Source organism: Terrabacter sp. FW104-15G4B, assembly GCF_058790095.1.
The window spans coordinates 1-56952 of sequence record NZ_JBYTCI010000022.1; the positions used below are offsets into that span (position 1 = coordinate 1).

General features: G+C 71.4%; 52 protein-coding genes (1 of these 52 only partly in view). 35 read left to right on the forward strand and 17 right to left on the reverse strand.

The genetic code is table 11. The features are described 5' to 3' along the window. Nucleotides 1-12: 12 nt before the first annotated feature. The 3 genes from AC3WRT_RS15545 to AC3WRT_RS15555 are packed head-to-tail and all read right to left on the reverse strand — an operon-like array spanning nucleotide 13 to nucleotide 3878. Nucleotides 13-912 (reverse strand): DMT family transporter, encoded by a 900-nt coding sequence (locus tag AC3WRT_RS15545; RefSeq protein ID WP_492723486.1) that lies wholly within the window; start codon nucleotides 910-912, stop codon nucleotides 13-15. Between the two features lie 7 nt (nucleotides 913-919). Then, a complete protein-coding gene (pknB, locus tag AC3WRT_RS15550; RefSeq protein WP_492723487.1) occupies nucleotides 920-2875 on the reverse strand; it encodes a Stk1 family PASTA domain-containing Ser/Thr kinase in 1956 nt (651 codons plus the stop codon). A 52-nt stretch (nucleotides 2876-2927) separates the two neighbouring features. Then, nucleotides 2928-3878, reverse strand: coding sequence for a lytic transglycosylase domain-containing protein (locus AC3WRT_RS15555; RefSeq protein ID WP_492723489.1), 951 nt, complete (start codon nucleotides 3876-3878; stop codon nucleotides 2928-2930). A gap of 261 nt (nucleotides 3879-4139) precedes the next feature. Here AC3WRT_RS15555 and AC3WRT_RS15560 point away from each other — a divergent pair, with 261 nt between their 5' ends. Then, on the forward strand, nucleotides 4140-4571 hold the full coding sequence (locus AC3WRT_RS15560) for an Rv2175c family DNA-binding protein (protein ID WP_492723491.1): 432 nt from the start codon (nucleotides 4140-4142) through the stop codon (nucleotides 4569-4571). A 55-nt stretch (nucleotides 4572-4626) separates the two neighbouring features. Here AC3WRT_RS15560 and AC3WRT_RS15565 read toward each other — a convergent pair whose 3' ends face one another. Further along, a complete protein-coding gene (locus tag AC3WRT_RS15565; protein WP_492723493.1) occupies nucleotides 4627-5721 on the reverse strand; it encodes a polyprenyl synthetase family protein in 1095 nt (364 codons plus the stop codon). A 106-nt stretch (nucleotides 5722-5827) separates the two neighbouring features. Between AC3WRT_RS15565 and AC3WRT_RS15570 the strand changes: the two genes are divergently transcribed. Beyond that, nucleotides 5828-6736: a methylenetetrahydrofolate reductase gene (locus tag AC3WRT_RS15570; RefSeq protein ID WP_492723494.1), complete on the forward strand. Its 909-nt coding sequence runs from the start codon at nucleotides 5828-5830 to the stop codon at nucleotides 6734-6736. Between the two features lie 92 nt (nucleotides 6737-6828). Here AC3WRT_RS15570 and AC3WRT_RS15575 read toward each other — a convergent pair whose 3' ends face one another. Further along, nucleotides 6829-7392 (reverse strand): hypothetical protein, encoded by a 564-nt coding sequence (locus AC3WRT_RS15575; protein WP_492723496.1) that lies wholly within the window; start codon nucleotides 7390-7392, stop codon nucleotides 6829-6831. A 131-nt stretch (nucleotides 7393-7523) separates the two neighbouring features. After that, entirely contained in the window at nucleotides 7524-8261 is a 738-nt protein-coding gene (locus tag AC3WRT_RS15580; protein ID WP_492723498.1) for a DUF4126 domain-containing protein, read from the reverse strand. 420 nt (nucleotides 8262-8681) lie between these two features. Here AC3WRT_RS15580 and AC3WRT_RS15585 point away from each other — a divergent pair, with 420 nt between their 5' ends. From AC3WRT_RS15585 to AC3WRT_RS15610, 6 genes are all read left to right on the forward strand, one after another. Then, nucleotides 8682-9200: a DUF6504 family protein gene (locus tag AC3WRT_RS15585; protein WP_492723500.1), complete on the forward strand. Its 519-nt coding sequence runs from the start codon at nucleotides 8682-8684 to the stop codon at nucleotides 9198-9200. A gap of 30 nt (nucleotides 9201-9230) precedes the next feature. Next, nucleotides 9231-9680 (forward strand): SAV_6107 family HEPN domain-containing protein, encoded by a 450-nt coding sequence (locus tag AC3WRT_RS15590; protein WP_492723502.1) that lies wholly within the window; start codon nucleotides 9231-9233, stop codon nucleotides 9678-9680. A gap of 8 nt (nucleotides 9681-9688) precedes the next feature. Further along, on the forward strand, nucleotides 9689-13690 hold the full coding sequence (locus tag AC3WRT_RS15595) for a DNA polymerase III subunit alpha (protein WP_492723504.1): 4002 nt from the start codon (nucleotides 9689-9691) through the stop codon (nucleotides 13688-13690). Between the two features lie 63 nt (nucleotides 13691-13753). Further along, complete coding sequence (locus AC3WRT_RS15600) at nucleotides 13754-14518, forward strand: class I SAM-dependent methyltransferase (RefSeq protein WP_492723505.1); 765 nt, start codon at nucleotides 13754-13756, stop codon at nucleotides 14516-14518. A gap of 42 nt (nucleotides 14519-14560) precedes the next feature. Beyond that, nucleotides 14561-15820 carry a DNA polymerase IV gene (gene dinB, locus AC3WRT_RS15605; RefSeq protein WP_492723507.1) on the forward strand — a complete coding sequence of 420 codons (1260 nt, stop codon included), beginning with the start codon at nucleotides 14561-14563 and terminating at the stop codon, nucleotides 15818-15820. Nucleotides 15821-15894: 74 nt separating this feature from the next. Next, nucleotides 15895-16293 (forward strand): SCO2097 family morphological protein, encoded by a 399-nt coding sequence (locus tag AC3WRT_RS15610; protein ID WP_492723509.1) that lies wholly within the window; start codon nucleotides 15895-15897, stop codon nucleotides 16291-16293. Between the two features lie 119 nt (nucleotides 16294-16412). Here the strand turns inward: AC3WRT_RS15610 and AC3WRT_RS15615 are convergent, their stop codons facing one another. Both AC3WRT_RS15615 and AC3WRT_RS15620 read right to left on the reverse strand, forming a co-directional pair. Further along, a complete protein-coding gene (locus AC3WRT_RS15615; protein WP_492723510.1) occupies nucleotides 16413-16901 on the reverse strand; it encodes a DUF456 domain-containing protein in 489 nt (162 codons plus the stop codon). Nucleotides 16902-16972: 71 nt separating this feature from the next. Beyond that, nucleotides 16973-17194, reverse strand: coding sequence for a DUF7455 domain-containing protein (locus AC3WRT_RS15620; protein ID WP_492723512.1), 222 nt, complete (start codon nucleotides 17192-17194; stop codon nucleotides 16973-16975). A gap of 408 nt (nucleotides 17195-17602) precedes the next feature. Between AC3WRT_RS15620 and AC3WRT_RS15625 the strand changes: the two genes are divergently transcribed. The 7 genes from AC3WRT_RS15625 (at nucleotide 17603) to AC3WRT_RS15655 (ending at nucleotide 25235) form a co-directional block, all read left to right on the forward strand. After that, entirely contained in the window at nucleotides 17603-19738 is a 2136-nt protein-coding gene (locus tag AC3WRT_RS15625; protein WP_492723514.1) for a DNA gyrase/topoisomerase IV subunit B, read from the forward strand. A gap of 141 nt (nucleotides 19739-19879) precedes the next feature. Beyond that, nucleotides 19880-21022, forward strand: coding sequence for an AAA family ATPase (locus AC3WRT_RS15630; RefSeq protein WP_492723516.1), 1143 nt, complete (start codon nucleotides 19880-19882; stop codon nucleotides 21020-21022). Nucleotides 21023-21046: 24 nt separating this feature from the next. Further along, nucleotides 21047-21934, forward strand: a complete 888-nt coding sequence (locus tag AC3WRT_RS15635) for a DUF58 domain-containing protein (RefSeq protein WP_492723518.1) — start codon at nucleotides 21047-21049, stop codon at nucleotides 21932-21934. Then, nucleotides 21921-22400, forward strand: a complete 480-nt coding sequence (locus tag AC3WRT_RS15640) for a hypothetical protein (RefSeq protein WP_492723520.1) — start codon at nucleotides 21921-21923, stop codon at nucleotides 22398-22400. Before AC3WRT_RS15635 ends, AC3WRT_RS15640 begins: the two co-directional genes overlap by 14 nt. Further along, complete coding sequence (locus AC3WRT_RS15645) at nucleotides 22391-23380, forward strand: VWA domain-containing protein (protein ID WP_492723521.1); 990 nt, start codon at nucleotides 22391-22393, stop codon at nucleotides 23378-23380. Before AC3WRT_RS15640 ends, AC3WRT_RS15645 begins: the two co-directional genes overlap by 10 nt. After that, entirely contained in the window at nucleotides 23377-24387 is a 1011-nt protein-coding gene (locus AC3WRT_RS15650) for a VWA domain-containing protein (protein ID WP_492723523.1), read from the forward strand. The genes AC3WRT_RS15645 and AC3WRT_RS15650 overlap by 4 nt, the downstream gene beginning before the upstream one ends. Next, a complete protein-coding gene (locus AC3WRT_RS15655) occupies nucleotides 24384-25235 on the forward strand; it encodes a tetratricopeptide repeat protein (protein WP_492723525.1) in 852 nt (283 codons plus the stop codon). The genes AC3WRT_RS15650 and AC3WRT_RS15655 overlap by 4 nt, the downstream gene beginning before the upstream one ends. Before the next feature lie 330 nt (nucleotides 25236-25565). On the opposite strand, the gene AC3WRT_RS15660 is transcribed toward AC3WRT_RS15655, so the two are convergent. The 3 genes from AC3WRT_RS15660 to AC3WRT_RS15670 are packed head-to-tail and all read right to left on the reverse strand — an operon-like array spanning nucleotide 25566 to nucleotide 29904. Beyond that, entirely contained in the window at nucleotides 25566-26642 is a 1077-nt protein-coding gene (locus tag AC3WRT_RS15660) for a ferredoxin family protein (RefSeq protein ID WP_492723527.1), read from the reverse strand. Further along, a complete protein-coding gene (locus AC3WRT_RS15665) occupies nucleotides 26639-29227 on the reverse strand; it encodes a DNA gyrase/topoisomerase IV subunit A (RefSeq protein ID WP_492723529.1) in 2589 nt (862 codons plus the stop codon). Before AC3WRT_RS15665 ends, AC3WRT_RS15660 begins: the two co-directional genes overlap by 4 nt. 56 nt (nucleotides 29228-29283) lie before the next feature. Further along, nucleotides 29284-29904, reverse strand: a complete 621-nt coding sequence (locus tag AC3WRT_RS15670) for a nitroreductase family protein (protein ID WP_492723531.1) — start codon at nucleotides 29902-29904, stop codon at nucleotides 29284-29286. 54 nt (nucleotides 29905-29958) lie between these two features. Between AC3WRT_RS15670 and AC3WRT_RS15675 the strand changes: the two genes are divergently transcribed. From AC3WRT_RS15675 to AC3WRT_RS15690, 4 genes are all read left to right on the forward strand, one after another. Then, nucleotides 29959-32658 (forward strand): bifunctional acetate--CoA ligase family protein/GNAT family N-acetyltransferase, encoded by a 2700-nt coding sequence (locus AC3WRT_RS15675; protein WP_492723533.1) that lies wholly within the window; start codon nucleotides 29959-29961, stop codon nucleotides 32656-32658. Between the two features lie 104 nt (nucleotides 32659-32762). Next, complete coding sequence (locus AC3WRT_RS15680; protein ID WP_492723535.1) at nucleotides 32763-33362, forward strand: DUF5998 family protein; 600 nt, start codon at nucleotides 32763-32765, stop codon at nucleotides 33360-33362. A 59-nt stretch (nucleotides 33363-33421) separates the two neighbouring features. Further along, nucleotides 33422-34570, forward strand: coding sequence for an alkaline phosphatase family protein (locus AC3WRT_RS15685; RefSeq protein ID WP_492723597.1), 1149 nt, complete (start codon nucleotides 33422-33424; stop codon nucleotides 34568-34570). A gap of 11 nt (nucleotides 34571-34581) precedes the next feature. Beyond that, the gene (locus AC3WRT_RS15690; RefSeq protein WP_492723536.1) at nucleotides 34582-35277 is read left to right on the forward strand and encodes a thymidine kinase; all 696 of its coding nucleotides are present in this window, start codon (nucleotides 34582-34584) and stop codon (nucleotides 35275-35277) included. Nucleotides 35278-35361: 84 nt separating this feature from the next. On the opposite strand, the gene sepH is transcribed toward AC3WRT_RS15690, so the two are convergent. Beyond that, complete coding sequence (gene sepH / locus AC3WRT_RS15695; protein ID WP_492723538.1) at nucleotides 35362-36999, reverse strand: septation protein SepH; 1638 nt, start codon at nucleotides 36997-36999, stop codon at nucleotides 35362-35364. A gap of 184 nt (nucleotides 37000-37183) precedes the next feature. On the opposite strand from sepH, the gene AC3WRT_RS15700 reads away from it, so the two are divergent. The 3 genes from AC3WRT_RS15700 to AC3WRT_RS15710 all read left to right on the forward strand — a co-directional run bounded on the left by AC3WRT_RS15700 (nucleotide 37184) and on the right by AC3WRT_RS15710 (nucleotide 39934). Further along, nucleotides 37184-37819 (forward strand): trimeric intracellular cation channel family protein, encoded by a 636-nt coding sequence (locus tag AC3WRT_RS15700; RefSeq protein WP_492723540.1) that lies wholly within the window; start codon nucleotides 37184-37186, stop codon nucleotides 37817-37819. Between the two features lie 75 nt (nucleotides 37820-37894). Beyond that, nucleotides 37895-39019 (forward strand): ferrochelatase, encoded by a 1125-nt coding sequence (locus AC3WRT_RS15705; RefSeq protein WP_492723542.1) that lies wholly within the window; start codon nucleotides 37895-37897, stop codon nucleotides 39017-39019. A gap of 9 nt (nucleotides 39020-39028) precedes the next feature. Then, on the forward strand, nucleotides 39029-39934 hold the full coding sequence (locus AC3WRT_RS15710) for an inositol monophosphatase family protein (protein WP_492723544.1): 906 nt from the start codon (nucleotides 39029-39031) through the stop codon (nucleotides 39932-39934). 50 nt (nucleotides 39935-39984) lie between these two features. Here the strand turns inward: AC3WRT_RS15710 and AC3WRT_RS15715 are convergent, their stop codons facing one another. Continuing rightward, on the reverse strand, nucleotides 39985-40170 hold the full coding sequence (locus AC3WRT_RS15715; RefSeq protein WP_492723546.1) for a hypothetical protein: 186 nt from the start codon (nucleotides 40168-40170) through the stop codon (nucleotides 39985-39987). A 348-nt stretch (nucleotides 40171-40518) separates the two neighbouring features. Between AC3WRT_RS15715 and AC3WRT_RS15720 the strand changes: the two genes are divergently transcribed. The 5 genes from AC3WRT_RS15720 (at nucleotide 40519) to AC3WRT_RS15740 (ending at nucleotide 43422) form a co-directional block, all read left to right on the forward strand. Further along, the gene (locus AC3WRT_RS15720) at nucleotides 40519-40818 is read left to right on the forward strand and encodes a DUF4193 domain-containing protein (protein ID WP_020145516.1); all 300 of its coding nucleotides are present in this window, start codon (nucleotides 40519-40521) and stop codon (nucleotides 40816-40818) included. 53 nt (nucleotides 40819-40871) lie between these two features. Beyond that, nucleotides 40872-41378, forward strand: a complete 507-nt coding sequence (gene dut / locus AC3WRT_RS15725; RefSeq protein ID WP_492723548.1) for a dUTP diphosphatase — start codon at nucleotides 40872-40874, stop codon at nucleotides 41376-41378. 104 nt (nucleotides 41379-41482) lie between these two features. Continuing rightward, the gene (locus AC3WRT_RS15730) at nucleotides 41483-42250 is read left to right on the forward strand and encodes a DUF3710 domain-containing protein (protein ID WP_492723550.1); all 768 of its coding nucleotides are present in this window, start codon (nucleotides 41483-41485) and stop codon (nucleotides 42248-42250) included. Between the two features lie 55 nt (nucleotides 42251-42305). Then, nucleotides 42306-42701, forward strand: a complete 396-nt coding sequence (locus AC3WRT_RS15735; RefSeq protein WP_492723552.1) for an OB-fold nucleic acid binding domain-containing protein — start codon at nucleotides 42306-42308, stop codon at nucleotides 42699-42701. Further along, on the forward strand, nucleotides 42694-43422 hold the full coding sequence (locus AC3WRT_RS15740) for a DUF3159 domain-containing protein (RefSeq protein ID WP_492723554.1): 729 nt from the start codon (nucleotides 42694-42696) through the stop codon (nucleotides 43420-43422). Before AC3WRT_RS15735 ends, AC3WRT_RS15740 begins: the two co-directional genes overlap by 8 nt. Nucleotides 43423-43462: 40 nt before the next feature. Here the strand turns inward: AC3WRT_RS15740 and AC3WRT_RS15745 are convergent, their stop codons facing one another. After that, a complete protein-coding gene (locus AC3WRT_RS15745; protein WP_492723556.1) occupies nucleotides 43463-44149 on the reverse strand; it encodes a potassium channel family protein in 687 nt (228 codons plus the stop codon). A 23-nt stretch (nucleotides 44150-44172) separates the two neighbouring features. Further along, nucleotides 44173-44835, reverse strand: a complete 663-nt coding sequence (locus AC3WRT_RS15750; protein ID WP_492723558.1) for a potassium channel family protein — start codon at nucleotides 44833-44835, stop codon at nucleotides 44173-44175. Between the two features lie 207 nt (nucleotides 44836-45042). Here AC3WRT_RS15750 and AC3WRT_RS15755 point away from each other — a divergent pair, with 207 nt between their 5' ends. The 3 genes from AC3WRT_RS15755 to AC3WRT_RS15765 are packed head-to-tail and all read left to right on the forward strand — an operon-like array spanning nucleotide 45043 to nucleotide 48805. Beyond that, complete coding sequence (locus AC3WRT_RS15755) at nucleotides 45043-47007, forward strand: APC family permease (RefSeq protein ID WP_492723600.1); 1965 nt, start codon at nucleotides 45043-45045, stop codon at nucleotides 47005-47007. Next, nucleotides 47004-48302 (forward strand): class I SAM-dependent RNA methyltransferase, encoded by a 1299-nt coding sequence (locus AC3WRT_RS15760; RefSeq protein WP_492723560.1) that lies wholly within the window; start codon nucleotides 47004-47006, stop codon nucleotides 48300-48302. The genes AC3WRT_RS15755 and AC3WRT_RS15760 overlap by 4 nt, the downstream gene beginning before the upstream one ends. 56 nt (nucleotides 48303-48358) lie before the next feature. Beyond that, nucleotides 48359-48805, forward strand: a complete 447-nt coding sequence (locus AC3WRT_RS15765; RefSeq protein ID WP_492723561.1) for an acyl-CoA thioesterase — start codon at nucleotides 48359-48361, stop codon at nucleotides 48803-48805. A gap of 54 nt (nucleotides 48806-48859) precedes the next feature. On the opposite strand, the gene AC3WRT_RS15770 is transcribed toward AC3WRT_RS15765, so the two are convergent. Further along, nucleotides 48860-49081 carry a hypothetical protein gene (locus tag AC3WRT_RS15770; RefSeq protein ID WP_492723563.1) on the reverse strand — a complete coding sequence of 74 codons (222 nt, stop codon included), beginning with the start codon at nucleotides 49079-49081 and terminating at the stop codon, nucleotides 48860-48862. 194 nt (nucleotides 49082-49275) lie between these two features. On the opposite strand from AC3WRT_RS15770, the gene acnA reads away from it, so the two are divergent. The 3 genes from acnA to AC3WRT_RS15785 all read left to right on the forward strand — a co-directional run bounded on the left by acnA (nucleotide 49276) and on the right by AC3WRT_RS15785 (nucleotide 54799). Further along, entirely contained in the window at nucleotides 49276-52059 is a 2784-nt protein-coding gene (gene acnA, locus AC3WRT_RS15775) for an aconitate hydratase AcnA (protein WP_492723565.1), read from the forward strand. Between the two features lie 152 nt (nucleotides 52060-52211). Next, nucleotides 52212-53363, forward strand: coding sequence for a C39 family peptidase (locus tag AC3WRT_RS15780; protein ID WP_492723566.1), 1152 nt, complete (start codon nucleotides 52212-52214; stop codon nucleotides 53361-53363). A gap of 131 nt (nucleotides 53364-53494) precedes the next feature. Beyond that, nucleotides 53495-54799 (forward strand): C39 family peptidase, encoded by a 1305-nt coding sequence (locus AC3WRT_RS15785; protein ID WP_492723568.1) that lies wholly within the window; start codon nucleotides 53495-53497, stop codon nucleotides 54797-54799. 53 nt (nucleotides 54800-54852) lie between these two features. Here the strand turns inward: AC3WRT_RS15785 and AC3WRT_RS15790 are convergent, their stop codons facing one another. Next, nucleotides 54853-55626 (reverse strand): VOC family protein, encoded by a 774-nt coding sequence (locus AC3WRT_RS15790; protein WP_492723570.1) that lies wholly within the window; start codon nucleotides 55624-55626, stop codon nucleotides 54853-54855. A 31-nt stretch (nucleotides 55627-55657) separates the two neighbouring features. Here AC3WRT_RS15790 and AC3WRT_RS15795 point away from each other — a divergent pair, with 31 nt between their 5' ends. Both AC3WRT_RS15795 and dxs read left to right on the forward strand, forming a co-directional pair. After that, the gene (locus AC3WRT_RS15795; protein ID WP_492723572.1) at nucleotides 55658-56041 is read left to right on the forward strand and encodes a hypothetical protein; all 384 of its coding nucleotides are present in this window, start codon (nucleotides 55658-55660) and stop codon (nucleotides 56039-56041) included. Nucleotides 56042-56180: 139 nt separating this feature from the next. Continuing rightward, nucleotides 56181-56952 carry the start of a 1-deoxy-D-xylulose-5-phosphate synthase gene (gene dxs / locus AC3WRT_RS15800; RefSeq protein ID WP_492723574.1) on the forward strand. 1094 nt of this gene lie beyond the right edge of the window, so 772 of the gene's 1866 nt are visible here — the first part of the coding sequence; the start codon lies at nucleotides 56181-56183; its stop codon lies beyond the right edge, outside the window.

The window sequence follows — 56952 nt, forward strand, 5'->3', positions numbered from 1 at the left end:
AGGGTGGGGTGGTCAGAGCTCGTGGTGGAGGGCCTCGACAGGGAGCTCGCCCGGGCGGCGGCGCCCGAGCAGCTCGACGGCATACATCGCGGTGAGCACGAGCGCGCCCCCGACCACCATCCGCCACGTCGCGGACTCGTCACCGAGGGTCACGGCGAAGCCGGCCGCGAAGACCGGCTCGAGCGTCATGACGATCGCCGCCCGCGTCGCCGGCAGGTGGGCCTGCGCCCAGGTCTGCACCCAGAGCGCGACGATGCTCGCGAAGACCACCATGTAGAGCAGCGAGGCCCACGCCCCCGGTGTGCTCGGCAGGTCGATGCCGCCGGGAAGGGCGCCCACGACGCACAGCACCGCGATGGCGACCATCTGCACCACGGACAGTCCCGTCGCGATCTGCGAGGCGCTGTGGCGCCCGAGTCCCACGATGTGCAGGGCATAGAGGGCAGCCGCCAGCAGGGTCATCGCCTCCCCGACGCCGATGGAGAACCCGTTGAGGGACAGCAGCGCCAGCCCCGAGGTCGCCAGCGCAACGGCGGCCCAGGTCGTCCCGGCCACCCGCTCGCGCAGCAACACGGCGCTGAAGATCGGCGTGAGCACGACGTAGGTCCCGGTGACGAACCCGGAGACCGACGCCGGGGTGGTCGTGAGCCCTTGGGTCTGGAAGATCTGGGCCAGCCCGTAGAGCGCGCCGAGCCCCACCCCGACCAGCACCTGCCGCCGCGTCAGGGCACGCACCGGGCGCCAGAAGAGGGCGAGCATGATGGCGGCCGCGAGGGTGAACCGGACGGCCAGGAAGTCGACGGGTGGCACCGTCTCGACGAGTCCGCGGATAAGGAAGAACGTCGAGCCCCACACGGCGGTCAGGGCGACGAGCAGCAGCGTGGCCAGGCGCGTGCGCGCCGCAGGAGTCACGACCGGCTCAGACGATGGTCAGGACGATCGTGCTGCCCTTGGGCGCGGAGTCGCCGCCCTTGACGCTCTGGCTCTGGACGAGGTCGAGAACGCTTCCCAGCAGGCCCGTCTCCTTCTTGACCGTGAAGCCGAGGTCGGTCAGCGTCTTCTCGGCGTCTCCCGAGGAACGCGCGACGACGCTTGGTACCTCGACCATGACCGGGCCCTTCGACACGACGAGCCGGACGGCGTCACCCCGGTGCAGCGTGCCCTTCGCAGGTGACTGCGAGACGACCTGACCTGCGGGCACGGTGTCGCTGTTGATGTCCTCTCCGCGTTCGGGTTGCAGGCCCACCTCGGTGATCGCGGCCGAGGCCGCCTCGAACGTCTGTCGCGTGACGGTGGGCACCTCGATGGGCTCGCGGCCCTTGGACACGACCACCGACACGGTGGCGTTGCGCTTGACCGACGCGCCCGGGGCGGGGTCCTGCGAGAGCACGACGCCCTCAGGCACCTTCTCGCTCCACGAGCGGGAGGTGTCGCCGAGTCGCAGCGTCAGCGGCGCAAGGGCCGAGCCGGCGTCGGTGACCTTGGTCCCGACGAGCTTCGGCACGGCATAGCGCTCCTTTCCCTTGGAGACGACGACGCGCACGGTCGACTGCTTGCCGAGCTGGCTGCCCGGATCCGGCTCGACCCGGAGCACGACGCCGCTGGCCCTGCTCTCGGAGAACTCCTCGGTGGTGTCCATCGACAGGGACGCCTGCTGCATCGCGACCTGCGCCTGCGAGACCTGCTGGCCGACGACCGAGGGGACCACCGTCGAACCGCCCGGGCCTGCCGTGAACCACCAGGTGCCGAAACCGCCTCCGAGCACGAGCAGGACACCCGCGAGCCAGAGTGGCCACCGCCGCCGGGGGCTGTGGCGCCGGTCGACCGGCATGGCCGTCGTGTGCTCCAGCGCCGGGTGGTCCTCGTGGATCGGCAGGCCGGCCAGCGCCGCCCGACCCGCGCTCTCGGGGCGGGTGCGGTGGCGCTCGGGTGCGCGAGAGAGCTGCGCTGATGACACGGCCGGCAGGACAGACGTCGTGGCGGGATCAGGTGCCACCGGGGTGCCCCGCCGGTCGAGCTCGCCAGCGGACAGGTCCCGACGCACGGAGCGCAGGGCCGTCACGAACGAGGCGGCCGAGTCGAAGCGGTCCTCCGGCTCGACCGCGGTGGCCCGGTCGACGAGCTCGTCGAGCTCGCGCGGCACGCCGGGAACGACCGACGAGGGGGCAACGATCGAGCCGTGGACGTGGTTGTACGCGATCTGGATCGGGGTGCCCCCGGTGACGGCCTTGCGCCCGGTGAGCATCTCGAACAGGAGCAGCCCCGCGGCATACACGTCGCTGCGCGGGTCGGCGACACCGTGCTCGACCTGCTCCGGGGAGAGGTAGGAGACGGTGCCGAGCAGCACCCCCGTCTGGCTCGTCGTGGCCTGGCTCGTGATCGCCCGGGCGAGCCCGAAGTCGGCGACCTTGACCTCGCCGTCCTTGCGGACGATGACGTTCTCGGGCTTGACGTCGCGGTGGATCATGCCGGCCACGTGCGCTGCCCGGAGCGCGAGCAGGATGGGCTCGAGGATCGCGAGTGCCTCGCGTGGCGTCAGCGGTGCCTCCTCGTGGATGACCTCTCGAAGCGTCTTTCCCTCGACGAGCTCCATGGCGAGGAAGACCTCTCCGTCGTCCTGCCCCTGGTCGAAGACGGCGACGACGTTGGGGTGGCTGAGGCGCGCCGCCGACCGGGCCTCGGCGCGGAACCGCTCGACGAAGACGTCGTCCGTGGCGAGGCCCGGACGCATGATCTTCAGCGCCACCTGCCGGTCGAGACGTCCGTCCAGCGCAACGTAGACCGAGGCCATGCCTCCGTCTGCGAGGTGGGAGAGGATGCGGTACCGGCCGTCGATCACCCGACCGACGAGGGCGTCCGCCACGCTGGACGTCACGGCCGAAGTTTACGGGTTGATCCCCCTCAACCGGTGCAGGCGGGCCGAGGGGTCAGAGGCGGTCGTAGATCGCGAGGATGCTGGCCACGTAGCGCTTGGTGTCCTCGTACATGCCCTTGGTGCGCACCGAGTAGAGACCCTGGTAGTAGCCGGCGATGGCCTGCTCACGGGAGTCGGCGCTGGCCTGCAGGGCCCGCAGGATCAGCACGCCAGAGGTGATGTTGTCTTGGGTGTCGTAGCGGTCGAGCGTGCGCCCGGCCAGCTGCGAGGCCCAGGTCTGCGACACCGGCATGATCTGCATGACGCCGACGGCGTTGGTGTAGGACACGGCCCGCTGGGACCACCCCGACTCGAGCCAGCCGACAGCCAGGGCAAGCTTCGGGTCGACGCCGTGGCGGGTGGCGATGGCCCGGATCAGGTCGGCCGTCTCCGTCCGGTTCGGCACGTCCATCGCAGCGAGCTTCGCCTTGCTCTCGGCGACGGCTTGGGCGGTCTTGTTGGGGTACTGGTAGCCCGATGGCGGGGTGGGGTTCGGAGCAGGGGTCGACGGGGTGGCCGACGAGCCGACGCCCGGGAGGACGATCTTCTGGCCGACGAAGATCAGGCCGGTGCTGCGTAGCTTGTTGGCGGCGAGCAGCTTCGTCAGCGAGACGCCGTAGCGCTGCGCGATGCCGCTCATCGTGTCGCCGGCACGCACGACGTAGATGGTGTCGCTGCTCGAGGGCTTCGCGGGGGTGGCGCTCGGCGCGGTCTTGGCAGGGGAGGGCTTGCCGGCGGTGCCGGCGCCCGGGACGAGCAGCTTCTGTCCGGGGCGGATCAGGGAGCCTCCGCGGCTCAGCCGGTTCTTGTCCACGATCGCCTGGATCGTGGTCCGGTGGGCGATCGAGAGGTGCCACAGGGTGTCACCCGGGCGGACCGTCACGGTCTTCCAGGAGCTGGAGGCCACGGGGGCCACTGCTGCGTGGGCAGGCAGCGCGAGCGCGGCGACGTCGGCGAAGGGCATGGGGTGGAGTCCTTTCCTGGAGCCCGAGCTGAGTTCGAGTTGGCGTGGAGGGCCGTTCGGAAGGGTTCGGTCGGATTCGGCCGGTGAGCGGAGTGGTTCCTGTGGCCACAGGGAGTGGTGTGGCGCCTGTGACGATAGCGCATAATTGAGCACTAAAGTTTAAATACACCAATGTAATTCGGGTGTATCGGGCGTACTCCGCTGGGTGCCAGCGAGGACCGGCTGCCACTCCCACAGGCGCCGGTGGCAGACTCTTGACCTGTGAGCGAGACGCCCCTGCCGCAGCCCGATGGCCCCGATACCACCGCCGCCGGTACCGACGCCCGTACCGAGACCACCGAGCTCGAGTCCCTCGTCGGGGAGTGGCTGACCGTTCCCGACGCGGCCGAGCGACTTGGTGTGCCGTTGTCGCGGATCCGCCAGTTCATCGCCGACCGGGAGCTGCTCGCCGCTCGCATCGGCGAACGTCGCGTCACCGCGATCCCCGCGAAGTTCCTCGACGAGACCGGTCCGAGACCCGAGCTGCGCGGCACCTTCACGGTCCTCGCCGACGGAGGCATGGACGACACGGAGATCATCGAGTGGCTCTTCACCCCCGACGAGACCCTTCCCGTCGAGGGCGCGCCCATAGACGCCATGCGCGCCGGTCACAAGACCGAGATCCGGCGACGGGCCCAGGAGCTCGCCTTCTGACCGAGCCCTGACCTCCCTGCCGGGAGGTCCCCGGTATGCCGTCCGGGCCTGGGCCTCAGGAGTGCCGGGCCGTGGAGACCGCGACCAGGGCCTCGAGGACGTCGAGCGCCGGCGCGTCGTAGCGCCCTGTCGAGCGAACGCGGTCGACCGCGTCACACGCCTGACCGGCGAGCTCGGTGATGAGCTTCTCGACGCGCTCGACGGCGCCGGTCTCGAGCAGGACCTTTCGGATCGACTCGACCCCGACGAGGTCGAGGTCGTCACGCCCGAGAAGGCTCTCGATGCTCGCACGGTCGGTGTCGGAGGCCGCGTCGAGGGCGTGCGCGACGAGCACCGTGCGCTTGCCCTCACGGAGGTCGTCGCCTGCGGGCTTGCCCGTGGCCTCGGGGTCTCCGAAGACGCCGAGCAGATCGTCGCGGAGCTGGAACGCCTCGCCGAGCGCCAGCCCGTAGTCCGAGAGTGGAGCCAGCGATCCCTCCGCCACGCCCCCGACCAGTGCCCCGATCAGCAAAGGGTGCTCGATGGTGTACTTCGCGCTCTTGAAGCGAATCACCTTGCGGGCCGAAGCGATCCGAGCGTCGAGGTCGAGACCGTCCCAGCCCCGGGCCGACTCGAGCAGGTCGAGGAACTGGCCCCCCATCAGCTGCGTCCGCATCGAGTCGAAGAGCTTCCGGCCGCGGGCGAGCTCCTCGCCGGGCAGGCCGCAGGTCGCATACAGCTCGTCGCACCACGTCAGGCACAGGTCGCCGGCGAGGATCGCGGTGCCCTCGCCGAACCGGTCTGCGTCGCCGGCCCAGCCACTCGCCTGGTGCAACGAGGCGACGGCACGGTGCGCGGACGGCATACCCCGTCTCGTGTCGCTGCGGTCCATGACGTCGTCGTGCAGCAGCGCGGCAGCCTGGAAGAACTCCATACTGGCCGCGAGGCGCACCAGCGCGTCCGAGTCGGCACCCCCGGCCGCGCGGTAGCCCCAGTAGAGGAAGCCGGCGCGCAGGCCCTTGCCGCCGGCCAGCAGGCTCGACACGGCCGACACCAGTGGGGCGGTCTCGTCACCGATCGCAGCGAGCGACTGCGTGGCCCCGGCGATCTGCCCGTCGATCGCCTGCTGCACCCGACGGCGCAGCACGTCGAGGTCGGTGGGGGTCTGCACGGGGTCCTCCATCGAGTCGCGGGAATCGTGGTCAGCCTACGCGGAGGGCGGTTTGGAAGGTGAACACCCCACGCACCGTGGACACGCCCGGCCTAGGGTTGGCGGCATGGCACACGGCACGGCATCCTCGATGGCGCGGGCGGAGCGGTTCACGCGGTCGATCCCGGCGATGATCGAGGCCGACACCCCGACCTTCAGCTTCGAGTTCTTCCCACCGAAGGACGACGCGTCCGAGGCGCAGCTCTGGGACGCCATCCGGCGCCTCGAGAAGGTCTCGCCGAGCTTCGTGTCGATCACCTATGGCGCGGGCGGAACCACGCGCGACCGCACGGTGCGGCTGACGCAGCGCGTCCTCGAGGAGACCTCGCTCACCCCGATGGCGCACCTGACGTGCGTCGGGCACTCCGTGGCCGAGCTGCGCGGCATCGTCGGGTCGTATGCCGCCGGGGGAGTCCGCAACATCCTGGCCCTGCGCGGCGACCCCCAGGGCGGCCTCGGCCAGCCGTGGGTCGCGCACCCCGAGGGCCTCGACCACGCCGACGAGCTCGTGGCGCTGGTGCGGGGGCTCGGCGACTTCACCGTCGGTGTCGCAGCGTTCCCCGACGGCCACCCCGAGTCGCATGACATCAGTGACGACGCCGAGACGCTGGTCCGCAAGGAGCGGGCCGGCGCGGAGTTCGCGATCACCCAGATGGTCTTCGACGTCGACCACTACCTGCGGCTGCGCGACGAGCTGGTCCGGCGCGGGTCGCGGCTGCCCGTCGTCCCCGCGATCATGCCGATCACCAACGCCCGTCAGGTCGTTCGCATGGCCGAGCTCGCCGGGCAGCCGATGCCGACCGCGGTCACCGAACGACTCGAGCGGCACGGAGACGATGCGGCCGGCGTGCGCGCCGAGGGCATGGCCATCGCCAGCGAGTCGTCCCGCCGCCTGCTCGACGAGGGGGCGCCCGGCGTCCACTTCATCACGATGAACCGCTCCTCGGCGGCGCTCGAGGTCTTCGGCAACCTCTGACCGCTGCCGGTGGGTCGACCGGCTGCGTGCACGCCGAGGACGACCGACCCCCAGGGAGGAGCCGGCCGTCCGGTTCGGGTGGTGCGGTCGGCTCAGGTGCTCGAGGGCGTGGTCGTTGCCGTGCCGTCGGGGGAGGCCGGCGCCTCACCCGACTGGCCCTGCTGGTCTTGCTGGCCCTGCGGGCCGTCGCCGTCGTGGTCACCGCCACGGCCCCCGCCACCACCGCCGGGGCCACCCGCCTGGACGGCCGTCACGGTGAAGGACGCGTCGACCTGCACCGTGATGTGCGTGCCGTCGGCGCGCACCATGTGGGCCTCGTAGACGCCGTCCGAGTCGGTCTCGACGCGCTCGATCGTCGCGGTCGGCTCCTTGGCCTTGGCCGCAGCCGTCACCTTGGCGGCGGTGTCTCCGGTGAGCAGCTTCTCGTCCGAGCGCATCGGCTTGCTCGGGTCGGTGTTGCCGTTGCCCTGCATGCCCGAGGCGCCGCCGGCGCCCTCGCCGAGCTGCCCGTACGAGCCGCTCGTCGCGGGTCGGGTGCTCCCCGTGCTCCCGGTGCTCCCGGTCTCGTCCGCGCTGGCGAGAGCTGCCCCGCCGAGTGCGAGCGCTGACGCCGCCACGATGCCAGCGCCTGCCAGTGCGATGGTCTTGTTCTTCATGTGGTCCACTCCTTCGATGGGCTGGCCTCGTGCCAGCTGTGCCCACCGTGGCCAGCGGCCCTGTGCCCCTTCCCTCGTCAGCGTGGGGACCGCCTGTGAGGCGGGTGTCGCGGGTCACCGGACGAGCGGGGTCAGGTCTCCTGGTCGAAGGGCCGCTCCACCCGCTCGACCCGCTCGACCCGCTCGACCCGCTCGACCCGTTCGAGCCGCGTGTCGGCCCCGGTCGCCGACCGTGGCGCCACCGCCACGTCGTGGCTGCGGCGCGGAGGTGGCGCGGCGATGCCGACGCGTTGACCCCAGGCGTCGTAGCGACGCTTGTAGCGCCGGATGCGGCCGGCCAGCTTGTAGACGAGGACGGCACCGATCACGAGCAGGAGCAGCGCGATGGCCGCGGCCCACCACGGGTGCGCGATGGCGAGGGCCGTGACGCCGGTGACGGTGACGTCCTCGGTCGTGCTGACGAGGATGTTGCTCGCCGGTTCGGGGGAGGTGTTGACGGCCGCGCGCAGTCCCGCCTTGATGCCGTGCGAGATGAGCGCAGTGACGCCGCCGGTCGCGGCACCGACGGCGGCATCGAGACTCGCCGTGTCGTGGCCGATGAGGTAGCCGATCGTCGCGCCCACGGCCGGCCGCACGACGGTGTGCACGGAGTCCCAGACGGAGTCGACGTAGGGGATCTTGTCGGCGAGCATCTCGACGGCGAAGAGGATCGCCGCGCCGACGAGCACGTCGGTACGCGACAGCGCGTCCGGGATCTGGCTGAGACCAAAGACCTTGTCGGCCAGGCCCAGGACGAGCACGACCGCGTACGCGTTGATTCCACTGCCCCACCCGGCGGTGAAGGCCATGGGGATGAGCTCGGCGCCCACGACGCTCCTTCGGTCGTGCGCCGGTCGCGGGTGCGCCGGTGCGTCTGTGGCCCGGCCGGTCGGCCGAGCACAGGTCCAACGACCCCGACGCTCCCGCATTCGCAGGTCCCGCGCAACGGGGCGCGCGGGGTTCTGGTGGGCGAGTCCGGCGGGCAGCAGGACGGGCCCGATCCGTGAGCGGACGGGACCCCTGCACCCCTCCGTTCGCGGACCGAACCCGCGGCCACCACCTTGTCGGCGGTGGCTGCGGGGCGGCCTGAGCACCGCTACTCAGATTCGTCCGTTTGGTGCCGTATGCCGTATGCCGTCGACGGCTTCATGGTGCCCGGGGAAGTCGTCGTCGGGCTGCCTCTCCAGACGGGTCTCGGGCCTTCTTGACACGGTGTCGGCGGCGGGGGTTAGGGTTGTCTCATCGAACACATGTTCGAGAGTTGGTGTCAGTTCAGTCGTTGGTTGGTTGTCGGACCGCCCGTGTGGGGCGCGGGTGGTCCGGGTCGTGATGTCCGGCCTCGACGTGTCCCAGGGAGACGTGTCGTGGTGCGTAGGTTCAGTGACGCCGTGCAGGTGAGAGTGCGCGGGAGGCAGCAGTCTGGTGTGGCCCGGCAGGGTGACTCGATGGGTCACTCGATGGGTGGCTCGATGGGTGACTCGATGGCGGCTGGTCCGCCGCCCGAGGCGTTCATCTGGCGTGGCCGCCTCTACGTCGTGCGCGGCGTCCTTGCCCAGTGGCGGGAGCGGCGGGCCTGGTGGCGCGACGCACTCGAGGCCGACGAGGCGCAGGTGCGTCCCGGCGAGACGCTCGTCGCCGCGGCGAGCGAGCAGCAGGTCTGGCGGGTCGAGGCGAGCCCCGGGTGGTCGTTCGCGCCGGGGGTCTACGACCTCGCCCACGACGAGTCCCCGCGGGGCGACCAGTGGTCGCTCGTGCGGGTCGCCGACTGATCCCCACCACCCGGAGAAGAGGAGTCCACCGTGACCGCCGCCCACCTGCGCCGCCCGCCCATCTCGGTCGCCGTGATCGACCTGCTCGAGCGGGCCCGCACGACGCTCGAGGCTGCCTGCCGCACGAGTGACGCCTCGGAGCGCTACCGCGACGCACACCTCGGCGCGCTCCGGGCCGCTGCCGCCCTCGTCGCGGCCCGAACCGTGCCGACTCCCCGGGCCCGCCCGCGCAGCGTCTGGCAGGTGCTGCCCGGCGTCGCACCGGAGCTGGGGGAGTGGGCCACCTTCTTCGCCGCCTGCTCGGCCCATCGGTCGGTGATCGACCGCGGCGGCCACATCAGTGCACGCGAGTCCGACGACCTGCTGCGCCAGGCCGAGATGTTCCTCGAGATCGTCCAGGACCTGCTCGGCGTCCCGCTGACGGTCCCGCTTCCGCAGTCGACCACGCCCGTCTCGAGGAGCCGGGCGAGCGGGGCATGACGACCGGCATGACCACCACCGTCCCCACCAGCGAGAGCTTCGTGCACCTGCACGTCGCCTCGGGATACTCCATGCGCTACGGCACGGCCAAGCCGCACCAGCTCGTCGAGCGCGCCGCCGCCTACGGACAGCCGGCCCTCGCCCTGACCGACCGCGACGGGCTCTACGGTGCCGTCAAGTTCGTCCGCGCGTGCATGGAGCACGACGTCGCACCGATCCTCGGGGTCGACCTCGCCCTCGGGTCCGAGCAGCCCGAGCGCCAGCGTGGACGTCCGGTGCGCACGCCGGTGCGCGGCGGTGCCCTCGTCGACCCACGCCTCCCGCGTGTCACGGTGCTGGCACGCGGCAGCAACGGTGGCCTCGCCCCCGGGGAGGGGTGGGCGGCGCTCTGCCGCCTCGTCACCGCGACGCACCTGCGTGGCGAGCGCGGCAACCCCGTCACGACCGCGCGCCTCGTCGCCGAACACGCGAGCGACCGTCCTGCCCCCGGCTCACAAGGGTTCGAAGTCACCCGACTCGACGGACGGGCCGGAGCCGACGGGTGGACCGGACACGGGGTGCGGACCGGACACGAGGGACCGTCCGGTCGGCATACGTTCTCGGTGACGGACGGGCCCTCGCGACTCGTCGTGCTCCTCGGGCCCGACTCCGACGTCGGGCGCGCGGTCCTCGCCAAGCGGCGCGACCACGCCCGTGCGGCGCTCGAGCGGTGGGTCGCCCTGCTGCCGCGAGGCGCCGTCGCCGTCGAGGTCGTGTGCCACGGCGGGCCGGAGCACCAGCCCGGCAGCCTCGGCCAGGCCGCGCGCATGCTCGCGCTCGCGCGTGAGGTCGGGGTGCCGAGCATCATCACGGCCGCGGTGCGCCACACCGACCCGCAGGACGCCGCGATCGTCGACGTCCTCGACGCCGCCCGCCGGCTCGTCGCGCTCGATGCCCGCCACCTCGACCGCGTCACGACCGCGGGCCACCTCTCGCCGACGCCCCTGATGCATGCGCTCGCCCTCGACGTCGTGCAGGTCTCGGGCCCGGGGCTCATCGGCGGCGGGTCGCTCGCCCGGGAGCAGGCACGTGAGCTGCTCGCCCGCACCACGGCGCTCGCCGCCGAGTGCGTCCAGGACCCGCGGGCCGACCTCGGCATCGGCTCGGTGCACCTGCCCGAGCCCGGCGTCCTCGGCATCCGGACCGGCACGAACCCGCACGGCGTCCTCGCGCGCCGGTGCCGCGAGTCCATCCCGAGCCGCTACCCAGGGTGCTCCGAGGCCGAGCTCGTCGCCGTCAGCGACCGGCTCGAGGAGGAGCTCGGTGTCATCGAGACCCTCGGCTACGCGACGTACTTCCTCACCGTCGCCCAGGTCTGCGACCTCATCCGCGAGATGGGGGTACGCGTCGCGGCCCGTGGCTCCGGGGCCGGCTCGCTCGTCAACTACCTCCTCGGCATCTCGGGCGTCGACCCGATGCGTCACGGCCTGCTCATGGAGCGCTTCTGCTCACCGCTGCGGGCCGAGCTGCCCGACATCGACATCGACGTCGAGTCGGCCCGTCGCACCGAGATCTACGAGCGCATCCTCGACCACTTCGGCGGCGAACGCGTCACGTGCGTCTCGATGATGGACACCTACCGGGTGCGGCACGCCATCCGCGACGCCGGCGCGGCCCTCGGGCTCCCGCCGTCCGAGGTCGACGCGATGGCCAAGGCCTTCCCGCACATCGCCGCCCGCAACGTGCGGAGCGCCCTCGCCGAGCTGCCCGAGCTGCGGGCGAGCGGGCTCGACGTGCCGCGCCTGCAGCTGATGTTCGACATCGTCGAGCGCCTCGACGGACTGCCCCGGCACATCGCCCTGCACCCGTGCGGCGTGGTGCTGTCCGACTCCGTCCTGCTCGACCGCACCCCCGTCGAGGCGAGCTGGCTCGGTTTCCCGATGAGCCAGTTCGACAAGGACGACGTCGAGGAGATGGGACTGCTCAAGCTCGACGTGCTCGGCATCCGGATGCAGTCGGCCATGGCGCACGCCGTCACCGAGGTCGAGCGCGTCGACGGCGACCACATCGACCTCGACGACGAGTCGCAGGTGCCCTTCGACGACGAGCCGACCTTCGAGCTGGTGCGCTCGACCAAGACCCTGGGCTGCTTCCAGATCGAGAGCCCCGGGCAGCGCGAGCTCATCGGCAAGTTCGGGCCGCGCAGCTTCGACGACCTCATCATCGACATCTCGCTCTTCCGCCCCGGCCCTGTCAAGAGCGACATGATCATCCCGTTCCTCAACGCGCGCCAGGGGTGGAAGGACCCCTCCTACTTGCATCCGACCCTCGTTCCCGCGCTCGAGGAGACCGAGGGCGTCGTCGTCTTCCACGAGCAGGTGCTCATGATCGTCGCCGAGACGACCGGCGTGACCCTGGCCCAGGCCGACGAGGTGCGCCGCGCCCTCGGCACCCCCGAGGGACAGAAGCGCATCGAGGCGTGGTGGCGGCCGGCGGCCGAGGCTCGGGGCTACGCACCCGACGTCGCCGACAAGATCTGGGAGGTCCTCAAGGCCTTCGCGTCGTTCGGTTTCTGCAAGGCGCATGCCGCGGCGTTCGCGCTACCGACCTACCAGTCGGCGTGGCTCAAGACCCACCACCCGGCCGCCTTCCTCGCCGGCGTGCTGACCCACGACCCCGGCATGTACCCCAAGCGGCTCATCCTCGACGACGCCCGCACCTTCGGCATCGAGATCCTCGGTCTCGACGTCAATGTCTCGACCGGCGCCTACCGCTTCGAGCGCACCGACGACGGCCGCGAAGCCATCCGGCTCTCGCTCGCCGACGTCCACGGCATCAGTGAGGCCGAGGTCGCGCAGATCGTCGCGGGCCAGCCCTACTCCAGCCTCTCCGACTTCTGGCAGCGCGCCCACGTGTCACGCCCCATCGCCGAGAAGCTCGTGCTCGCCGGAGGGTTCGACTCCCTCCACGACATCGACCTCGGCGGCCCCTCCCGGCTCGACGAGGACGCCCCGGGCCTCGCGGGCCGGGGACGCGGCGGCCTCGGTCGCCGCGGCCGGGTCACCCGACGTGACCTGCTGCTCCACGTCGCCGAGCTCGACCGCTGGTCGAGCTCGCAGCGGTCGTCACGTCGACGGGTCTCGGCCGCGACCCGCTCGACGGGGTCACGGGGACGGGTCACCTCCGTCTCGGCCACCGGCGACATCAGGGCGCTCGCGGCCGCGCAGTCGCAGGGCTCTGCCGGCGCGCCCGCGCACGTCGCGACCCAGCTGACGCTCGACCTCGGCGACACGCCCCGGCTCTCGGCGACGAGCGGCCTGCCCGAGATGAGCGGGCCCGAGCGGGTCCGGGCCGAGCTCGAGGTGCTCGGCCTCGACGCGAGCGGGCACGTCGTCGAGTTCTACCGTCCCCTCCTCGACGCGCTCGGCGTGACCCGTGCGCGCGACCTGCTCTCCGGTCGCAGCGGCCGCGAGGTCCTCGTCGCCGGCGTCAAGGTCGCCACCCAGACCCCGCCGATCCGCACCGGGCGCCGCGTCGTCTTCCTCACGCTCGACGACGCCACCGGCCCGGCCGACCTCACCTTCTTCGAGGACGTCCAGGGGCCGTATGCCGCCACCGTCTTCCACTCGTGGCTGCTGCTCTGCCGTGGGGTCGTGCGGCGCACCGGGCCCCGCGGCGTCTCGATCCGGGCCACGGGGGCGTGGGAGCTCTCCGCCCTCCAGGAGGCGTGGACCTCCGGAGGCATCACAGCCGTCCGCGACGCGCTCGACGCGGCCGACCGCGCCGCGTGGGAGCGAGCCACCGCGCTCGCCGGGCCGGACGGGTCGGGCACCGGTGTCGGGGAAGGGCCCGAGGGACGTCGCGTGCTCGTGCACGCCTCGGGTTTCAAGCAGTCGCCGTACGCCGACATCAAGCCGGCCGGCGACGATGTTCTAGGACCACGCGGCACGAGCGGGCTCGTGCCGACCGACACGGTGGGCGGTCCGCCGCGCAAGCTGTGGCACGCCAGTCCGGGAAGCTCGGGGCACTAGGGTGAGGACGCACACGAACCACATGCAGCACCACGCGTACCACGTTCCCAGACGGAGGATCCCGTGCCCGACGAGCAGCGCCCCCCGAGACGTGGCGGGGCCCGTCCGTCGGCCGTCGTCTCGGCCGTGGGCCGCATCGCCGACGAGTGCGAGGCACGCCTCGGACGACCGCTCGAGGTCCTCGACCTCGGTGGTGGCACCGGCGGGGTCGCCGTCCCGCTCGCCGAGGCCGGGCATCACGTCACCGTGGTGGACCCCAGCCCCGACGCCCTCGCGTCGCTCGCCCGCCGAGCGCGCGAGGCCGGCATCGCCGACCGCGTCACCGGGGTGCAGGGCGACGCCGACTCGCTCAAGGCCATCCTCGCCGGCCGGCACGTCGACCTCGCCTGCTGCCACGGCACCCTCGAGTTCGTCGACGACCCGGCCGCCACGCTCCGCGCCATCGCCGAGGCCCTCGTCGAGGGCGGGGTGCTCTCGGTGCTCGCCTCCGGGCGGCTGTCGGTCGTCTTCGCCAAGGCGATCGCCGGTGAGTTCGGCCAGGCCCGCGCCGCTCTCGTCGACCCGTCCGGGCGTTGGGGGAGCACCGACCCGCTTCCGCGCCGGTTCGACGCCGACCAGCTCGAGGAGCTCCTCACCGACGCCGGCTTCAGCGACGTACGCGTGCGGGGCACGAACATCCTCGGCCACCTCGTACCGGCCTCGCTCATCGACTCCGACGCCGACCGGGTGGCGCTGGCCGAGCTCGACGACCTGCTCGTGGCCGCACCGGGACGCGAGTTCCTGCGGACCCTCGGCAATGCCCTGCACGTCGTCGCCCGTCGCGACTGACCGCGCCGTGGCCACCGGGTCGGCGCGTCAGGCGGGCCGACGATGAGCCGTCGCCAGTTCGCCGCACCGGCCCGGGGAAGTGCCGAGCCGCCCGACGACAGCGGGTGCACCGTCCTGCACGTCGACATGGACGCCTTCTACGCGTCGGCCTCGCTCATCTCCCGACCAGAGCTGCGGGGTCGGCCGGTCATCATCGGGGGAGCGAGCGGGCGCTCAGTCGTGCTGTCGGCGACCTACGAGGCACGCGCCTTCGGGGTCACCTCGGCCATGCCGATGGCGCGGGCCCAGCGGCTGTGCCCGCAGGCCGTGATCATCGAGCCGGACCACCGTCGCTACGCCGCCATCTCGGAGGCCGTCATGGCCACCTTCGCGACGATCACCGACAGCGTCGAGCCGCTTTCGCTCGACGAGGCCTTCCTGGACGTCTCGGGGGCCCTGCGCCGCCTCGGTCGTCCGACGCAGATCGCCGAGCAGCTGCGCGACACCATCGCCGACGAGCAGGGCATCACCTGCTCCGTCGGCGTGGCCTCGACGAAGTTCGTCGCGAAGCTGGCCTCCAACCTCGCCAAGCCGGACGGGCTCATCGTCGTGCCCCGTGACGAGGTCGTCGCGTTCCTGCACCAGCTGCCCGTGGGCGCGATCTGGGGCGTCGGCGACAAGACCGAGGAGCACCTGCACCGCCTCGGCCTGCGCAGCGTCGCCGACCTCGCCCACACGCCCGTCGAGACACTCCAGCGTGCCCTCGGCGACGTCGCCGGACGCAGCCTGCACGACCTCGCCTGGGGGCGCGATCCGAGGTCGGTCGTGCCCGAGCGACGCGAGAAGTCGATCGGGGCCGACGAGACCTTCGCCCACGACATCGACGACCCGGTGCGCATCCACCGCGAGCTGCTGAGGCTGTCCGACCGCACGGCGGCCCGGGCCAGGTCGGCCGGCATGACGGGGCGCACCGTCTCGATCAAGGTCCGGTTCGCCGACTTCACGACGATCACCCGGTCCAAGACGCTGCGCCACCACACCGACGTCTCGCGCGACATCTTCGCGACGGCCCGCGAGCTCTACGACCGGCTGGGTCTGCAGCGAGCCCGCATCCGGCTCGTCGGGGTGCGCCTCGAGGGACTCGTGCCGGCGGCGGTGGCACCCATCCAGGCAACCCTCGACGAGCCGGAGCACGGGTGGCGTGAAGCCGACCGCGCCGTCGACCGTGCGAGCGCACGCTTCGGTGCGGGATCGGTGCGTCCAGCCTCACTCATGCCTGACCGACCCTCGGGTTCCCAACGCGAGCGAGGCGACCTATCCTGAGGTAAAGAAGTCCGTGCGGCAGTTTCCGACATATGATTCGGGCACAGTCGATTTCGTAGCCAGGGAGGTGCCGGGTGGCACTCTCGGAACACGAGGAAGCACTCCTCCAGCAGATGGAGGAGGCCCTCTATGCCGAAGACCCGCGATTTGCGTCGCGCATCGAGAAGACGAAGTCACGCGGACTCGGCCGTGGCCGCGTCCTCGCGGGGATCCTCGCTGGCGGCGCCGGTCTCGCGCTGGTCGTGTTCTCGGCCATGAGCAGCACCATCTGGCTCGGCGCCGTCGGTTTCGCGATCATGGTTGCCGGCATCGTCTATGCCATCACGCCGTCACGGGCCAAGCTGGCCGCGGTCGGCAACGACGGAGCACCCAAACCCCGCTCGGGCAAGGCGAAGGCGGGATCCGCCAAGCAGGCCTCCTTCATGGAGCGCCTCGAGGAACGATGGGACAAGCGGCGCCGCGACCAGTGGTGACGCCTCACTGACCCAGCGGCGGCAGCGCAGAGAAGGACCCTGACGACAACCGTCGGGGTCCTTTGATGTTCACGGACGTCTGTGACGTCCGTGATCGGAGCTCGAGTCGGGCAGCGTTGCTACGGCCTGGTGAGGTAGACCGCCACACCCCAGGTCGCGATGATCGCGAACGCCGTCGCCAGCTCGATGCCGAGGTTCAGCGCCACGGCGTGGATCGCCTGGACCGTGGCACGCCAAGCCGGGGCGTGCCGGCGGTGCTTGACGCGCTCGAGCAGGTAGATCGCCAGGACGAAGCCGATGGGGCCACCGACCACCGGCACGACGAAGAAGCCCACGACGGCCACGGCCAGAGCCACCGCAACGATCACCCCGTCGACGCCCGCCGACTTCAGCCGACGGCCGGGGAAGAGGTACTTGGCCACGACCCCCGCGGCATACAGCGCGGTGGCCAGGCCCAGAACGAGCCAACCCGACCCGTCCTGACGTTCCAACGCCCACACGAGCGTCGCACCCCAGACCAGCAGCAACCCCGGCAGCACCGGGACGACGACGCCGACGGTTCCCACGAGCATCGCGAGCAGGACGAGGACGTTCGTCGCGGTGATCACAGCAGAGCCGTCGGCGGCGTGAGGAAAGAGGATGGGTCAGGAAGGGTCGGGTCGGGGATCGTCTACTGGACTCAGTGCTCGTTCACGGGTGACCCCGGGACCTCGTTGAGTCGTTCCGTCTCGTCGCGGATGTCGAGAGCCTTGTCCTTCAGCGCCGGGAGGTGCTCCCGACCATGGTGCGCGCAGAAGAGCAGCTCTCCGCCGGAAACGAGGCGGGCGCGGATGTAGGCCTGAGCCCCACATCGGTCGCAGCGGTCAGCAGCGGTCAGCTCGGGCGCCAGTGCTGTCGTCATCGTAGTTCGCCTCTTTCCTCCCTCGGGGGGTCCCCCTGAGGGGAACCCTGCCATGTGCCTACGACACTCCATCGGTCCGTTCGGTGGACCTCTTTCGCATCGCGGACGTTCCAACAGTGAATCACGTCGAATCCTTCCCGATGGTGAGGCTCGGTCAGTGAGACGCCCGTCGCACAACATCGTTACGTGTCGGTGATTCGTCGAACAGCGTCGATACGCACTGCCTACCCCCCGGAGGCATGGCGCACACGCCTTCCGGGACGGTCGTCCACAACGACTTGCTCCTGCTGGTGGTCACCCGGGGCAGCGAGCCTCCCGTGGGCCGTCAGCGCCGGTGGCTAGGCTTCCCCTGCCAGCCTCCACAGCCCGACCGCTGGCCGCTTCCCGACCGAAAGAGATCGACATACCGTGGCCTCCGCCTCCCGACCCGCTCCCTCCGGCAACGGCGACTACACCGCGCGCCACCTCCAGGTCCTCGAAGGTCTCGAGGCCGTGCGCAAGCGTCCTGGCATGTACATCGGGTCGACCGACCAGCGCGGTCTCATGCACTGCCTGTGGGAGATCATCGACAACGCGGTCGACGAGGCCCTCGCGGGCGTGTGCACCGACATCGAGGTCATCCTCAGCGGCGACGGTTCCATCGAGGTCCGCGACAACGGGCGCGGCATCCCGGTCGATGTCGAGCCGCGCACGGGCCTGTCCGGCGTCGAGGTCGTCTTCACCAAGCTGCACGCGGGCGGAAAGTTCGGCGGGGCGTCGTATGCCGCCACCGGTGGCCTCCACGGGGTGGGGGCGTCCGTCGTCAACGCGCTCTCGGCGCGGCTCGACGTCGAGGTCGACCGGGGCGGCAAGACGTACGGCATGAGCTTCCGGCGGGGCGAGCCCGGCACCTTCGCCGACCCGGCGGGGGCGGCGCACTCGCCGGAGTCCCCGTTCACGCCCTACGAGAAGAAGAGCGCGCTCCCCGTCGTCGGCAAGGCGAGGCGCGGGGTCACCGGTTCGCGCGTACGCTTCTGGCCCGACCGGCAGATCTTCCTCAAGGACTCCGAGCTCGACTACGACGCCATCCTCGGGCGGGCGCGGCAGACCTCGTTCCTGGTTCCCGGGCTACGACTCGTGATCCGCGACGAGCGCCGCCTGCGGGGCACGCCGGGCCAAGAGGGCACCGTCGAGGAGGTCTTCCAGCACGACGGCGGCATCGCCGACTTCGTGGAGTTCCTCGCGCCGGACACACCGATCACCGACGTGTGGAAGCTCGAGGGCTCCGGCACCTTCACCGAGACCGTCCCGGTCCTCGACGTCAACGGGCACATGACCCCGACCGAGCTCGAGCGCGAGTGCGCCGTCGAGGTCGCGCTGCGCTGGGGCCAGGGCTACGACACGCGGGTCCAGTCGTTCGTCAACATCATCACCACCCCCAAGGGCGGCACCCACGTGGCGGGTTTCGAGCAGTCGCTGCTCAAGGTCTTCCGCAAGCAGCTCGAGGTCAACGCCCGCCGCCTCAAGGTCGGCAACGACAAGCCGGAGAAGGACGACATCCTCGCCGGCATGACGGCGGTGGTCACGGTCCGCCTGGCCGAGCCGCAGTTCGAGGGGCAGACCAAGGAGGTGCTCGGCACCAACGCCGTGCGCGCCATCGTCGCCAAGGTCGTCGAGAAGGAGCTGACCGACCGCCTGACCTCGAGCAAGCGCGGCGACAAGACGCAGGCGGCGCTGCTGCTCGAGAAGGTCGTCTCGGAGATGAAGTCGCGAATCAGCGCGCGGCTGCACAAGGAGACCCAGCGCCGCAAGAACGCCCTCGAGAGCTCGACGCTGCCCTCGAAGCTGCGCGACTGCCGCACCAGCGACGTCGAGCGCTCCGAGCTGTTCATCGTCGAGGGCGACTCCGCGATGGGCACTGCCAAGGAGGCGCGCAGCTCCGAGTTCCAAGCGCTGCTGCCCATCCGGGGCAAGATCCTCAACGTCCAGAAGGCGTCCGTCTCCGACATGCTCAAGAATGCCGAGTGCGCCTCGATCATCCAGGTGATCGGTGCCGGTTCGGGGCGCAGCTTCGACCTCGCGGCCGCCCGCTACGGCAAGGTCATCATCATGACCGACGCCGACGTCGACGGCGCCCACATCCGCACGCTCCTGCTGACCCTCTTCTTCCGCTACATGCGCCCGCTCGTCGACGCCGGCCGGGTCTACGCCGCCATGCCGCCGCTGCACCGCCTCGAGGTGATCAACGCGGGTGCCAAGAAGAACGAGCTGATCTACACCTACAACGAGGTGGAGATGCGGCGCACGTTGTCCCGGCTCGAGAGGTCCGGCAAGAAGATCAAGCAGCCGATGCAGCGCTACAAGGGTCTCGGCGAGATGGACGCCGACCAGCTCGCCGACACGACGATGGACCCCCGCCACCGGACGCTCCGCAAGGTCACGATGCGCGACCTCGAGGCCGCCGAGCGTGTCTTCGAGCTGCTCATGGGCAACGAGGTCGCACCGCGCAAGGACTTCATCATCGAGTCCGCGGCGGAGGTCGACCGCGAGCGCATCGACGCCTGAGCCCCCGACAAGCAGGGCACGCCGGACGTCGCTGCCGACCACCAAGGCTGCGGGACCACGGCGGGGACGTGCCGGCCGTGCTTACGATGTGACCCTGCCGGCGCGACTCCCTCCGCCGGCACGCGTCGAAGAGGGGAATCGATGGTGGGCAACGTCAACGCCGAGGAGTCGGTCGCCGACGAGGCGTCCGGCGCGCCCGCGAGCGGCGCAGCCAACGACGGAGTCGGCGGCGCGGACCCGGAGTCGTTCACCGTCCAGCTCCCCGAGGGCGAGGGGCCGGAGCGCACAGCCCCGGCGCCGACCCGATACCTGACGCCCGACGAGCTGCACTGGGCCAACGAGACGGTCGAGGCGGTCTCCACGGCATTCGCCTCCAAGGTCGTCGGCCAGGCGCGCCTGCAAGAGACTCTGCTCATCGCCCTGCTGACCGGCGGCCACGTGCTGCTCGAGAGCGTCCCCGGGCTCGCCAAGACCACGGCCGCGCAGACCATCGCGCAGGCCGTCGGCGGTAGGTTCCACCGGATCCAGTGCACGCCCGACCTGCTGCCGAGCGACATCGTCGGCACGCAGGTCTACAACCAGCACACCGGGACCTTCGAGACCCAGCTCGGCCCCGTTCACGCCAACTTCGTCCTCCTCGACGAGATCAACCGCAGCAGCGCCAAGACGCAGTCGGCGATGCTCGAGGCGATGCAGGAGCGCCAGACCTCCATCGGCGACAAGAGCTACGCCCTGCCCGACCCGTTCCTCGTCCTCGCGACGCAGAACCCCATCGAGCAGGAGGGCACCTACCCCCTGCCCGAGGCGCAGATGGACCGCTTCATGCTGAAGGACGTCCTCGACTACCCGTCGCCTGCCGAGGAGGCGGAGGTGCTGCGGCGCATCGACTCCGGCATCTTCGTCGGCCCGTCCGAGGCCGTGGTGTCGGTGGCGGACATCAAGCAACTGCAGGCGCTCGTGGGCCGCGTCTACGTCGACCCCGCGATCGTCAACTACATCGTGGGCATCGGCTACGTCACGCGGCACCCGCGCGACTACATCGAGCCGCGCCTCGCCTCCTACGTCGACTTCGGCGCGAGCCCGCGCGCCAGCATCGCCTTCATGGCCGCCGCGCGGGCGCGAGCGCTCGTCGACGGGCGCAATCACGTCGTCCCCGACGACATCAAGGCGCTCACCCACCGGGTGCTGCGCCACCGGGTCACCCTCGGCTTCGAGGCCGCCGCCGACGAGGTGGCCGTCGAGAGCGTCGTCGACGCGATGGTCAACGGCATTCGCACCCCCTGACGGGTGACGGGCGAAGGACACGCGATGACGACGACGCTGCTGACCAGGGTGAAGAGCAAGCTTTTCGTCCATGCGCGCCGCAAGTCACGCAGCCTGCTGGAGGGGGAGTACGCCTCGGTCTTCCACGGCCGCAGCCTCGACTACGACGACCTGCGGGACTACGTGCCCGGCGACGAGGTGCGCGACATCGACTGGCGTGCCACGGCGCGTCACCAGGCGCCCCTCGTCAAGCGGTACGTCGCCAGCCGCAAGCAGAACCTCATGCTTGTCATCGACACGGGACGCGGGATGGCAGCAACCACTCGCAGCGGCGAGCCCAAGAAGTCGGTGGCGATCGCGGCGGCCGGACTCGTGGGCTACCTCGCCCAGCGACATGGTGACCTCGTCGGCCTGGTGCGGGGGACGGCGACCTCCACGGTGGCGCACGACCTCCGTGGGTCCGAGGCACACCTCGAGCTGCTCCTGCGCGCGGTGGACGCCTCGACCGTCCTCGACGGCGAGCAGAGCAACCTCGCCACCCAGCTGCGCTGGATCGTGCGCAACGTCCGCCGCCGCCTCGTGCTGCTCGTCGTCGCCGACGACAGGGACCTCGACCCGGCCCTCGACGAGCTGCTGCGGCGCTTGCACGTGCAGCACGAGATCCTGTGGATCACCGTCGAGGACGCCGACCCCACCACCATCGAGGGCAACCGGACGGCATACGACGTCGCCGACACGTACACCCTGCCCACGCTGGTCCGGCTCGATCCTCGGGTGCGGGCGGCGTATGCCGCGTCGGTGGCCGAACGCGTCGAGCGCACGAGCGAGCTGCTCGGCCGGCGGGCCATCAACCACGCCCGGCTGGGCTCCTCCGACGAGGTCGTGACCACCGTCTTCGCGCTGCTCGAGAGGCAGCGTCGTGCGCGCCGCTGAGGCACCGCCGGGCTTCTACGCCCCCGACCCGTATGCCGCCCGGTGGCTGTGGCTCGGGCTCGGCCTCGGCGCGCTCGTCGCCGCCTGGTACGCCTGGGTGTGGTGGTCGACCCGGCCGAGGAGGATCGTCGTGCCCCCGCGCATCGCGCCCGACCGGCTGACCCGGCTGCGTGCCGACTACACCCGTCAGATCGACCTCGTGCTGGCACGGGCGGCCGCCGGGGAGATCAGCCAACGACGGGGGCACCAGCAGCTGAGCGTTCTCGTGCGCCACTTCGTCCAGGAGGTGTCGGGCATCCATGCGCCGACGATGACGCTGACGGAGCTCACTGCCACGGGGGCGCGACTGACCCCGGTCTCCGAGGTCGTCGGAGCGCTCTACCCCGGTGAGTTCGGGCCGCGTGAGACGGCCACGCTCGTCGGAGCGGGCACCGTCGCCAAGCAGGTGGTGGCGCGGTGGAGCTGAGCGGAGTCGACCTCAGGTGGCCCGGCGTCCTCGCCGTCGGGGCCGTCCTGGCGGCGCTGCTCGCCTTCGCGGTCCAGCGGATGATGGCGCGCCGCTCCTCCCGGGCTGCCGCGCCGGTGGCCAACTCCAGCGCGCTCACCGAGCTGCCGGAGTACCGCCGTGCGCTGCGGTTGCACCGCATCCGCATGGCGGTGCTCGCGGTGAGTGCCGCGCTGCTGGGCGGTGCCGCCCTCGTCGGGGCGCCACGGCCCGTCGACGCGACGGTCGACAAGCCGCAGACCCGCAGCCGCGACATCATGCTCTGCCTCGACATCTCGGGGTCGATGGCCGCCTACGACGCCACGTTGGTCTCCGCCTTCAAACAGCTCGTCACCCGATTCGAGGGCGAACGCATCGGCCTCGTCATCTTCAACTCGTCGGCAGCGACGGTCTTCCCGCTCACCGACGACTACGACTTCATCAACGACGAGCTCGACACGGCGGCCCGCGCGCTGAGCGGTGACCCCGAGTTCGACTCGTTCTTCGCCGGCACCTTCAACGGCCGGGGCACCTCGCTGATCGGCGACGGTCTCGCCACCTGCGTGTCCAGCTTCGACAAGGTGGACACGCAGCGTGCGCGGTCCGTCGTCTTCGCCACCGACAACCACCTCGCTGGGCGGCCCATCATCCAGGTCGAGGAGGCGGGCGAGCTCGCCAAGGCCAAGGGGGTGCGGGTCTACGGGCTCAACCCCCAGGAGGACGGCCAGGACGCCGAGGCGTTGCAGATGCGGGACGTCGTGACAGGCACCGCCGGCCGGTACTACGCGATGGGCGACCAGGCCGCGATCAAGGGAATCGTCGACTCCGTGCAGGCGCAGGAGGCGACGCTCATGGACGCCGCATCCCGGTCCCTCTACTCGGACAACCCCACCGTGCCGATCGCCGCCGCAGCCCTGGGCCTGATCGGCGTCATCGGGGCCAGCCGGAGGTGGGCCTCGTGACGCTGCTCCCCGTCGCCCCCTGGCCGCTCCTGCTCGTCCTCGCGGTCGCGGCGCTGGCCGCCGTCTGGTGGAATCCGTCGTCGCGCTCCGTGCCGGGAGAGTCGCGGGCCACGCACTGGCGGCTCACGGCGGCAGCGCTGCTCCTCGGCCTCGCGGCGCTGCGTCCAGCGGTGCCGGGCGAGCACGTCGACACCGCCGCCGCCAACCTCAACGTGTACTTCGTCGTCGACACGACGAGCAGCATCATCGCCGAGGACTACGGCAGCGAGCGGCCGCGCATCGACGGGGTGGCCGCCGACATCTCCGCCATCGCGGCCGCTCTCCCGGGTGCCCGCTACTGCGTCGTGACGTTCGACCAGGAGGCCCGGGTGCGGCTCCCGCTGACGACCGACACAACCGCCTTGGACGCGGCCGTCGAGACCCTGCTGCCCGAGTCGTACGAGGTGTCCCGCGGCACCTCCGTGAGCGAGCCCAACGACCGGCTCAAGACGTTGCTGCAGCAGGCCGACGCCCGCAACCCCGAGCGCGGCCGGATCGTCTACTACCTCGGTGACGGCGAGCAGACCGCGGCGGACCCACCGGCTCCGTTCGACATCGACAAGCGGCTGGTCAACGGCGGTGCGGTGCTGGGCTACGGCACTGCTGACGGTGGGCGGATGAAGGCGACTCGTTCGCGCTTCGACACGAGCAGCGACTACATCGTGGATCCGGCTACCGGGGAGGACGCCCGCTCGGTGATCAGCGAGGACACGTTGCGGGCCATCGGCGACCAGCTGGGTCTGCCCTACGTGCACCGTCAGTCCGGCGACGACATCGGCCCAACCGTGGCAGGCGTCGACCTCGATCGCTTCGGCACGAGCGAGCAGGTCGAGAAGCAGAAGGTCCTCGCCCGCCGGGAGCTGTACTGGCCGTTGCTCATCGGCGTGGCCGGGATCGCAGCCTGGGAGGTGGGCGCAGCCGTCACGGCGCTGCGCCAGACGCGACGACGCAAGGAGATGCGTCCATGACGGTTCTCGACGAGCTCCAAGCCCGCGCCGACGCACCCTCCGACAGCGAGAAGCGCCGCCGGGGCGTCCTACGAGGCCGCGCCCGGCTGCCCCGGCCGCCCTTGACGCCGCACCTCCGGCGACGGCGCCGGCGCCTCCTGCTCGCCTCCGCCCCCGTCGTCGTGCTGCTGCTGCTGGCGGCCGTTCGCCTGGTCTCGCTCAACCTGGTCCACGCCCAGACTCTCGCGGCCTACGAGGCCGGCGACAAGCCGGGCACCCTCGCCTGGGGGGAGCGCCAGGGCTGGGTCAACGTCGTGGAGCCCTTCCGCTCGCCCTTCGCGATCGGCGACGCGCACGTGCTGTCAGGCCATTTCGAGCTGGCCAGGCCGTGGTTCGAGCAGGCGTTCGAGCAAGTGCCCAAGGGCGGGATCGAGGACTGCAAGGTACGCGTCAACCTCGGCCTGACGTACGAGGCGCTCGGTGACGCCGCGAAGGCCCGCGAGCGCACCGATGAGTGGAAACAGTTCTACGACAAGGGCATCACCATCACCAAGCAGCGACCGCCCCTGTGCGACGCGCCCGACGGTGGGCAGACCGGGCAGCAGCTGAAGCAGGCACAGCAGCGGATGGAGCAGAAACGGTCCGACGGCCCGCCGCAGGACCAGCAGCCACCCGCGGACCCGCAGCAGCAGCCCGCCCCCGACCAGCCGGCCCAGCCGACGCCCGACCCGGGCAAGACGCCGAGCCAGGAGGAGCAGGACTACCTCCAGGAGCAGCAGCGCCAGAACACGATCGAGCGCAACCAGCAACAGGGCAGCGAGGACACCGCGCCGGGGGACGGGTCCCCGACGTACCCGAAGCCCTGGTGACTCCGGACCCACGGCGAGAGGCAGCCGATGGCAGCGGTCGAGACCCGAACCGCGGCGGCCTCGGTGTCATCGGGGCTTCGGCACCGCCCTCCCGTGCTCTTCGTGTCGCCTGGCGTCTACGTCAGGGGCTACCGCATGCGGCTGCCGGGCGAGAGCACGCCCGCGCCTACATCGAGGAGTCGACACGCGAGGCGGCCGTCGAGGAGAACCAGCTCCAGTCCTGAGGGACGGTAGGGGGCAGCCACCAGAAGGACGGCGGGGACGCCCACGCAGGCGTCGTCGATCCGCTGGTGCCGGTCACGACCCGAGTCATGCACGGGCGGAAAGCGCTCAGAACCATGCCTCGGTGGTCGTCGCCCGGTGCTCCAGAACCTCGATCGGCTTCTTGCCACACGACTCGGGGCGAGTGCGCCCGGTGGGCTCGCGCGTGACGCCCACCCGCCAGCGACGGCCGTCGGTGTGGGTCACGATGACCTCCCAGCCGGCGTCGGTCTCGGTGGGCTCGGCCGCCCAGAGTGCGTCCAGTCTCGTCTCGCCCGTCTCGGCCCGCACGTGCGACTCGGCGCACTGGGACGGAACGGGTACGCCGGAGCGTCCACGGTCGTGCACGGGGCCGACCAGCTCGGCGGGCACGTGCCCCGACATGCTCGCCGCCAGGATCCACTCGGTGGCTCGGTCGTCGAGCCTGGCGAAGGTCTGCCCCCAGGGCAGCAGGACACCGGTGGGCGCGAACCGGTGCCCGCCGGTGTGGGACACCTCCCACGCGCGGCCCGGCGCCACATGGGCTGCATGGGCTGCGAGGGGACGGCCGCGGACGGCGCAGCACACATCGCGCCGGCCATTCGTGCACACCAGGAGGGCCGGCTCGCCGGGAGCGGACCCGCGGAGCGAGGCCTGCACGAGGGAGCGGTTCCCGCGCGCCAGGGCGGCCCAGTCCATGCCGAGCAGCTCGCCGAGGTGGTCGAGCTGGGCGGTGAGCAGCCAGGCGTCCTCGGGACGAGAGCCCGCGTGGGCCACGAGGACGTGGCGCGGCCCGTCGTGCGCCGGGTGGCCACCGGGGCGCCGCACGAGCATGAAACGCCCACCACCCCGGGTGGTGCGGGCGTCGAGCTCCGCCCCAAGCTCACGGTCGAGGTGCGACTCCCGGGCGGCGTCGCGCCCCCAGGGCCCCGGCTGCTCGACGACGACGAAGAAGCGGGCGGTGGCGGCGGTGCCGTAGGCGCTGGTGCCGTCGTGGTCCCACAGCACCGAGCACGCGTCGGAGGCCGGCGTGCCGTAGCCGGTGGTGGCCGGGTGCTTCTCGTGCCCGTCCGCTCGCTCAGCGCTGCCGGCGCTGCCGGCGCTGCCGATGACGCCGGGATCCCAGTCGTCCCGGGCCGGCGTGGCGGCGCCTGGGGGCCGGCTCATGCCTGGCCCTCGGCGTCCGGATCCGTGGCGCCACTGGACGGTTCGTCGGTCGACTCGGTGCCGCTCGACTCGGTGCCGCTCGACTCGGTGCCGCTCGACTCGGTGCCGCTCGACTCGCTGTCGGTCGACTGGAAGAGCGGCCGCGGCCCGGCAACCTGGGCGATCACAGCCGTCTGGGGGAGCCCCGAACCGTCGCGTCGACCGTCGGCGGGTGGCAGCTCGATCGCGACACCGTTGGCCGCTGCGGCGCGGGCCGGTGTGTTGCCGGCGAAGGCCAGCAGCAAGGAGTCCTCGCCGCGCAGGAAGCGATGGCACCGCACGCCACCGGTGGCGCGCCCCTTGGCCGGGTACTCGGCATACGGCGTCACCTTGAGCGAGCCGCCCTCCGTCCCGGGAAGGGCGCCGGACGATCCGGCGGAGGTGACGACGACACCGTCGAGGGTGGCGTCGGCGACCCCGAAGAACACGGCCCGCGCGCCGGCGCCGAGCTTGACGCCGGCCATGCCGCCCGCGCTGCGTCCCTGCGGACGCACCGTGCGGGCCGGGAAGCGCAGCAGCTGGGCGTCGGAGGTGACGAAGACGAGGTCGAGGTCCTCGCGGTCGGCCACACCGGCGCCGACCACCCGGTCACCGTCCTTGAGGCTGATGACGGGCCAGTCGTTGCTCTTCGGCGCCTCGGACGTGACCCGCTTGACGACGCCGGCGGCCGTGCCGACGGCGAAGACGGGTGCCTCCGCGCCGATGGGCACGATGGTCACCGGCGCCTCGCCCTTGCCGAGGTCGACGTAGGCGGCGAGCGGCGCGCCACCGGAGAGGCTCGGAGCGCCGTTGGTCGGCGGGAGCGTAGGCAGGTCGAGTGCCGAGAGGCGCACCATCCGTCCGGCGCTCGTGACGAGGCCGAACTCGCCGCGCGCCGTGGTGCGAACCGCCCCGATGACGACGTCGTGCTTCGAGCGGGACCCCTCTGCCGACACGGGGTCGGCGGTGCCGGTGCGGGCCAGCAGCCCGCTGGACGACAGGAGCACCCAGCAGGGGTCGTCCACGATCTCGAGCGGCGAGGCGGCGGTCGCCGCCGCGCTGGCGCCCGAGCTCTCCAGGAGAACCGTGCGGCGGGCAGTGCCGTGCGCCTTGGCGACGTCGGCGAGCTCGGTGGACACGAGCTTCATGAGCAGCTTCTCGTTCTCGAGCAGGGCGCGCAGCTCCTCGATGGCGCGCTCGAGCTCGCCCTTCTCGTTCTCGAGCTCGATGCGCGAGAACTTCGTGAGCCGGCGCAGCTGCAGGTCGAGGATGTAGGTGGCCTGCGCCTCGGAGAGGTCGAAGACCTCCATGAGGCGCGCGCGGGCGGTGGCGGCATCGTCGGAGGACCGGATGACCTGGATGACCTCGTCGATGTCGACGATGGCGATGAGCAGGCCCTCGACGAGGTGCAGCCGCTCCTCGCGCTTGGCGAGACGGTGTGCCGTGCGCCGGCGCACCACGTCGGTGCGGAACTCGACGTAGACCTTGAGCAGCTCCTTGAGCCCCATGGTGCGCGGTTGGCCCTCGACGAGGGCGACGTTGTTGATGCCGAAGTTCTCCTCCATCGGCGTCAGCTTGTAGAGCTGCTCGAGGACGGCGTCGGGGTTGAAGCCGTTCTTGATCTCGATGACCAGGCGCAGGCCGTGGGCCCGGTCCGAGAGGTCCTTGAGGTCGGCGATGCCCTGCAGCTTCTTGCCCTGCACGAGGTCCTTGACCTTGTCGATGACCTTCTCCGGTCCGACGAGGTAGGGCAGCTCGGTGACGACGATCCCCTTGCGACGCGGGGTGATCGACTCGATTCGAGCCGTGGCGCGGGTGCGGAAGCTGCCGCGCCCGGTGAGGTACGCGTCGCGGATGCCCTCGAGCCCGACGATCTTCCCGCCGCAGGGCAGGTCGGGCCCGGGGACGAACTTCATCAGATCCTCGAGCGAGCACGTCGGGTTGGCGATGAGGTGCCGCGCGGCGCCGATCACCTCGACGAGATTGTGCGGGGGCATGTTCGTGGCCATGCCGACGGCGATGCCGGCCGCGCCGTTGACGAGCAGGTTGGGGTATGCCGCGGGCAGCACGCCGGGCTGCAGCTGGGTGTCGTCGTAGTTGGGGACGAAGTCGACGGTGTCCTCGTCGAGACCCGCCACCATGAGCAGGGCGGCGTCGGCCATCCGGGCCTCGGTGTAGCGGGCGGCGGCGGGGCCGTCGTCGAGGGAGCCGAAGTTGCCGTGGCCGTCGATGAGGGGCAGACGAAGCGTGAACGGCTGGGCCATGCGCACGAGGGCGTCGTAGATGGCCTGGTCGCCGTGCGGGTGGTACTTGCCCATGACCTCGCCGACCACCCGCTGGCTCTTGACGTGGCCGCGGTCGGGGCGCAGGCCCAGCTCGTTGGCGCCGTAGAGGATGCGCCGCTGCACGGGCTTCAGGCCGTCGCGCGCGTCGGGGAGGGCCCGGGAGTAGATGACGCTGTAGGAGTACTCGAGGAAGGCGTTCTGCATCTCCTCCTCGACGTCGATGCCGACGATCTTCTCCTCGAAGTCCTCGGGGGGAGGCGGGGTGGTCGTGCGTCGGGCCATGCCGGGTGGTGCTCCTTGCCGCTAGCGGGTCAACGCCCCATCTTCGCGCAGCGCCTTCAGGCCTGCTCACCTGCCACGCCGAAACGCCCCCAGTGGGCCACCTCTCGGCCCCCGCGCCGGTGCCGACGCAGGCTCGGACTCCTGGGTCCCGGGACGGCATACCCGATCGACACGACGCCCACGATGGTGCGGCTGGGAGGGATGCTGAACGCCTCGTGCACAGCGGCCTGGCGCTCGGGCGGCACGCCGAAGAAGAGGCTACCGAGCCCCTCGTCGGTCGCCGTGAGCAGGATCAGGAGCGAGGCCATGCCGGTGTCGACGTCCCAGTACGGCACGGGCCAGCGCGCCTCGTCGCGATCGGTCCAGCCCTTGTCCGGCGCGGCGTAGCGGTCGAGGTAGGCGTCCTTGTGCGAGAGGCACAGCACGAGCACCGGAGCGGCTCGTATGCCGTCCAGCCACGGGTCGCTCGGCGCGTCGGGCGTCGTCGTCGCCGCCCAGAAGGCACCGCGCTCGTCGGGCGTGGCCAGCACGACGAAGTCCCAGCCCTGGCTGAAGCCGGCGCTGGGGGAGCGGACCGCGTTGGCCAGGCACCGCTCGACGACGTCCCGAGGGACGGGACGGTCGGGGTCGTAGCGGCGGACCATGCGTCGCGATCGGACGACCTCGGAGAACTCCATGCGACCAGACTCCCATCTCCGGGGTGGGGAGACCCGACGTGACACGATGACCCCATGGAGGGCGGCGGGCTCAGCGACGACACGGGCACCATCGAGCGCATCTCGGCGCAGGCCACCGGGGCTCCCGTCGAGTGGGAGGCCGACGTGGTGCTGCGCGACGGTACGGTCGCGCACGTGCGGCCGATCACGCCCGACGACGCCGACGGCATCCGCCAGTTCCACAGCAGGCAGTCCCCTGAGTCCATCTACCTGCGCTTCTTCGCGCCGCTGCGCGAGCTCAGCGAGAAGGACGTCCACCGCTTCACCCACGTCGACCACCATGACCGTGTCGCCCTGGTCGCCACCCTCGACGGCGAGATCATCGGCATCGGCCGCTACGACCGGATCAGGCCCGGCTCGGCCGAGGTCGCCTTCAACATCTCGGACCACTTCCAGGGCAAGGGCATCGGCTCGGTCATGCTCGAGCACCTCGCGGCCATCGCCCAGGAGATGGGCATCAACCGCTTCGTCGCCGAGGTGCTGCCCCAGAACCGCAAGATGCTCACGGTGTTCAAGGAGGCGGGCTACGAGGTCGCGCACCACATCGAGGACGGCGTCGTCGAGGTCTCCTTCGACATCTCGCCGACGGAGCAGAGCAAGGCCGTCCAGCTCTCGCGGGAGCACCGCGCCGAGTCGCGCAGCATGCACACGATCCTCTTCCCGGAGCGGGTCGCGATCATCGGGGCGAGCCGGCGGGAGGAGTCCATCGGCGCGCTCGTCATGCGCAACATCCTCGCCGCCGGCTACCAGGGCGAGCTCTACCCGATCCACCGGGTGGCCGACCGCATCCAGGGACTGACGGCCTACCCGAGCATCCGGGACGTGCCGCAGCCCGTCGACCTCGCCATCGTCGTCGTGCCGGCGGCGCAGGCGATCGACGTCGTCAAGGAGTGCGGCAGGGCCGGTGTCAAGGCGCTGCTCGTCCTGTCGTCGGGCTTCGCCGAGGCCGGTGAGGAGGGCACGGCCCTGCAGGAGAAGCTGCGTCGTCGGGTGCGCCGCGCGGGCATGCGCATCGTCGGTCCCAACAGCTTCGGGCTGATCAACAACGACCCCTCCGTGCGGCTCAACGCCACCCTGGCCTCCGTCATCCCGGGCACGGGCAGGCTCGGCCTGTTCGCGCAGAGCGGTGCGCTCGGGGTCGCGGTGCTCGCGTCGGCGGCCCGGCGAGGGCTCGGCATCTCGGTCTTCGCCTCCGCGGGCAACCGCGTCGACGTCTCCGGCAACGACCTCATGCAGTACTGGATCGACGACCAGGAGACCGACACCGTCGGCCTCTATCTGGAGTCGATGGGCAACCCGCGCAAGTTCTCCCGGATCGCCCGCCACCTCGCCTCGGTCAAGCCAGTCGTCGTCGTCAGCTCCGGCGTCTCGAGCTTCGCCGCGCCTCCCGGTCACCGCACGCGGATCACCAACGTGCCGCCGCAGGCGTTCGACGCCCTGCTCCGGCAGGCCGGCGTCATCCGTGTCGAGAACGTCCACCAGCTCTTCGACGTCGCCCAGCTGACCCTGCACCAGCCGCTCCCGAGGGGCGACCGCGTCGCGATCGTCGGCAACTCCGACGCCCTGGGCGCGATCAGTGCGAGCGCCTGCCTCAGCTGGGGCCTGAAGGTGACGCACGGCCCCGTGTCCCTGCTGCCGCAGGCATCGGCCGAGGAGTTCGCCACCGCCCTCGACGCCGCCTTCGCCGACCCCGAGGTCGACAGCGTCGTGGCGGCCTTCATCCCACCCCTGGTGACCCAGGACGAGGAGGTCCACGCCGCGGTGCGCACCATCGTGGCGAGGCACGAGAAGCCATGTGTCGCAACCTTCCTCGGCATGCGTGGCGTCGGCGACGGCCTCTCCTACGAGCAGCACGGCGTCCGTCGCTCGGTGCCGGCCTACTCCATGCCCGAGGACGGCATCCGCGCCCTCAACGCCGTGACGCGGTATGCCATGTGGCGCCAGCGCGACCGCGGCACCCCCGTCGCCCCGGTGGGCATCGACCGGCTTCGCGCCGAGTCGCTCATCGAGGCACACCTCGCGGGCAGCCCGGAAGGCCGGGCTCTCACGCGTGACGAGGCGCGCGAGCTGCTCGGCACCTACGGCATACGCGTGTGGCCGGCGGTCGAGGTGTCGAGCGCGGACGCCGCGGTGGCCGCGGCCGACGAGCTCACCTACCCCGTGATCCTCAAGTCCACCTCACCGGTGGTGCGCCACCAGCCGGGGCTCGTCGGGGTGCGGGGCGACCTCGGCGACGCGGAGGCGGTCCGTGACGCCCACGCGTCGTTGCGCCTGCGCCTGGGACCGCTCGGCGCGGACCGGTTCGTCGTGCAGCGCATGGCGGTGCCCGGGGTGTCGTGCGTCATCCGGGCCAGCGAGGACCCGCTCTTCGGGCCGGTGGTCAGCTTCTCGGTGGCGGGGCCACCCACCGAGCTGCTCGGCGACATCGCCCATCGCATCCCGCCCCTCACCGACGTCGACGTCACCGACCTCATCGACGGCGTCAAGGCCGCGCCACTGCTGAGCGGTCACCGCGGCGCCGCCCCCGTGCACCGGGCGGCGCTCGCCGACCTCATCGCCCGGCTCTCGGTGCTGGCGGACGACCACCCGGAGCTGGCGTCCGTCGAGCTCAACCCGGTCAACGCGTGGACCGGCGGCGTCGACGTGCTGGGGGCGGAGGTCGTCGTCCGTCCGGCGCTCGTGCGCAAGGACCCTGGCCGCCGGCGCATGACCTGACGTCGGGCCCGGACCGGCCCGCGGTGCATCCCGCACCGAGTGGCCGCTGCAGGCGTGTGGACGGCTGGGCCGGGACACGCACGTGCGGGTGCAAGGATGGGGGCATGCGACGCGCCACCCCGGGAACCAGCCAGACCCTTCCCGACGACCTGACCGCGGCGATCACCCGCGCCGGCTACTACCCCTCGCTCGTGTGCGATGTCGTGGAGTCGGCGGTCGCCGATGACGAGGTCGTCTGCCACCTCGTGCACCAGGAGACGACCTTCGACCACGAGACGGTGCGGCGCCACGTCACCGTCCTCGTCGTCACGCCGCTACGCCTCGTCATCGCGCACGCTGACGACCACGCCGAGTCCGAGGACAAGCTGATGGCCACGGCCACCACCGAGACGGTGCCGCTCGCCGCCGTCCGCGGCGTCATGCTGACCCACGTCGTGGCCCAGCCCGACACGTTCACGCCGGGCACGCACGGGCGCGACCTGACGCTGACTCTCGGCTGGGGCGCCGTGAGCCGCCTCGACATGATCCCGGCCCAGTGCGGCGACCCCGACTGCGTGGCCGACCACGGCTTCGAGGGCACCATCGCCTCCGACGACATCTCGTTGCGCATCAGCTCGGCTGCCGACGGCGAGGACGCCGTCGGGCGGGCCATGCACTTCGCGCGTGTGCTCTCGGCCAGCATCGGCGGCGGCACGGCCGTCTGACCACCACTGTGGCTGACGACCGGGCTGACGACCTGGCTGACGACGTGGCTGACAACGACATGACCGCCGGCGCGTCCGGCCCGACCGACTGGTCCGCGGGGACCCTCGCCTCCGTGCTGCCGTCCGTGGCCGACCGCCTCGGGGTGCCGAGGTATGCCGGCCGGGACGTCTTCGACCTACCCGAGGTGCCGCGCACCGTCGTGGTGCTCGTCGACGGCCTGGGCTTCGACCTGCTGCGCCAGCGCAGCGGCCACGCCCCGTTCCTGCGCAGCCTGCTCAGCACCGCCAGCCGGGTGCCGTGTGGCTTCCCGTCGACGACGGCGACCTCGATGGGAACCTTCGGCACGGGCCTGCCGCCCGGTGCGCACGGGCTCGTCGGCATGCAGGTGCTCGACCCGGCGACCGACCGGCTGCTCAACGAGCTGTCCTGGGAGAACGGTCCCGACGCGCGGCTGTGGCAGCCCAACGAGACGGTGTTCGAGGCGGCCGATGCCGCGGGCGTCCCCGTCACGATGGTCGGCCCGCACTACTTCGACGGCTCGGGGCTCACCACCGCGGCGCTGCGCGGCGGGCGCTTCCGGGCGGGCCAGAGCCTCGACGACCGGGTCGACGCCTCCGTGGCAGCCGTTCGGGCGACGCCGCGGGCACTCGTCTATCTCTACTGGGGAGAGGTCGACAAGGTCGGGCACGTGCACGGCTGCCAGTCGTGGCAGTGGGGTGACGAGGTGGAGTCGGTGGACGCCGCTCTGCGCCGCCTCGCGACCCGGGTCCCGGACGACACGTCGATCGTCGTCACCGCCGACCACGGAATGGTGGACGTGCCCTTCCCCGACCGCGTGGACCTCGCGCACGAGCCGGCCCTCATGGCAGGGGTGCGCCACCTCGGCGGCGAGCCGCGCAACCTGCAGCTCTACACCGAGCCGGGAGCGCGCGCCGACGTCGCGGCCGCCTGGGCCTCGCGCCTCGGCGACCAGGTCACCATCCTCAGCCGCGAACGCGTCGTCGACGAGGGTTGGCTCGGCCCGGTGCGCGCCGGTGTCGAGGAGCGGGTGGGCGATCTCGTCGTCGTGGCGGGCGGCGCCTTCGCCGTCGTGCACTCGGGTCTGATGCGCCCCCAGGTGGTCGCCCTGCTGGGTCTGCACGGCTCGACGAGCGACGCGGAACTCGCCGTGCCCGTGGTCGTGGTGCCGCCACGCCGGGACGCCTAAGGTGGTCCCTCGTGGCTGAGCTCGTCTTCTTCTCCGGGACCATGGACTGCGGCAAGTCGACCCTCGCCCTCCAGATGGACCACAACCACAAGGCGCGCGGCCGGGTGGGGCTGATCTTCACCAAGATGGACCGCGCCGGTGCCAACGTCCTCAGCTCGCGCCTGGGCCTCTCGACGGGAGCCCTCGAGGTCCGCGACGACCTCGACTTCTGGGACGCCATCGTCGACCGGGCCACTGCCGGGACCCGCATCGACTACCTCATCTGTGACGAGGCGCAGTTCTACACCTGCGACCAGGTCGAGCAGCTCGCCCGGATCGTCGACGAGATGGACGTCGACGTCTTCGCCTTCGGCATCACGGCCGATTTCCGCACCGAGCTCTTCCCGGGCAGCAAGCGCCTCATCGAGCTGGCCGACCGCGTGCAGGTGCTGCAGGTCGAGGCGCTGTGCTGGTGCGGGCGCCGGGCGACGACGAACGCGCGGGTCATGGACGGCGTCATGGTCGTCGAGGGCGAGCAGGTCGTCGTCGGTGACACCTCGCCGAGCACCGCGGGCCTCGTCGAGTACGAGGTGCTCTGCCGCCGCCACTACATGCGACGGATGACCTCCCACGCCGCCAAGGCGGCCGCCGTCTCTCCCGAGGTGCTGCCCTTCGACCTCGACGTGTGCCCGGTGCCGCCGCCACTGCCGATCACCCAGGCCGACTGACCTTCGCACGCGCGCCTAAGCGGGTGGCCGACGCGGGCGCCCCGGGAGCGCAGGCTCCGTCCGGTCCCTCAGGCGCTCGGGCGATCAGTCGTTCTTGCGGCCGAACATGATGTCGTCCCAGCTCGGCACACTGGGCCGGCCGGACTTGCGGGACGGCGCGGACGGCCGGGGCCTCGGCTTCGCCGCCGCAACGCGCTGCGCGATGACGTCGTCGTGGTCGTCGGTCGCCTCGGGCTCGGCGACATCGGCCGCGGCCGGTGGCGGCTGGCGGCGCCGGTTCCCTGCCGGTCGGAGGGCCGGAGCCTCGGGCCGGACCTCAGGCTGGGGAGCACCGGGAGCCACGACCGCCGCTGCATCCGCCTTCGCGTCGGACTCCCCGCCGCCGTCCAGATGCGCCGGGCTGCCTGCGTGCGCGGCGTCTACTGCACGCGGGTCGCTGTCCCCGTGTCCGTCTGCGTCGGCGTCGGTGCGCGCTCCGGTGAGCGCGTCCGGCTCGCCGTCGTCGTCCTCCGCTCCGGTGGCGATCGTCGTCTCGACGCCTGACCCGGGATGCTCGGCGCCCCGCGGGACCACGACCGTGTCGGTCGTGTCGACCGTGTCGACCGTGTCGACCGTGTCGACCGTGTCGGTCGCGTCGGCCGCGTCGGTCGTGTCGATCTGGGCCGCGATGTCCGGTTCGTTGGTCGCGCCACGGGCTGACGTGTCGCCGGCACGCTCGGGCTTGGATCTGTCGGGGGTGTGCTGTCGCACCGGCTGGGTGCGTTCGAAACCCCGGGCCTGACGGCGCGCGGCCTCGCCGCCGACCCGCTCCTGCATCGTGCCCGTCTTGACGACGTCGGGATCGTCCTCGGGGTGCGTGTGGGCGGGCGGGGGCAGCTCGTCCCGAGGGTCGCCGGCGAGCTCCTGCAGGGGCAAGGCCTCCTCGGGCGCCTCGTCGAGGCCCGGCACCTCGGCCGACTTGGCTCGGCGGCGACGACCCCGCTGGGCGCTGCGCTCCCGCATCGCGGCCATGAGGTCGACGGTCTCGCCCTCCCGCCGACGCGGGGTGGACGCGGACACACCGCCCTCGGCCTCGACGTCGTAGACCCGACTCGGACGGCTCGACGCCGCCAGGTGCGGGGCCGGGATCGGACCGGGACCCTGCTGGTCCTCGTCCTCGCTGAGCCAACGGGCCTCGTCGTCGACCGTGGAGACGGTCCTGGCCAGTGGGTCGAAGGTCCAGGCGGCCTCGCGCTGGCGCCCGCCGGCGTTGAAGAGCAGCAGGACGGTCCAGGCGCCCTTGTCGGTGCGGCGGGAGTCCCAGCGGACGCTTCCGCCGTCGATCTCGCGAGAGTGCAGGCGTTCGGTGACCCGTGCCTCGAGGGTGGGCGCCGCCCCGTGCGACCCCCCGCGCGGCCGAAGCCGCACCTGGCGGGCCAGACCGGCGACGTGCTCTCGCTCGGCGAGGATCGGGCCCTCGTAACGATGCACCTTCTCCACCGACCATCCGGCCCGGTCCGCGACCTCCTCGGCCGTCATGCCGGCGCGGATCATGGCCTGCACGTCCTTGGGCCGCAGGCTCCCGGAGGTCTCGATCTGCAGCTGACCGAGCCGCGGGCGATCGCGCCGGGCAGCGGCCCGGAGCGACTCGTCGAGCGGGAGGGAGAAGCGGTTGCCCTCGTCGTCGGCCAGCAGCAGGTGCAGTCCGTCCTCGTGGACGCCGACGAGCCTGAGGTGCTGCATGGGGGGTCTCCCGGTACCGAGTCTGCGTGGTCGTGCCGTCGTGGTGCCCCGCGCTCGTCAACCGCCGATCGTGAACCGCTGATCGTGGACGCTCGAGCCGGCCGGTGCGCCGTGCAGTCGAGCATGCCACCGGCATGGGCGCCGACCCAAGCGACCACGCCGCGCAGGTAGCGTTTGCTCTGGCATGCCTACCTCGTTCGCGTCCGCGCAGCTCGCCCTCGACCTCGTCGGCGTGTTCGTCTTCGCGCTCTCCGGTGGCCTCGTCGCGGTCAAGAAGCGCTTCGACCTCTTCGGCGTCCTGGTTCTGGCCTGCGCGGCGGCCCTGGGCGGCGGCATCGTGCGTGACCTGCTGATCGGCGACATCCCGCCCGTGGGAATCAGCGACTGGCGGCTGTTGACGGCCGCGGCCCTCGGCGGCGTCGTAACCTTCCTCTTCCACCCGGGCGTCGAGCGCATCACCCGCTTCGTGCGCGTCCTCGACGCCGCCGGGCTCGGCGCCTTCGCCGTGGCGGGGAGCCTCAAGGCCGTGACGACGCCCGGGGTCTCGCCGGTGGCCGCGGTGCTCGTCGGCGTGATCACCGCGGTCGGTGGCGGCGTCATCCGCGACCTGCTCGCCGGCCACGTCCCGGAGGTCCTGCGCCGGGAGCTCTATGCCGTACCTGCGATGCTCGGCGCGATCATCGTCGTCGTCGCAGCGCAGCTCGGCTCGTTGCAGGACTGGGTGCTGTGGGGCGCGGCGGGGCTGGTCCTCGCCCTGCGCATGCTCGCCGTCCGTCTCGACCTCAACGCCCCGACACCCCTGCGCTCCAACCCCACCTAGGAGCCACGCCGAAACCCTGTACGCAGAACAGCGCCCGAGCCTGTGCGCACCTCACCACCCACCGATGGCGGAGACATGACACCAGAAGCTTCCACGACGCCCGACCCGACCTCCTCGCTGCTGGCCCCCTACGACGCCGTGCTCCTGCTCGGCTTCGGGGGACCGGAGGCCCCGGAGGAGGTCATGCCCTTCCTGCGCCGGGTCACGGCCGGCCGCGGCATCCCGGACGAGCGGCTCGAGGCGGTCGGGGAGCACTACCACCACTTCGGCGGCCGTAGCCCGATCAACGGCCAGAACCGCGCCCTCATCGCAGCGCTGCGGGCCGAGCTCGACGCCCGTGGCATCGGCACGCCGATCGTCTGGGGCAACCGGAACAGCGAGCCCTTCGTCGACGACGCCCTGCGCGAGAGCCATGCAGCCGGCCACCGCCGCGTCGTGACGCTCACGACCAGCGCGTACTCCTGCTACTCCTCGTGCCGCCAGTACCGCGAGAACCTCGCGGACGCGGCGGCCGCCGTGGCCGAGGACGGGATCGAGCTGCGGATCGACAAGGTGGGGCAGTACGCCGCCCGCCCGGGTTTCGCCGAGGCCAATCTCGGTGAGCTCCTCCGCTCCCTGCGTGCCCTCGACGGCGCCCCCGACGCCGAGATCGCGCTGCTCTTCGTCACCCACTCCATCCCCGAGGCCATGGACGACACGTCTGGTCCCGGCGACGGTGAGGGCAACCTCTACCAGCGCCAGCACCTGGCGCTCGCCTCACACCTGACGCAGGAGGCCAACCGCGTCCTGGGTCGTGACCTCACCGGCGAGCTCGTCTTCTGCTCGCGCTCAGGCCCGCCCAGCCAGCCCTGGCTGGAGCCCGACGTCAACGACCGGATGCGCGAGCTCGCGGCCGCTGGCGTCCGCACCGTCGTGACGGCCCCCATCGGGTTCGTCAGCGACCACATGGAGGTTGTCTACGACCTCGACACCGAGGCGCAGGAGACGGCCGACAAGCTCGGCCTCACCCACGTGCGGGTGCCTACGGTCGGCACCGACGACGTGTTCGTGCGCGACCTCGTCGACGCCCTCCTCGAGCGGGCGGCCGAGGCCCGGGGCGAGGGCGTGACCCAGTTCGAGGGCCGGATGCCGGCGGTCTGCGCCCCGGGATGCTGCCCCAACCTGCGTCAGGCCCGTCCGGCTCTTTGCGGCAGCGACTGAGAGGCACCGATGACCACCGTTCCCATCCCGTCCTCACAGCCGGACCAGCCATCCCTCCCGGACGGTGTCACGGTGGAGGGACTCGAGCGACTCTGCGTCGAGTTCGCCACCGAGGCATCCCGCTTCATCCGCGACGAGCGACCGGCCGAGATGGGGGTGGCCGCGACGAAGTCGACCGAGACCGACGTCGTGACGGTCATGGACCGGCGCTCCGAGGAGCTGCTGCACCGGCTCATCCGCGCCGCCCGCCCTGACGACGGCATCCTCGGCGAGGAGGGTGCCGACGTGACGGGCACCACCGGGCTGACCTGGGTGGTCGACCCGATCGACGGCACCGTGAACTACCTCTACGAGGTGCCTGCGTATGCCGTGTCCGTGGCGGTCGTCGTGGGGGACGCCCAGGCCGAGGGCGGCTGGACCCCGGTCGCAGGAGCGGTCGCCGACCCCTGCCGTCGTCTGGTGCACCACGCCGGACGAGGCACGGGCGCCTGGAGCAGCCCCGAGGAACCCCACGATGGTGCGGCGCCGGCCCGGCTCTCCGTGTCCTCGGAGGACCGCCTGGCCCGTACGCTGCTGGCCACGGGCTTCGGCTACGACGCGCAGGTCCGGGCCCGGCAGGCCGAGGTGCTCCGGCGGGTGTTGCCCCTCGTCCGTGACATCCGGCGCATCGGCAGCGCTGCCCTCGACCTCGTCCGTGTGGCGGAGGGCACCGTCGACGCCTACGCCGAGACCGGGCTCAACGCCTGGGACCTGGCCGCCGGCTGGCTCGTCGTCGAGGAGGCCGGGGGAGTGGTCCTCGGCAGCCCCGAGACGCTATGGCACCGCCCCGGCAAGGCCCTGACGGTCGCTGCTGGGCCTGCCCTCGTCGAGCAGGTGCGTGAGCTCTTCGTGGCGCACGGCGACGCCGCCGGCTGAGCATCGGGACGGGGCGGACGGCATACGCCCGCTTCTCTCCAGGGGACTGCTCAGGCCGCCTGGAACGGCTCGAGCTCGGGGACCCGGATGCCGTTCTCGCTCGCGAGGCGAGCGAACGACTCCAGCTCGCCGGTGTGCACCTGGACGCGGTAGTCGTCACCGGCCCGTCGCGCGTCGGCGAGGTCGCCCAGCGCGTCGTGGACACGTTGCCTGATCTGTTCGACGAACTCGGTCATGGGTGCCACCTCCGGGCCTGGGTAGTCGATCGGTCGGGTCCGGAGACCCTACCGCGCCGCAGCAGGCCCACTGTGCACCCTCCCACGTCGGCGAAGTGCAAAGCGCCGGTGAGTTGTTGGCCCGAAAAGGGTAGGAGTGTCCAGCGGTGTCCCGTGCTCATCTCAGGCGTGCGCCCATCAAGGTGACAACGCCTCGGCGATCGGGCACCATACGCGCACGCGGACATGTTTCGTCGCTGTCGACAACGCCGTCGAGGGCACGGGTCCCACGGGAACAAGCACGGGTCGAGGAGCGTTCTCCGCGTCACAGACCGCAAGGCGCATCACGAGTAGAAGCGAGAAAAGCAGATGGCAACCGATTACGACGCGCCACGCAAGACTGACGACGACCTGAGCGAAGACTCCATCGAGGAGCTGAAGTCACGTCGGGTCGACAAGACGTCGTCCAGCGTGGACGTCGACGAGACAGAGCAGGCCGAGGGCTTCGAGCTGCCCGGCGCCGACCTCTCCGGCGAGGAGCTCTCCGTCCGCGTCCTGCCCAAGCAGGCAGACGAGTTCACCTGTGGGCGTTGCTTCCTCGTCCACCACCGCAGCCAGCTCGCCAAGGAGAGCAACGGCATGATGATCTGCACGGAGTGCGCCGCCTGAGCGCACCGCTGACCTCGCCGCAGCACGGCCAGGAGCAAGTAGGGTCGGTCCTCGTGACCGACCCTTGTGCTGTCCCGGTCCGGCGGCTCGACCCCGGCCTGCCCCTGCCGGCCTATGCCCACCCGGGAGATGCGGGCGCCGACCTGCGAGCCCGCGTCGACGTGACCATCGAGCCGGGGGAGCGCGCGCTCGTCCCGACCGGCGTCGCGCTGGCCCTGCCGCCGGGCCACGCGGGGTTCGTGCACCCGCGTTCCGGTCTCGCCGCCCGCCACGGCATCTCGATCGTCAATGCCCCTGGGACGGTCGACGAGGGCTACCGGGGCGAGATCCTCGTCAACCTCGTCAACCTCGACCCCCGCGAGAGCTTCACCGTGCGGCGCGGTGACCGCATCGCCCAGCTCGTCGTGCAGCGCGTCGAGCACGCGGTCTTCGTCGAGGTCGATTCGCTCGACTCCACCAGTCGGGGGGACACTGGACATGGATCCACTGGTGGGTTCGGTCCTGGTCTCAACCAGGTCACCGCCTCGCCGACACCGGGGGAGTCGCCCGCAGGGGCGTGATCATCGGATACGGTTCGCCGGGCGCTGCGTCAGCGCCGCGACGGACCACCTCCCCGGACGGGCACGACGCCCGCCGGACAGCAGGACTCAAAGGACGGAATGACGTGGGACTCTTCAGCCGGGGCAAGTCGAAGGACGGCCCGGACGCCGGTGCCGAGGAAACTGAGCTGACCGACGAGCTCGACCAGGTCGACGTCGGGGAGGAGACCGACGCTGACGAGGCAGCCGCCGACGGACAGGCCCGCACGGGCGGCCCTCTCGACCGCAGCGAGATCGACGACGACAGCGACTACCTCAACCTCGGAGCCATCTGGCTGCGCGGGCAGCAGGGCATGGAGCTGCGGCTCGAGGTCAACGAGCAGGAGCAGCAGATCACCGGTGTGACCGCCGTCGTCGGCGAGTCGGCCGTGCAGCTGCAGGCTTTCGCGGCGCCGCGCACCGAGGGCGTCTGGATCGACATCCGCAACGAGATCGCCACGAGCATCGTCGACGCCGGCGGCACCGCCGAGGTGATGACGGGAGAGTTCGGCGAGGAGCTGCTCACCCGCATGCCCCAGGCCGGCGCCGACGGCCGCACCGTCTTCATGCCGGCGCGGTTCGTCGGCATCGACGGCCCCCGGTGGTTCCTGCGTGCCGTCGTGTCGGGTCGGGCCGCCATCGAGCCCGCCGCAGCCGAGGCCGTCCACGACGTCATCCGCACGACGGTCATCGACCGCGGCGACGAGGCGATGCCTCCCCGCGAGCTGCTGCCGCTGAAGCTTCCCGACGCCGAGGGGGTGGCCCAGGCCGACGCCGACCAGCCGGGCGGTGCCCCTTCGGACGACGGCCTCAGTCCCTTCGAGCGCGGCCCCGAGATCACCGAGGTGCGCTGATGCCCACCCCGTGCACCGGACGGTGTCGCGGAGCGGGACTGTCCGAGGTGCGCCCGTGACGACAGCCCATCCCGGCGCCCTGCGCCGCCTCACCGAGCGCCTGACGCGCTCCGCGCACGACCTCGAGGCCGCCCAGCTTCGACGCGAGTCCTCCGACCTGCTCGGAGTGGTGCACATCGGCGAGGCGCGGCTGCGCACGAAGGTCACCGTCTGCGGCGAGGTGCGCTCCGTCACGCTACGTCCGCGCGAGGAGACACCCGCCCTCGACGTCGAGGTGTGGGACGGCACCGACTCCCTGCACCTCGTGTGGCTCGGCCGCCGCCGCATCCCCGGCATCGTCCCCGGGATCAAGATCCGGGCTACGGGCCGCATCACCACCCGCCGCAAGGTCATGACGATGTTCAACCCCGCCTACGAGATCATCGGCCGGGCGGGTCAGGCCCATGGCTGAGGCCGACCACGAAGCCGCAGTCCCGAGCGCCGGCGAGCCGGACGCGATCGCCCGGTCCGAGACCGACCTGCGCCGCTACGACACGGTCGAGGAGCTGCTCCGCGACAAGCTGTCCGAGGCCCTCGGCGGTTGGCGCGGAGCCGTCGAGTCCGCCGTCCCGACTCTCGCCTTCGCGCTCGTCTGGGCCCGCACCGAGAACCTCCGCACGGCCCTCGTGGTCGCCGGCGCCTGCGTCGCCGTGCTGCTGCTTGTCCGTCTCGTTCAGCGGCAGGACCCGCGCTTCATCGCGTATGCCGCTGCCGGGGTCGGCATCTCCGCGTTCTTCGCACTCCGGTCGGGTAAGGCCGAGGACGCCTTCCTGCCCGGCATGCTGCAGAACGCCGGCCTGCTGGTGCTGCTGCTCGTCACGAACCTCACCCGGTGGCCGCTCTTCGGCTTCGTCGTCGGCGTGGCCGAGCCAGAGGCGTTCGCGGAGAACCCGACCTGGTGGCGCCAGCACCGGGGCATCGTCACGGTTGCAGCCCGGCTGGCGTGGGTGCTGATCGCGCTCAACGTCGTGAGGCTCGCGGTCATGGTGCCGCTCTACCTGGCGGAGCAGGTCGCGGCGCTCGGCGTCGCCAAGGTCGTGCTCGGCTGGCCCGCCTACCTGCTCGCCATCACGGCGATGGCCGGCATCCTGCTGCGCGGCCGCACCCCGATCGACGCGAGCCGACACCCCTGAGGCTGGGGTCTGCCAGTCAGTCTGAGCTGCGCCCTTCGGGTCAGTCGTTGACGGCGGCGTGGTGGCGCTCGTCCGGTGCCACGAGGTCCTGGAGGCGGTCCTCCTGCTCGGTCGTGGTGATGAAGAGCAGCTCGTCGCCGGCCTCCATCGCGTCGTCCGGGGTCGGCGCGAGCGGCCGCTCCTCGCGGATGATCGCGACCAGGACGGTGTCGGTGGGCCACTCCACGTCGCCGACCCGGCGCCCGGCGAACCGGCTGCCCTCCGGCAGCGTGATCTCGACCATCGAGGCCCGGCCCTGCTGGAACTCGAAGATGCGCACGAGGTCGCCGATGCTGACGGCCTCCTCGATCAAGGCCGTCATGAGGCGCGGCGTCGACACCGCGACGTCGACGCCCCAGGACTCGTCGAACATCCACTCGTTCTTGGGGTTGTTGACCCGGGCCACGGTGCGCGGCACCCCGAACTCCGTCTTGGCCAGCAGGGACAGCACGAGGTTGGCCTTGTCGTCGCCGGTGGCGGCGACACACACGTCGGACTCCTCGAGCCGGGCCTCCTCGAGGGCGGCGAGCTCGCACGCGTCGGCCAGCAGCCACGACGCCTCGGGGACACGCGAGGCCTGGACGTCGTCGGCGTCCTTGTCGATGAGCAGCACCTGGTGCCCGTTGGCGAGCAGCTCTCGGGCGATGGACCGGCCGACGCTTCCGGCTCCGGCGATGACGACGCGCATGGGGGTTCTCTCCTGAGTGCCGGTCAGTGGGGGGCCGGAGCCTGGTCGCAGAGGCGCTCGACGCGAGCGAGGTCGTCACGCGGAACGACGAGGTGCACGAGGTCGCCCTGCTGCACGACCGTGTCGGGACGCGGCAGCGTGCCCTCCCCGAGGCGCGTGACGTAGGCGACCCGCGTCCCCGTCTGGTCCTCGAGGTCGCTGAGGTGCCGACCGATCCACGGCTCGGCCAGCGGCACCTCCGCGATGACGATCTTGCCGCTGGGATCGGTCAGCTCCGGGACCGCACCCTGGGGCAGCAGCCGCTGGATCATCTGGTCGGAGGTCCAGCGCACCGTGGCCACGGTCGGGATGCCGAGGCGCTGGTAGACCATGGCGCGCTGCGGGTCGTAGATCCGCGCCGCGACGTGCTCGACGCCGAACGTCTCGCGTGCCACCCGGGCGGCCAGGATGTTGGAGTTGTCACCGCTGCTGACCGCGGCGAACGCGTACGCGCCACGGATGCCGGCGGCGATGAGGGTGTCCCGGTCGAAGCCGATGCCGGTGACCGTCTGGCCCTCGAACGAGGTGCCGAGGCGGCGGAACGACGAGGCGTCCGAGTCGATGATGGCGACGTCGTGGCCGTTGCGGCCGAGAGTGCGGGCGAGGGTCGAGCCGACGCGGCCACATCCCATGATGACGAAGTGCACGGACGCGACGCTACACCGTGACGCAGCCCCCGACCGGGCAGCCCGCGCACGGTGCCCGGCCGGCGAAAAGGAAGCACACGGCATACGGCCCCCGGCTGCCCCTCGTGGCACTGGACAGCGCGGTCAGTCAGTGCCCGGGATCCGTCATACAGTGGCGTCGTGCCCGGTACCGGTTCGCTCTTCAAGCGCCTCCTTCTCGGTCGCGCGATGCGCAGCGACAAGCTCGGGGAGACCCTACTCCCGAAGCGGCTGGCGCTACCGATCTTCGCGAGCGACGCGCTCTCGTCCGTGGCCTACGCGCCCGACGAGATCCTGCTCATGCTGGGTCTGGCCGGCGGTGCCTTCGTCGCCACGCACAGCTGGCAGATCACCGTGGCCGTCGTCCTCGTCATGGTCGTCGTCGTCGCGTCGTACCGCCAGAACGTCCACGCCTACCCGTCGGGCGGCGGGGACTACGAGGTGGCGACGGTCAACCTCGGGCCGCGTGCCGGACTGACGGTCGCCAGCGCGCTGCTCGTCGACTACGTCCTCACCGTCGCGGTGTCGATCTCGTCCGGGGTGCAGAACGCGGCCACGGTGCTGGGGTTCGTGCGAGGGCACGAGGTGATCGTGGCGGTGGCCCTGATCGCCTTCCTCACCGCGATGAACCTTCGCGGAGTGCGTGAGTCGGGTAAGGCCTTCGCCGTCCCCGTCTACGCCTTCATGCTGGCCATCATCGGCATGGGCATCTACGGCGTCATCCAGCACTTCACCGGCACGTTGACCCCGGCGGAGAGCGCCCCCCTGACCCTCGTGCCCGAGGAGGGCCAAGGGGTGACCGGGATCGCGGCCGCCTTCCTGCTTCTCCGTGCCTTCTCGTCGGGCTGCGCCGCCCTCACGGGTGTGGAGGCGATCTCCAACGGCGTCCCGGCCTTCAAGAAGCCCAAGAGCGACAACGCCGCGGCGACCCTCCTGCTGATGGGGACGCTCTCGGTGGTCATGCTCGGGTCGATCATCGCGCTCGGCCAGTGGACCGGCATCAAGATGGCCGACAACCCCAGCACCCAGCTGCTGCGGCCGGACGGCCAGCCGGTGGGCGACCTCTACGTGCAGCACACGGTCATCGGCCAGCTCTCGGAGGCGGTCTTCGCCAACTTCACCGTTGGCGTCGTCTTCGTCTCGATCGTGACCGGGCTGATCCTCGTGCTCGCGGCCAACACCGCCTTCAACGGCTTCCCCGTGCTCGGTTCGATCCTGGCCCGCGACGGCTACCTGCCCCGGCAGCTGCACACGCGCGGCGACCGGCTCGCCTTCAGCAACGGCATCCTCATCCTCGCCAGCGCCGCCATCGTCCTCGTCATCGTCTTCAAGGCCGAGGTCACCGCCCTGATCCAGCTCTACATCGTCGGCGTGTTCGTCTCCTTCACGACGTCGCAGATCGGGATGGTCCGGCACTGGACGCGCCACCTCCGGCTCGAGCGCAACGCCAAGGAGCGCGCCCGCATGCAGCGCTCGCGGGTCATCAACGGCGTGGGCGCGGCGATGTCGGCCACCGTGCTGGTCGTCGTGCTGCTGACGAAGTTCCAGGCGGGTGCGAAGTACGCCATCCTCGCCATGGTCGTCCTCTTCGTGCTGATGCTCGGCATCAAGAAGCACTACTCCCGCGTCCGGGACGAGCTCGCCATCGACTGGGACGTCGAACGGCCGATGCTGCCGAGCCACGTGCACGCCATCGTGTGCATCTCCAAGGTGCACAAGCCGACGATGCGTGCCCTCGCGTATGCCCGGGCGAGCCGGCCGACCTACCTCGAGGCGGTCACCGTCGACGTCGACCCCGACGAGACCCAGGCGCTGCTCGACGAGTGGGACAAGCGCGACATCCCGGTGCCGCTCAAGGTGCTCTCGTCGCCCTACCGGCAGATCACCAAGCCGATCCTCGACTACGTGCGCTCGATCCGCAGCGGCAACCCTCGCGACATCGTCACGGTGTACCTGCCCGAGTACGTCCTCGGAAAGTGGTGGGAGCAGGTCCTGCACAACCAGAGCGCACTGCGCCTCAAGGCGCGGCTGCTCTTCACCCCGGGAGTCATGGTCGTCAGCGTGCCGTGGCAGCTCCAGTCCTCGGAGGGTGCCGAGCGCGACTGGATCGACGAGCCGCCGATCAGCGGCTCGGTGCGTGGGGGAGCGCTGTGAGCGGTCGGCAGAACCGGGAGCGCGCGTCCGGTGGGGAGTCCCTCGTCGGCCAGGAGTGGACGGTCGAGGTCGGTGCGGTCGCGCACGGAGGGCACTGTGTGGCTCGCCACCAGGGGCAGGTCCTCTTCGTGCGCCACACGCTGCCCGGTGAGCGCGTGGTCGCAAGGGTGACCGAGGGCCGGGTCGGCGACAGCTTCGTGCGGGCCGACGCCGTCGAGATCCTGGAAGCCGCCCCGGGCCGGGTCGAGCCGCCGTGCCCGTATGCCGCGCCCGGCCGGTGCGGAGGCTGCGACTTCCAGCACGCGTCCCTGCCGACCCAGCGCGACCTCAAGGCCGCAGTCGTGCGCGAGCAGTTCTCCCGGATCGCGGGGCTCGAGGTCGACGTCGAGGTGAAGCAGGTGCCCGGCGACGAGGACGGGCTGAACTGGCGCACCCGTGTGGAGTTCGCGGTCGACCGCACGGGGCGGGCCGGCCTGCGGCGCCACCGATCGCGCGACGTGGTGCCCATCGACAACTGCCTCATCGCCACGCGCAACGTCATCGACTCCGGCGTCCTCGACACCGAGTGGCCCGACCTCGCGGCGGTCGACGTCATCGACGCCGTGCACCCGGACGAGCCGGTGCTCGTGCCGCTGCCCTCGTCGAAGCGGCCGGGCGACGGGGGGCGCGCCGGCTCCGGCGGGACCGGGTCGGAGACCGGCGGGGGACTGGTCGGTGAGCTGGCCAGGGACGGGGAGTGGGAGGGCGAGTACGTCGTCGCGGCCCGCGGCTTCTGGCAGGTGCACCCCGGTGCGGCGTCGACCTTCCTGTCGCGCGTCGTGGCGCTGCTCGGCGCCCAGCCCGGCGACCGCGTGGTCGACCTGTATGCCGGCTCCGGCCTCTTCACGATGCGCCTCGGCGAGCTCGTGGCTCCGGACGGCTTCGTCCTCGGCGTCGAAGGTGACCGCCGTGCCGTCGAGAACGGGGAGGTCAACACCGAGCACCTCGACAACGTCGAGTGGCGGGCCAACCGCGTCGATCGCGAGCTGCGCTCCCTCGGGGGTCAGGACGTGACTGCCGACCTCGCCGTCCTCGACCCGCCGCGCACCGGAGCCGGCAAGGAGGTCATGGCCCTGCTCGCCGAGCTGTCGCCCCGACGGGTGGTCTACGTCGCCTGCGACCCCTCGGCCCTGGCGCGCGACGTCAAGGCGGCGGGGCAGAGCGGCTACACGATGGTGTCCCTCGAGGCGTGGGACGCCTTCCCGATGACCCACCACGTCGAGTGCATCGCGGTGCTGGAGCCGACTCCGGCCTGAGCCGGGCCCGGCTTCGGGCGGGGCTCGTGCATGACGTGCGTCGCCGGCAGGAGAGCATGACCGTCATGTCGTTCAGCTATCCCGTCGCAGTCAAGTTCTCCGAGATCGACCTCGCGGGCGTCGTCTTCAACTCGCACTACCTGACCTGGTGCGAGGACGCGAAGATGGCGTTCCTCGACAGCCTGGGCCACGGGCCGTACTGGTTCGCCGAGTCGGACCGCCTGGCTCTGGTGCGGCACGCCCAGATCGACTGGACGGCAAGCCTCAAGCCGCTCGACCACGCGGACATCCGCGTCGTGGTCGATCGCCTCGGCACGTCGTCGTTCACGCTGCGCCACGAGATCTGGCGCCGCGGCGAGCAGCCCCTCCTCACGGCTACGTGCGTCATCACCTACGTCTGGTTCGACACCGTCGCCGGCGAGAAGGCGCCCCTCGACCCGGACTTCCGCGAAGCCCTTGCCCGCCGCCTGGAGTCTCGCTCGTCCGATGCGCAGGCATCCTGAGCTGAGCGGCCTGAGCGCGGCCCGTGGCCGACCCGGGAAGGTGGGGCACAGCAGTCAGGCGGCGTCCGCCCGGACGTCTGCGGGGCGGGTGACGTAGGACCGCCCGGTGGGTGCCATCCACGTGCATGTGCCATCCGCGTCCATGGTCAGGGCCCAGCCGGGGTGGTGCCTGAAACCGTGATGCGTACGGCACAGGCAGACGAGCTTGCACTCCGTCGCCGATCCGTCCGGATAGCGCACGACGTGGTCGAGATCGCGCCGTCGTGCTGCACGCATGCCCGCAGCGAGCCGAGCCCGGCAGCCCCTGCCCACGGCCGTGAAGGGGGCGGCAGGAGACACGGAGGCGATGACGCGTGAGGATGGCTGGGTACGGGTGTGGACTGACAAGGTCGGGTGCGTGTGGTTAGATATATCTTGACGTCAAGATAAATCGAGCATCGTGACATGAGAGTTGCTGGAAGGAGCCCGTCGTGGGCAGTGTTGACAGCTTCAAGGCCAAGGGGACCCTCGAGGTCGGTGGCCAGTCCTACGAGATCTACCGTCTCGCAGGCGTCGAGGGGCAGGAGACGCTGCCCTACAGCCTCAAGGTCCTCCTCGAGAACCTCCTGCGCACCGAGGACGGCGCGAACATCACCGCCGACCACATCCGCGCGGTCGGCTCCTGGGACGAGAACGCCCAGCCCGACACCGAGATCCAGTTCACGCCCGCCCGCGTGATCATGCAGGACTTCACCGGCGTGCCCTGTGTCGTCGACCTCGCCACGATGCGCGAGGCCGTCGCCGACCTCGGTGGCGACCCCGCCAAGATCAACCCGCTCGCCCCGGCCGAGCTCGTCATCGACCACTCCGTCATCATCGACGTCTTCGGCCGCGCCGACGCCTTCGAGCGCAACGTCGAGATCGAGTACCAGCGCAACCGCGAGCGCTACCAGTTCCTGCGCTGGGGCCAGACCGCGTTCGACGACTTCAAGGTCGTCCCCCCGGGCACCGGCATCGTCCACCAGGTCAACATCGAGCACCTCGCCCGCACCGTCATGGTCCGCGAGATCGACGGCGAGCGCGTCGCCTACCCCGACACGTGCGTCGGCACGGACTCGCACACCACGATGGTCAACGGACTCGGCGTGCTCGGCTGGGGCGTCGGCGGCATCGAGGCCGAGGCGGCCATGCTGGGCCAGCCGGTGTCGATGCTCATCCCGCGTGTCGTCGGCTTCAAGCTGAGCGGCACCATCCCGACCGCTGCCACCGCGACCGACGTCGTCCTCACGATCACCGAGATGCTGCGCAAGCACGGCGTCGTCGGCAAGTTCGTCGAGTTCTACGGCGAGGGCGTCTCGCAGGTGCCGCTCGCCAACCGCGCCACCATCGGCAACATGAGCCCCGAGTTCGGCTCGACGTGCGCGATCTTCCCGATCGACGACGTCACGCTCGAGTACCTGCGCCTCACCGGCCGCTCCGACGAGAGCGTCGCCCTCGTCGAGGCGTACGCCAAGGAGCAGGGCATGTGGCTGACGGCCGGTCCCGACCAGCCCGAGGCCCGCTACAGCGAGTACCTCGAGCTCGACCTGTCGACGGTCGTCCCGTCGATCGCCGGTCCCAAGCGCCCGCAGGACCGCATCGCGCTCACCGACGCCAAGTCCGCCTTCCGCCGGGTGCTCCCGACGTACGTCGCGCACGACGAGGGCGAGTCCGGCAACGCCGAGTCCTTCCCGGCCAGCGATCCCGGCGTGGACGACGGTGGCGACAGGCCGGCCGACGGCGCGACCAACGGCCGTCCGTCCAACAAGGTGTCGGTGACCGACGCCGAGGGCCGCGAGTTCGACATCGACCACGGCATCGTCTCGATCGCCTCGATCACGAGCTGCACCAACACCTCCAACCCCTCGGTCATGATGGCGGCCGCGATGCTGGCCAAGAATGCCGTCGAGAAGGGCCTCTCGGTCGCCCCGTGGGTCAAGACCTCCATGGCCCCCGGGTCCAAGGTCGTCACCGGCTACTACGACAAGGCCGGCATGTGGCCCTACCTGGAGAAGCTCGGCTTCCACCTCGTCGGCTACGGCTGCACGACGTGCATCGGCAACTCGGGGCCGCTCAATGACGAGATCTCCAAGGCGATCAACGAGAGCGATCTCGCCGTGACGTCGGTCCTCTCGGGCAACCGCAACTTCGAGGGCCGCATCAACCCCGACGTGAAGATGAACTACCTCGCGAGCCCACCGCTCGTCATCGCCTACGCGCTGGCCGGCACGATGGACTTCGACTTCGAGTCGGAGCCGCTCGGCCAGGACGCCGACGGCAACGACGTCTTCCTGAAGGACATCTGGCCGGCTCCCGCCGACGTCGAGCGCACCATCGCGGCCTCGATCAGCCAGGAGATGTTCACCGAGGACTATGCCGACGTGTTCGCCGGTGACGAGCGCTGGCAGTCGCTGCCGACGCCGGAGGGCGACACGTTCGCCTGGGACGCCGAGTCGACGTACGTGCGCAAGCCCCCGTACTTCGACGGCATGTCGATGGAGACGACCCCGGTCGCCGACATCGACGGCGCCCGCGTGCTCGCCAAGCTCGGTGACTCCGTCACGACCGACCACATCAGCCCCGCCGGCGCGATCAAGAACGACAGCCCGGCCGGCCGCTACCTCGCCGAGCACGGCATCGAGCGCAAGGACTTCAACTCCTACGGCTCTCGCCGCGGCAACCACGAGGTCATGATCCGTGGCACCTTCGCCAACATCCGCCTGAAGAACCTCCTGCTCGACGGTGTGGAGGGCGGCTTCACACGCGACTTCACCAGGGGCGGCGAGCAGACGACGATCTACGACGCCGCGCAGAGCTACGCCGAGGCCGGCACGCCGCTCGTGATCCTGTCGGGCAAGGAGTACGGCTCCGGCAGCTCGCGTGACTGGGCGGCCAAGGGCACCAGCCTGCTGGGGGTCAGGGCTGTCATCGCCGAGAGCTACGAGCGCATCCACCGCTCCAACCTCATCGGCATGGGCGTCATCCCGCTGCAGTACCCCGCCGGCCAGAACGCCGAGTCGCTCGGGCTCGACGGCACCGAGACCTTCACGATCACCGGCATCACAGCGCTCAACGAGGGTGACACGCCCAGGACCGTCAAGGTCGTTGCCGCGAAGGAGTCGGGTGAGACGGTCGAGTTCGACGCCGTCGTGCGCATCGACACCCCGGGAGAGGCCGACTACTACCGCAACGGCGGCATCCTCCAGTACGTCCTGCGCTCGCTCGTCAACAGCTGACCTGCGACGCCCGACGGGCCCCGCACGCCGCTCCGCGCGGTGTGCGGGGCCCGTCGTCGTCCCGGCCGATGGCGTATGCCGTCCCGCCGGCTGGGTGCCCGACGCGCGGACCCGACGGGGCGGCATACGCAGGCTGGTGGCATGCTCGTCGCGTGAGCGAGCGACATGTCGTCCTGACCCTCTGGGAGACCGGCTTCGACTGGTCCGCGGCGGTCGGGGTGGACTACGCGGACGTCCACGAGGACGGAGCTCCGGTCGTGACCTACCGGGCTCGGACCTGGGAGTCGCCGATCGTCGAGCTGCCTTTCGCCGCAACGGAGCTCATCCCGTCGTGGAATGCCCGCACCCCGGCCGGCACCTGGCTGCACGTCGAGGGCCGGGTGGGCGACTCGTCCGGCTGGACGCCGTGGGTGACCTTCGCGCGGTGGGCCGAGGACGACCCGGCGGGGGAGTCGCCGATCACCAGGACGACGGTGCGGGAGCAGGCCTGCGGGGCGGGCAGGGTCGACACCGATGCCTGGCTGGCAGCGGCGGGGCACGCGTTCGACCGCTGGCAGCTGCGCGTCACCGCGCTCGCGTTTCCTGCCGACGAAATCGCCTGGCCCACAGTCACGCTCGTCGCGGCCGCCGCCTCACGCTTCGAGATCACCACTGACGAGCCGACGACTGAGCCCAGGCGGGCACGGGCCCTCGAGATCGCCGTCCCGCCCCACTCGCAGCGCCTCCACGTGGACACCTTCCCCGAGTGGGACAACGGCGGCCAGTCGTGGTGCTCGCCGACGTCGACGACGATGCTCCTCGGGCACTGGGGCCTGGCGCCCGGACCCGAGGAGTGGAGGTGGGTCGGCCACGACAGCGACCCTGCCGTCGTCCACGCGGTGCGCCGCGTCTACGACCGTGCCTATGGCGGGGCGGGCAACTGGGCGTTCAACACCGCCTACGCAGGCGCGCGCGGGCTGCGCGCCTACGTGACGCGCCTGCGCGACCTCACCGAGGCCGAGGCCTTCGTGGCCGCAGGCATCCCGCTCGTGGTGTCGGTGAGCTTCCGCAAGGACGAGCTGGACGGCGCAGGCTATGACACGAACGGTCACCTGCTGACCATCGTCGGGTTCACGGCGGAGGGGGATGTCGTCTCCAACGACCCCAACTCCCACCGCATCGCGAGCAACGACCAGGTCAGAACCGTCTACCGGCGCGACCAGTTCGAGCGGGTCTGGCTCGGCGACAACGGGGGCCTCGCCTACGTCATGAACCCCCACGCCACCGCGCTGCCGGAGCCGCCGCCGGAGGCCAACTGGGCATGAGCACGGTCAAGCGCGCGTAAATTTCCTGCGCGCGGCGCTCGTATGGCGAGAATCTTGCACACCAACGCCCCGAATCCTGTCGGCGCGGGTGTTGACTGACCGCGCCCCCAGCCCCGTCAGGAAGGTGCGCCATGACGCATTCCCCCGCCCCTGCTCCCGGCTCCCCGAGCCGCCGCGTCCTCCTCGGCTCCGCCGCGGGCGTCACCCTGGCCGGCATCGCCGGCACGGGATCCGCCGTCGCAGCGGGTCGGCCCGGCACGTCCGACACGAGCGACCGTCGCGTCTCCTACCGCGAGTGGAGCGGCCGGGACTTGCGTGTCCGCCGCTTCTCCGGCACGTGCGACTACGTCGACCCGTTCGATCCCACTGCCGCGTCCCGCACCTACGACGTCGCCACGTGGGTGTCGCCCGTCGTGCGACCCGGTTTCGGGCTGACCGAGCTCGTCGCGTCGTGGAACGCCGACACCCCGGGCGGCTCGTGGATCGAGGTGTCGGTCCGCGGACGTAGCGCCGGCATCGCCACGAAGGAGTACGTCCTCGGGCGCTGGTGCCGTTTCGACCCGGCCCAGGGCGGCGGCATCAGCCGCACGTCGGTCGACGGCCAGGGTGACCCCGTGGCCACGGTCTACACCGACACGCTGGCGACCCGCACCGGACACGTCCTCGACGAGTGGCAGCTCGTCGTCCGGCTGATGCGCCCAACAGGGACGCGGCACGCGCCCCGGCTGCGCTCGGTCGGGGCCATGGCCTCGGCCCTGCCCGACACGGAGCGGGTGCCACGCAGCCCCAACGGCCGGGCTCGCGGGCGAGTCCTCGACGTGCCGACCTTCTCGCAGGAGACGCACATCGGCCACTTCCCCCAGTGGGACAACGGGGGAGAGGCCTGGTGCTCCCCGACCTCGACCTCGATGGTTCTCGCCTACTGGGGTGCGGGGCCCCGTCGGGACGAGACGGCCTGGGTCACCGAGGCGCTGCCCTCGGAGGTGGACCCGCAGGTCGACTTCGCCGCGCGCAACGTCTTCGACTACACCTACGACGGCGCCGGGAACTGGCCGTTCAACGCCGCCTACGCCGCCACGCGTCCGCGGATGCGGGCGTTCGTCACCCGGCTCCGGTCGCTGACCGAGGCCGAGGAGTTCATCGCCTCGGGCATCCCGCTGGTCACGTCCGTCTCCTTCAAGAAGGGCGAGCTCGACGGCGCCGGCTACGGCACGAACGGCCACCTCATGGTCGTCGTCGGGTTCACCGAGACCGGCGACGTCGTCTGCAACGACCCGGCCTCGCACCTGATCGCCGGCAACGACCACGTGAGGGTCGTCTACGACCGCGAACAGTTCGAGAACGTCTGGGTGCCCCACAGCGGCGGCATCGTCTACGTCATCCACCCGGAGCGCCACCACCTGCCGAGGGCCCCGCGTCACGAGCCCAACTGGTGACCTGACCCGGTGTGTGCGCGGGCGCCCACTCGCGTGGGCCACCGCGTACGCCGTCAGCGGCCGAGGCCCGATCTGGGGTCGCGGTCGGTGACGCAGTAGAGCACGCCGGCCGGGTCGCGCAGGGTGGTCCAGCCACCACCGTGGTCGGCGACCACCGTGGCGCCCAGGCCCCGGTGCCGCGCGACCTCGGTGGGCCGGTCGTCGCACGCCAGGTCGAGGTGGCCGCTCACCGGTCCCGTGGCCGGCCCGTCCAGCCGCTGGAGCAGCAGGCGGATCGGTATGCCGTCCGGGCGCACCAGGTGGCGGAACTCCGGCCGCCGCACCGAGCCGCGCACCGGCCACCCCGTCAGTGCTGACCAGAAGGTGCACTCGGTGTCGTAGCGCTCGGGCGGGATGTCGAGGCATACCTGGTCGACGACGCTCTCGTGCTGCTGGGGCCACCGGGTCGGCCACGGCCGCTGCGCCAGCGGCTCGTGGACGAGGCAGAAGACGAAGCCACCGGGGGAGTGCAGCACGGCGTACCCGTGCTCCGACCAGTGCACGGCCTCGGCGCCCAGCCCCTCTGCGCGGGCCGCGGACTCGACTGCCGACGCGACGTGCAGGTCGAGGTGGATGCCGGGGCCGGTGACCTCGCCGCCACCGGCGCCCATGCGCTGGATCTTGACGTAGGGGTCCCCGACCGGCGGGAGCAGCGTCGTGAACTCCGCGTCGTCTCCGCGGGCCGGCGACACGGCATATCCCGTCACTGCTGCCCAGAAGCGGGTGCCCGCCGCGTGGACGTCCGGAGGAAGGTCGAGGAACACCGTGACCCAGCTGACCGTCGTCATGGTCCGAGAGTAGGCGAGGCAGACTGGGACCATGGCCCCCGCGACACCCTCCTCGCACACCCCGCCGGGGTGGCCGCCGGGCGTCCCGCCGGCGCACACGCCGGGCTGGGAGGAGCGGGCCGTGCTGTGGCTGCTCGACCAGTGCCCGCCGGACTACCGGGCGTATGCCGGGTGGCGGCGGCACCCGATCGCGCTCGCCTGGCTGGCCGGCCGGCACCTCGACGGCCAGGTGGTGGCCATGCGGGACGCCTGGCGGGAGGCTCGGGTCGCCATCGGACCCCACGTGCCGGCCGAGGCGCTGACCGAGATCCTCGGTCAGATCGAGGCCGAGGGCATTCGGCTGCTGGCCGCCTCGCGGTCCACCCGCCTGCTGCACGAGGCGCTCCAGGGCAAGGTCTTCGCGCCGCGGCTGTGAAGGTCCTGTGACGGCTTCGACAGGGCTTGGTGCCAGCTTTGGGAGCACCCGCACGTCGACCCGTAGACTCGATCGACCCACCGCGTCGCACGACGACCGGTGAGCCGGACTGACGACAGACCCGAGAGGACGACGCAGCGTGGCCCTGCTGGAGACGATCACGAGCCCCACGGCGCTCAAGGCGCTGCCGGCGACCCAGCTGCCCGCCCTCGCCGAGGAGATCCGCACCTTCCTCGTCACGGAGGTCTCCAAGACCGGGGGCCATCTGGGCCCGAACCTCGGCGTGGTGGAGCTGACCATCGCGATGCACCGCGTCTTCGACTCCCCGCACGACACCATGGTCTTCGACACCGGCCACCAGGCCTACGTGCACAAGCTGCTGACGGGCCGGCAGGACTTCAGCCGGCTCAAGAAGCAGGGCGGCCTGTCCGGCTACCCGAGCCGCGTGGAGTCGGAGCACGACGTCGTCGAGAACTCCCACGCGTCGACCGCCCTCTCGTGGGCCGACGGCATCGCCAAGGGCCGCCGTCTCGCCGGTGAGAGCGACCGCCACACCGTCGCCGTCATCGGGGACGGCGCGCTGACCGGCGGCATGGCCTGGGAGGCGATCAACAACATCGCCGTCGACAAGACGCTGCCGCTCGTCATCGTCGTCAACGACAACGAGCGCTCCTACGCCCCGACCATCGGCGGCCTCGCCGACCACCTCGCCACGCTGCGCACCACCCGCGGCTACGAGCGCTTCCTCGACTGGGGCAAGCGCTCCCTCGCGAGGACGCCCGTCGTCGGCGGCGCGATGTTCGAGACGCTGCACGGCGTCAAGAAGGGCATCAAGGACATCGTCGCGCCGCAAGGCATGTTCGAGGACCTCGGACTGAAGTACCTCGGCCCCGTCGACGGCCACGACGAGC

Coding starts and splice junctions, on each gene's coding strand:
- AC3WRT_RS15585 (WP_492723500.1), top strand. CDS start 8,682: ATGTTCGAGAGTTGGTGTCAGTTCAGTCGTTGGTTGGTTGTCGGACCG.
- AC3WRT_RS15710 (WP_492723544.1), top strand. CDS start 39,029: ATGACCACCGTTCCCATCCCGTCCTCACAGCCGGACCAGCCATCCCTC.
- AC3WRT_RS15635 (WP_492723518.1), top strand. CDS start 21,047: ATGACGACGACGCTGCTGACCAGGGTGAAGAGCAAGCTTTTCGTCCAT.
- AC3WRT_RS15705 (WP_492723542.1), top strand. CDS start 37,895: ATGACACCAGAAGCTTCCACGACGCCCGACCCGACCTCCTCGCTGCTG.
- AC3WRT_RS15765 (WP_492723561.1), top strand. CDS start 48,359: ATGACCGTCATGTCGTTCAGCTATCCCGTCGCAGTCAAGTTCTCCGAG.
- AC3WRT_RS15755 (WP_492723600.1), top strand. CDS start 45,043: ATGCGCAGCGACAAGCTCGGGGAGACCCTACTCCCGAAGCGGCTGGCG.
- AC3WRT_RS15685 (WP_492723597.1), top strand. CDS start 33,422: ATGACCGCCGGCGCGTCCGGCCCGACCGACTGGTCCGCGGGGACCCTC.
- AC3WRT_RS15675 (WP_492723533.1), top strand. CDS start 29,959: ATGGAGGGCGGCGGGCTCAGCGACGACACGGGCACCATCGAGCGCATC.
- AC3WRT_RS15665 (WP_492723529.1), bottom strand. CDS start 29,227: ATGGCCCGACGCACGACCACCCCGCCTCCCCCCGAGGACTTCGAGGAG.
- AC3WRT_RS15790 (WP_492723570.1), bottom strand. CDS start 55,626: ATGACGACGGTCAGCTGGGTCACGGTGTTCCTCGACCTTCCTCCGGAC.
- AC3WRT_RS15795 (WP_492723572.1), top strand. CDS start 55,658: ATGGCCCCCGCGACACCCTCCTCGCACACCCCGCCGGGGTGGCCGCCG.
- AC3WRT_RS15595 (WP_492723504.1), top strand. CDS start 9,689: ATGACCACCACCGTCCCCACCAGCGAGAGCTTCGTGCACCTGCACGTC.
- sepH (WP_492723538.1), bottom strand. CDS start 36,999: ATGCAGCACCTCAGGCTCGTCGGCGTCCACGAGGACGGACTGCACCTG.
- dinB (WP_492723507.1), top strand. CDS start 14,561: ATGAGCCGTCGCCAGTTCGCCGCACCGGCCCGGGGAAGTGCCGAGCCG.
- AC3WRT_RS15740 (WP_492723554.1), top strand. CDS start 42,694: ATGGCTGAGGCCGACCACGAAGCCGCAGTCCCGAGCGCCGGCGAGCCG.
- AC3WRT_RS15700 (WP_492723540.1), top strand. CDS start 37,184: ATGCCTACCTCGTTCGCGTCCGCGCAGCTCGCCCTCGACCTCGTCGGC.
- AC3WRT_RS15720 (WP_020145516.1), top strand. CDS start 40,519: ATGGCAACCGATTACGACGCGCCACGCAAGACTGACGACGACCTGAGC.
- AC3WRT_RS15620 (WP_492723512.1), bottom strand. CDS start 17,194: ATGACGACAGCACTGGCGCCCGAGCTGACCGCTGCTGACCGCTGCGAC.
- AC3WRT_RS15575 (WP_492723496.1), bottom strand. CDS start 7,392: ATGAAGAACAAGACCATCGCACTGGCAGGCGCTGGCATCGTGGCGGCG.
- AC3WRT_RS15785 (WP_492723568.1), top strand. CDS start 53,495: ATGACGCATTCCCCCGCCCCTGCTCCCGGCTCCCCGAGCCGCCGCGTC.
- AC3WRT_RS15555 (WP_492723489.1), bottom strand. CDS start 3,878: ATGCCCTTCGCCGACGTCGCCGCGCTCGCGCTGCCTGCCCACGCAGCA.
- AC3WRT_RS15570 (WP_492723494.1), top strand. CDS start 5,828: ATGGCACACGGCACGGCATCCTCGATGGCGCGGGCGGAGCGGTTCACG.
- AC3WRT_RS15630 (WP_492723516.1), top strand. CDS start 19,880: ATGGTGGGCAACGTCAACGCCGAGGAGTCGGTCGCCGACGAGGCGTCC.
- AC3WRT_RS15715 (WP_492723546.1), bottom strand. CDS start 40,170: ATGACCGAGTTCGTCGAACAGATCAGGCAACGTGTCCACGACGCGCTG.
- AC3WRT_RS15745 (WP_492723556.1), bottom strand. CDS start 44,149: ATGCGCGTCGTCATCGCCGGAGCCGGAAGCGTCGGCCGGTCCATCGCC.
- AC3WRT_RS15770 (WP_492723563.1), bottom strand. CDS start 49,081: ATGCGTGCAGCACGACGGCGCGATCTCGACCACGTCGTGCGCTATCCG.
- AC3WRT_RS15655 (WP_492723525.1), top strand. CDS start 24,384: ATGACGGTTCTCGACGAGCTCCAAGCCCGCGCCGACGCACCCTCCGAC.
- AC3WRT_RS15670 (WP_492723531.1), bottom strand. CDS start 29,904: ATGGAGTTCTCCGAGGTCGTCCGATCGCGACGCATGGTCCGCCGCTAC.
- AC3WRT_RS15660 (WP_492723527.1), bottom strand. CDS start 26,642: ATGAGCCGGCCCCCAGGCGCCGCCACGCCGGCCCGGGACGACTGGGAT.
- AC3WRT_RS15680 (WP_492723535.1), top strand. CDS start 32,763: ATGCGACGCGCCACCCCGGGAACCAGCCAGACCCTTCCCGACGACCTG.